General features: G+C 54.1%; 53 protein-coding genes, 1 tRNA gene and 2 pseudogenes (1 of these 56 running past the window's edge). 25 read left to right on the top strand and 31 right to left on the bottom strand.

From position 1 onward, the window contains the following. The 14 genes from bcsB to E0E17_RS07680 all read right to left on the bottom strand — a co-directional run. Positions 1 to 814, bottom strand: the 5' end (the start) of a protein-coding gene (gene bcsB / locus E0E17_RS07745) for a cellulose biosynthesis cyclic di-GMP-binding regulatory protein BcsB (RefSeq protein ID WP_130833095.1). It extends 1601 nt beyond the left edge of the window; 814 of the gene's 2415 nt are visible here — the first part of the coding sequence; its start codon is at positions 812 to 814; the stop codon falls past the left edge of the window. Continuing rightward, a complete protein-coding gene (gene bcsA / locus E0E17_RS07740; RefSeq protein WP_130833093.1) occupies positions 811 to 2916 on the bottom strand; it encodes a UDP-forming cellulose synthase catalytic subunit in 2106 nt (701 codons plus the stop codon). The genes bcsB and bcsA overlap by 4 nt, the downstream gene beginning before the upstream one ends. 51 nt (positions 2917 to 2967) lie before the next feature. Continuing rightward, positions 2968 to 3768, bottom strand: a complete 801-nt coding sequence (gene bcsQ / locus E0E17_RS07735) for a cellulose biosynthesis protein BcsQ (RefSeq protein WP_130833091.1) — start codon at positions 3766 to 3768, stop codon at positions 2968 to 2970. Beyond that, the gene (gene bcsO / locus E0E17_RS07730; protein WP_130833089.1) at positions 3759 to 4292 is read right to left on the bottom strand and encodes a cellulose biosynthesis protein BcsO; all 534 of its coding nucleotides are present in this window, start codon (positions 4290 to 4292) and stop codon (positions 3759 to 3761) included. The genes bcsQ and bcsO overlap by 10 nt, the downstream gene beginning before the upstream one ends. Positions 4293 to 4961: 669 nt before the next feature. After that, positions 4962 to 6137, bottom strand: a complete 1176-nt coding sequence (locus tag E0E17_RS07725; protein WP_130833086.1) for an IS4 family transposase — start codon at positions 6135 to 6137, stop codon at positions 4962 to 4964. A gap of 110 nt (positions 6138 to 6247) precedes the next feature. Continuing rightward, positions 6248 to 7273, bottom strand: coding sequence for a dipeptide ABC transporter ATP-binding subunit DppF (gene dppF, locus E0E17_RS07720; RefSeq protein WP_130833084.1), 1026 nt, complete (start codon positions 7271 to 7273; stop codon positions 6248 to 6250). Next, on the bottom strand, positions 7263 to 8249 hold the full coding sequence (gene dppD, locus E0E17_RS07715) for a dipeptide ABC transporter ATP-binding protein (protein WP_130833081.1): 987 nt from the start codon (positions 8247 to 8249) through the stop codon (positions 7263 to 7265). The genes dppF and dppD overlap by 11 nt, the downstream gene beginning before the upstream one ends. 12 nt (positions 8250 to 8261) lie before the next feature. Further along, the gene (gene dppC, locus E0E17_RS07710; protein ID WP_130833079.1) at positions 8262 to 9164 is read right to left on the bottom strand and encodes a dipeptide ABC transporter permease DppC; all 903 of its coding nucleotides are present in this window, start codon (positions 9162 to 9164) and stop codon (positions 8262 to 8264) included. Between the two features lie 10 nt (positions 9165 to 9174). Continuing rightward, entirely contained in the window at positions 9175 to 10194 is a 1020-nt protein-coding gene (gene dppB / locus E0E17_RS07705; protein WP_130833077.1) for a dipeptide ABC transporter permease DppB, read from the bottom strand. Between the two features lie 169 nt (positions 10195 to 10363). Beyond that, the gene (dppA, locus tag E0E17_RS07700) at positions 10364 to 11974 is read right to left on the bottom strand and encodes a dipeptide ABC transporter periplasmic-binding protein DppA (protein WP_130833075.1); all 1611 of its coding nucleotides are present in this window, start codon (positions 11972 to 11974) and stop codon (positions 10364 to 10366) included. Between the two features lie 948 nt (positions 11975 to 12922). Further along, a tRNA-Pro gene (locus tag E0E17_RS07695) sits at positions 12923 to 12999 on the bottom strand. Positions 13000 to 13124: 125 nt separating this feature from the next. Beyond that, a complete protein-coding gene (gene eptB, locus E0E17_RS07690; RefSeq protein ID WP_130833072.1) occupies positions 13125 to 14816 on the bottom strand; it encodes a kdo(2)-lipid A phosphoethanolamine 7''-transferase in 1692 nt (563 codons plus the stop codon). Positions 14817 to 15140: 324 nt separating this feature from the next. Then, complete coding sequence (locus E0E17_RS07685) at positions 15141 to 15569, bottom strand: organic hydroperoxide resistance protein (RefSeq protein WP_130833070.1); 429 nt, start codon at positions 15567 to 15569, stop codon at positions 15141 to 15143. A 133-nt stretch (positions 15570 to 15702) separates the two neighbouring features. Continuing rightward, positions 15703 to 16167 (bottom strand): MarR family winged helix-turn-helix transcriptional regulator, encoded by a 465-nt coding sequence (locus tag E0E17_RS07680; protein WP_130833068.1) that lies wholly within the window; start codon positions 16165 to 16167, stop codon positions 15703 to 15705. Between the two features lie 60 nt (positions 16168 to 16227). Between E0E17_RS07680 and E0E17_RS07675 the strand changes: the two genes are divergently transcribed. After that, on the top strand, positions 16228 to 16818 hold the full coding sequence (locus E0E17_RS07675; RefSeq protein ID WP_130833065.1) for an HD domain-containing protein: 591 nt from the start codon (positions 16228 to 16230) through the stop codon (positions 16816 to 16818). A gap of 38 nt (positions 16819 to 16856) precedes the next feature. Here the strand turns inward: E0E17_RS07675 and E0E17_RS07670 are convergent, their stop codons facing one another. Beyond that, entirely contained in the window at positions 16857 to 17159 is a 303-nt protein-coding gene (locus tag E0E17_RS07670; protein WP_130833063.1) for an HTH-type transcriptional regulator, read from the bottom strand. Between the two features lie 683 nt (positions 17160 to 17842). On the opposite strand from E0E17_RS07670, the gene E0E17_RS07665 reads away from it, so the two are divergent. The 5 genes from E0E17_RS07665 (at position 17843) to E0E17_RS07645 (ending at position 23233) form a co-directional block, all read left to right on the top strand. Beyond that, positions 17843 to 18559, top strand: coding sequence for a DUF3053 domain-containing protein (locus tag E0E17_RS07665; RefSeq protein ID WP_130833061.1), 717 nt, complete (start codon positions 17843 to 17845; stop codon positions 18557 to 18559). A gap of 443 nt (positions 18560 to 19002) precedes the next feature. After that, positions 19003 to 20934, top strand: coding sequence for a PTS mannitol transporter subunit IICBA (locus E0E17_RS07660; protein ID WP_130833059.1), 1932 nt, complete (start codon positions 19003 to 19005; stop codon positions 20932 to 20934). Between the two features lie 90 nt (positions 20935 to 21024). After that, a complete protein-coding gene (gene mtlD, locus E0E17_RS07655) occupies positions 21025 to 22173 on the top strand; it encodes a mannitol-1-phosphate 5-dehydrogenase (protein ID WP_130833057.1) in 1149 nt (382 codons plus the stop codon). A 61-nt stretch (positions 22174 to 22234) separates the two neighbouring features. Further along, positions 22235 to 22780: a mannitol operon repressor MtlR gene (mtlR, locus tag E0E17_RS07650; protein WP_207302046.1), complete on the top strand. Its 546-nt coding sequence runs from the start codon at positions 22235 to 22237 to the stop codon at positions 22778 to 22780. Between the two features lie 90 nt (positions 22781 to 22870). Beyond that, on the top strand, positions 22871 to 23233 hold the full coding sequence (locus E0E17_RS07645; RefSeq protein ID WP_130833053.1) for a YibL family ribosome-associated protein: 363 nt from the start codon (positions 22871 to 22873) through the stop codon (positions 23231 to 23233). 9 nt (positions 23234 to 23242) lie between these two features. Here the strand turns inward: E0E17_RS07645 and E0E17_RS07640 are convergent, their stop codons facing one another. From E0E17_RS07640 to E0E17_RS07630, 3 genes are all read right to left on the bottom strand, one after another. After that, positions 23243 to 24205 carry a VirK/YbjX family protein gene (locus E0E17_RS07640; RefSeq protein ID WP_130833051.1) on the bottom strand — a complete coding sequence of 321 codons (963 nt, stop codon included), beginning with the start codon at positions 24203 to 24205 and terminating at the stop codon, positions 23243 to 23245. A 250-nt stretch (positions 24206 to 24455) separates the two neighbouring features. Continuing rightward, positions 24456 to 25073: a superoxide dismutase [Mn] gene (sodA, locus tag E0E17_RS07635; RefSeq protein WP_130833049.1), complete on the bottom strand. Its 618-nt coding sequence runs from the start codon at positions 25071 to 25073 to the stop codon at positions 24456 to 24458. Positions 25074 to 25531: 458 nt separating this feature from the next. Further along, positions 25532 to 26872 carry an aspartate aminotransferase family protein gene (locus E0E17_RS07630; RefSeq protein ID WP_130833047.1) on the bottom strand — a complete coding sequence of 447 codons (1341 nt, stop codon included), beginning with the start codon at positions 26870 to 26872 and terminating at the stop codon, positions 25532 to 25534. 168 nt (positions 26873 to 27040) lie between these two features. Here E0E17_RS07630 and E0E17_RS07625 point away from each other — a divergent pair, with 168 nt between their 5' ends. Next, positions 27041 to 27817, top strand: a complete 777-nt coding sequence (locus E0E17_RS07625) for a DeoR/GlpR family DNA-binding transcription regulator (protein WP_130835493.1) — start codon at positions 27041 to 27043, stop codon at positions 27815 to 27817. Here E0E17_RS07625 and fdhD read toward each other — a convergent pair. Beyond that, on the bottom strand, positions 27814 to 28638 hold the full coding sequence (fdhD, locus tag E0E17_RS07620; RefSeq protein WP_130835492.1) for a formate dehydrogenase accessory sulfurtransferase FdhD: 825 nt from the start codon (positions 28636 to 28638) through the stop codon (positions 27814 to 27816). The genes E0E17_RS07625 and fdhD overlap by 4 nt on opposite strands. A gap of 266 nt (positions 28639 to 28904) precedes the next feature. Between fdhD and fdhE the strand changes: the two genes are divergently transcribed. The 7 genes from fdhE to E0E17_RS07585 all read left to right on the top strand — a co-directional run bounded on the left by fdhE (position 28905) and on the right by E0E17_RS07585 (position 33572). Continuing rightward, positions 28905 to 29831, top strand: coding sequence for a formate dehydrogenase accessory protein FdhE (gene fdhE, locus E0E17_RS07615; RefSeq protein ID WP_130833045.1), 927 nt, complete (start codon positions 28905 to 28907; stop codon positions 29829 to 29831). Positions 29832 to 29893: 62 nt separating this feature from the next. Then, positions 29894 to 30505, top strand: coding sequence for a glutathione S-transferase (locus E0E17_RS07610; RefSeq protein ID WP_130835491.1), 612 nt, complete (start codon positions 29894 to 29896; stop codon positions 30503 to 30505). A 283-nt stretch (positions 30506 to 30788) separates the two neighbouring features. Continuing rightward, positions 30789 to 31646, top strand: a complete 858-nt coding sequence (locus tag E0E17_RS07605; RefSeq protein ID WP_130833042.1) for a DUF3289 family protein — start codon at positions 30789 to 30791, stop codon at positions 31644 to 31646. Next, positions 31640 to 32125, top strand: coding sequence for a DUF943 family protein (locus E0E17_RS07600; RefSeq protein ID WP_130833040.1), 486 nt, complete (start codon positions 31640 to 31642; stop codon positions 32123 to 32125). Before E0E17_RS07605 ends, E0E17_RS07600 begins: the two co-directional genes overlap by 7 nt. Before the next feature lie 151 nt (positions 32126 to 32276). After that, on the top strand, positions 32277 to 32489 hold the full coding sequence (locus E0E17_RS07595) for a DUF3289 family protein (protein ID WP_130835490.1): 213 nt from the start codon (positions 32277 to 32279) through the stop codon (positions 32487 to 32489). Further along, on the top strand, positions 32486 to 32971 hold the full coding sequence (locus tag E0E17_RS07590; RefSeq protein ID WP_130833038.1) for a DUF943 family protein: 486 nt from the start codon (positions 32486 to 32488) through the stop codon (positions 32969 to 32971). Before E0E17_RS07595 ends, E0E17_RS07590 begins: the two co-directional genes overlap by 4 nt. Before the next feature lie 115 nt (positions 32972 to 33086). Next, positions 33087 to 33572 carry a DUF943 family protein gene (locus tag E0E17_RS07585; protein WP_130833037.1) on the top strand — a complete coding sequence of 162 codons (486 nt, stop codon included), beginning with the start codon at positions 33087 to 33089 and terminating at the stop codon, positions 33570 to 33572. Between the two features lie 84 nt (positions 33573 to 33656). Here E0E17_RS07585 and glyS read toward each other — a convergent pair whose 3' ends face one another. The 3 genes and pseudogenes from glyS to E0E17_RS07570 all read right to left on the bottom strand — a co-directional run bounded on the left by glyS (position 33657) and on the right by E0E17_RS07570 (position 37717). After that, positions 33657 to 35726 carry a glycine--tRNA ligase subunit beta gene (glyS, locus tag E0E17_RS07580; protein WP_130833036.1) on the bottom strand — a complete coding sequence of 690 codons (2070 nt, stop codon included), beginning with the start codon at positions 35724 to 35726 and terminating at the stop codon, positions 33657 to 33659. A gap of 9 nt (positions 35727 to 35735) precedes the next feature. After that, positions 35736 to 36647 (bottom strand): glycine--tRNA ligase subunit alpha, encoded by a 912-nt coding sequence (glyQ, locus tag E0E17_RS07575; RefSeq protein ID WP_123802203.1) that lies wholly within the window; start codon positions 36645 to 36647, stop codon positions 35736 to 35738. 167 nt (positions 36648 to 36814) lie between these two features. Next, positions 36815 to 37717, bottom strand: a pseudogene (locus E0E17_RS07570) (Rpn family recombination-promoting nuclease/putative transposase). A gap of 225 nt (positions 37718 to 37942) precedes the next feature. On the opposite strand from E0E17_RS07570, the gene E0E17_RS07565 reads away from it, so the two are divergent. Further along, positions 37943 to 38938 (top strand): acyltransferase, encoded by a 996-nt coding sequence (locus E0E17_RS07565; protein WP_130835489.1) that lies wholly within the window; start codon positions 37943 to 37945, stop codon positions 38936 to 38938. Here the strand turns inward: E0E17_RS07565 and E0E17_RS07560 are convergent. From E0E17_RS07560 to xylA, 4 genes are all read right to left on the bottom strand, one after another. Beyond that, positions 38923 to 39855 carry a GlxA family transcriptional regulator gene (locus E0E17_RS07560; protein ID WP_130833035.1) on the bottom strand — a complete coding sequence of 311 codons (933 nt, stop codon included), beginning with the start codon at positions 39853 to 39855 and terminating at the stop codon, positions 38923 to 38925. The two genes, E0E17_RS07565 and E0E17_RS07560, sit on opposite strands and share 16 nt — an antisense overlap. Continuing rightward, the gene (locus E0E17_RS07555) at positions 39852 to 40418 is read right to left on the bottom strand and encodes an isochorismatase family protein (protein WP_130833034.1); all 567 of its coding nucleotides are present in this window, start codon (positions 40416 to 40418) and stop codon (positions 39852 to 39854) included. The genes E0E17_RS07560 and E0E17_RS07555 overlap by 4 nt, the downstream gene beginning before the upstream one ends. 76 nt (positions 40419 to 40494) lie before the next feature. After that, entirely contained in the window at positions 40495 to 41976 is a 1482-nt protein-coding gene (gene xylB, locus E0E17_RS07550) for a xylulokinase (protein ID WP_130833033.1), read from the bottom strand. A gap of 17 nt (positions 41977 to 41993) precedes the next feature. After that, on the bottom strand, positions 41994 to 43316 hold the full coding sequence (xylA, locus tag E0E17_RS07545) for a xylose isomerase (RefSeq protein WP_130833032.1): 1323 nt from the start codon (positions 43314 to 43316) through the stop codon (positions 41994 to 41996). A gap of 22 nt (positions 43317 to 43338) precedes the next feature. Between xylA and E0E17_RS20185 the strand changes: the two genes are divergently transcribed. The 5 genes from E0E17_RS20185 (at position 43339) to xylR (ending at position 48693) form a co-directional block, all read left to right on the top strand. Then, the gene (locus E0E17_RS20185) at positions 43339 to 43737 is read left to right on the top strand and encodes a hypothetical protein (RefSeq protein ID WP_165446213.1); all 399 of its coding nucleotides are present in this window, start codon (positions 43339 to 43341) and stop codon (positions 43735 to 43737) included. Continuing rightward, complete coding sequence (gene xylF / locus E0E17_RS07540) at positions 43661 to 44659, top strand: D-xylose ABC transporter substrate-binding protein (protein ID WP_130833031.1); 999 nt, start codon at positions 43661 to 43663, stop codon at positions 44657 to 44659. The genes E0E17_RS20185 and xylF overlap by 77 nt, the downstream gene beginning before the upstream one ends. Before the next feature lie 59 nt (positions 44660 to 44718). Further along, positions 44719 to 46245, top strand: a complete 1527-nt coding sequence (locus E0E17_RS07535; protein WP_130835488.1) for a xylose ABC transporter ATP-binding protein — start codon at positions 44719 to 44721, stop codon at positions 46243 to 46245. Further along, positions 46238 to 47422 carry a xylose ABC transporter permease XylH gene (gene xylH, locus E0E17_RS07530; RefSeq protein WP_130833030.1) on the top strand — a complete coding sequence of 395 codons (1185 nt, stop codon included), beginning with the start codon at positions 46238 to 46240 and terminating at the stop codon, positions 47420 to 47422. Before E0E17_RS07535 ends, xylH begins: the two co-directional genes overlap by 8 nt. Before the next feature lie 92 nt (positions 47423 to 47514). Then, positions 47515 to 48693 (top strand): D-xylose utilization transcriptional activator XylR, encoded by a 1179-nt coding sequence (gene xylR, locus E0E17_RS07525; protein ID WP_130833029.1) that lies wholly within the window; start codon positions 47515 to 47517, stop codon positions 48691 to 48693. A 29-nt stretch (positions 48694 to 48722) separates the two neighbouring features. On the opposite strand, the gene E0E17_RS07520 is transcribed toward xylR, so the two are convergent. The 5 genes from E0E17_RS07520 to E0E17_RS07500 all read right to left on the bottom strand — a co-directional run bounded on the left by E0E17_RS07520 (position 48723) and on the right by E0E17_RS07500 (position 52871). Beyond that, positions 48723 to 49856 (bottom strand): ROK family transcriptional regulator, encoded by a 1134-nt coding sequence (locus E0E17_RS07520; RefSeq protein ID WP_130833027.1) that lies wholly within the window; start codon positions 49854 to 49856, stop codon positions 48723 to 48725. Between the two features lie 127 nt (positions 49857 to 49983). Continuing rightward, positions 49984 to 50724: a replicative helicase loader DnaC gene (gene dnaC / locus E0E17_RS07515; protein ID WP_130833024.1), complete on the bottom strand. Its 741-nt coding sequence runs from the start codon at positions 50722 to 50724 to the stop codon at positions 49984 to 49986. Further along, on the bottom strand, positions 50724 to 51260 hold the full coding sequence (gene dnaT / locus E0E17_RS07510) for a primosomal protein DnaT (RefSeq protein WP_130833022.1): 537 nt from the start codon (positions 51258 to 51260) through the stop codon (positions 50724 to 50726). The genes dnaC and dnaT overlap by 1 nt, the downstream gene beginning before the upstream one ends. Before the next feature lie 112 nt (positions 51261 to 51372). Beyond that, complete coding sequence (locus E0E17_RS07505) at positions 51373 to 52062, bottom strand: hypothetical protein (protein WP_130833020.1); 690 nt, start codon at positions 52060 to 52062, stop codon at positions 51373 to 51375. Between the two features lie 80 nt (positions 52063 to 52142). Further along, the gene (locus tag E0E17_RS07500; RefSeq protein WP_130833018.1) at positions 52143 to 52871 is read right to left on the bottom strand and encodes an autotransporter domain-containing protein; all 729 of its coding nucleotides are present in this window, start codon (positions 52869 to 52871) and stop codon (positions 52143 to 52145) included. A gap of 144 nt (positions 52872 to 53015) precedes the next feature. Between E0E17_RS07500 and E0E17_RS07495 the strand changes: the two genes are divergently transcribed. The 5 genes and pseudogenes from E0E17_RS07495 to E0E17_RS07475 all read left to right on the top strand — a co-directional run. Then, positions 53016 to 53582: a DNA-3-methyladenine glycosylase I gene (locus E0E17_RS07495; RefSeq protein WP_130833015.1), complete on the top strand. Its 567-nt coding sequence runs from the start codon at positions 53016 to 53018 to the stop codon at positions 53580 to 53582. Between the two features lie 110 nt (positions 53583 to 53692). Then, complete coding sequence (locus E0E17_RS07490; RefSeq protein ID WP_130833013.1) at positions 53693 to 54355, top strand: OmpA family lipoprotein; 663 nt, start codon at positions 53693 to 53695, stop codon at positions 54353 to 54355. Positions 54356 to 54507: 152 nt separating this feature from the next. Then, the gene (locus E0E17_RS07485; protein WP_130833011.1) at positions 54508 to 55509 is read left to right on the top strand and encodes a LacI family DNA-binding transcriptional regulator; all 1002 of its coding nucleotides are present in this window, start codon (positions 54508 to 54510) and stop codon (positions 55507 to 55509) included. A gap of 64 nt (positions 55510 to 55573) precedes the next feature. Continuing rightward, positions 55574 to 56605 (top strand): LacI family DNA-binding transcriptional regulator, encoded by a 1032-nt coding sequence (locus E0E17_RS07480; protein WP_130833009.1) that lies wholly within the window; start codon positions 55574 to 55576, stop codon positions 56603 to 56605. Positions 56606 to 56738: 133 nt separating this feature from the next. Beyond that, positions 56739 to 57488, top strand: a pseudogene (locus tag E0E17_RS07475) (sugar phosphate isomerase/epimerase family protein); the annotation flags it as partial. Positions 57489 to 57671 lie beyond the last annotated feature (183 nt).

Below are 57671 nucleotides of genomic sequence, written 5' to 3'. Positions count from 1 at the left end.
CACCACGATAATCTCCCTGAATACCGAACCAGGAAGCGACCTGCACCGCCGCGCTCATCACCTCAGGCGTCACCGCAGAGCTGAAGCCCATTGTGATGCTGGTATTAGCCATGCGTAACGGATCCAGAAACGGACGCGGGAAGTTACGCAGACTGTTACCGATATTGAGCTGCTGACCTTCAAGGCTCAACCGGGTTTCAGGCAGAATTGTCACCTGATAGCGTGCGGCGTCTTCTTTTTCACACAGCAGCTTATCTGCATCGTTAATCTGAAAGCTCAGGTTGTTACTGGAAACCACCATCGCTGCAGGAATATCCAGCTGATACACGCTGGTATCACTGTCGCTGGCCCCCAGCGGTAAAGTCCCCAGGGGCTGACCGTTAAGCATCAGCTGCAGCGAAGTGTTGCGCGCAGCCAGTTCTGGCGAAACCCGCAGTGCAAGGTGCAGCTGCGCATTGGTAATCACTTCATCGGCTGGCAAAGTAAAGACGATCCCCGACTGCAACTGTCCGCCGGTCAGAGTAATCCCCTGCTGTTGTCCCATTTGCGCCACCGAAATCGCAGTGCTTATCGGTTGGGAAAGGGGTGCCTGGCTCTCAGCATCGGCTTCTGGCACGGGCGCGGCGGGCATATAAGGTTCCGCCACCGCTGCGTCACGTAACTGCTGCTCAGCCTCCTCCGATGCTGAAGGAGGTGTTAACGTAAACAGCGGATCATCTTCTGGCGCCTGGGTGGGCGTTTCTGCCCAGGCGGAAGAGAGCATCAATACCGCAGCCAGCGCGCTGAGCTGCATGTTTTGCTTCAGAATCCTCATGCCGCGTCATCTCTTTTTGCCGCTCCAGAGTTAAGCGCACGGCGTCTCTCTTTACGTCCTTTCCAGCTCAGCCAGAAAAGTTCAAATACGGTGCGGATAATGGTGCCAAGCGACAGCAATATTTTATCCTGTTTATATTGCGGCAGGATCCAGGCGTCAGCACGCGCAAGCACGACGCGCACCAGTTCACGGCGACGCGACAGCGGCATATCCTTAAAGCTCAGGCGAATACTTTTATCATCGCTGGAGATCTGACTGACCGGAATCGTAATGGCCCCGGATTTTAGCACCAGATTAATCTCTTCAATTTCATCATGCTGATGGCGTAAATCGGGCGCATTGAGCTGCGCGCCGCCCATCGACAGATCGGTCGTTGTGGTGCGCGACGCGATGCCGCTGGCGTAATGGATAACGGCCGGTAGCTGAACCTCAATACGAATAGTTTTACGTACCTGGCGCGTTTCACGCGCCACGGCAATGGCTGCCATCAGGATAATCAGGCTGAACGTGGCCCAGCCCACATTCAGAGCGATAACCCAGGGATCGACGCCAAAATAGTCATGCCCGACCGCGCGTACAATCCCGGCGACAATAGCCAGCGTCAGCAACGAGGCGACGATGACATGCGGACGCACAATGTTGAAATCAAAGAAGCCCTGATCAAGCAGCCCGCCTTTATCCGTCACGTTAAACTTGCCGTGCTTAGGCGAGAACAACGTAATCAGGGTTGGGATGACCAGATGGAAACACATCACGGTTTCGTAAATCTCGCCCCAAAAAGAGTAGCGAAAACGGCCATTCATTCGGGAGTTAACGTAAAGCGACATGATCAGGTGCGGTAACACATAGGCAAAAATCAGCGATGCAGAAGAGTGAATAATGTTCAGGTCAAATAACAGATAGGCCAGCGGTGCGGTCAGAAAGATCACACGTGGCAGACCGAACTGGAAGTGCAGCATGGCGCTGAGGTAACACAAGCGCTGCTGCCACTTCAAACCACGCCCGAGTAATGGATTATCGACACGGAAAATCTGCGTCATGCCGCGAGCCCAGCGAGTACGCTGTATGACGTGCAGCCCCAGACGTTCTGTGGCCAGACCTGCTGCCAACGGAATTGACAGAAATGCTGAACCCCAACCGAGGCGCTGCATTTTCAGCGCGGTATGCGCATCTTCGGTGACGGTTTCGGTGGCAAAGCCGCCGATTTCCTCCAGGGCGCTACGACGAATGACAGCACAGGAACCGCAGAAAAATGTCGCATTCCAGTTATCATTGCCCTGCTGAATCGGCCCGTAAAACAGCGCACCCTCATTGGGCATATTGCGTGCAGCGCGCAGGTTACGCTCAAAGGGATCCGGCGAGTAAAAGTAGTGCGGCGTTTGCAGCAGCGCCAGCTTAGGATCGTTCAAAAATGGCCCTACCGTGGCCTGCAGGAAGGTACGCGTGGCCACATGATCACAGTCAAAAATACAGATCAATTCGCCTTTGGTGATTTTTAATGCGTGGTTAAGGTTGCCCGCTTTGGCATGACGGTTATCGTCGCGCGTGATGTAGCCTACGCCGACATCTGCAGCGAACACCGCAAACTCGCTGCGCTTGCCATCGTCCAGCACATAGATTTTCAGTTTGTCACGAGGATAATCGATACACTGCGCCGCCAGGACGGTATCGCGCACTACCTCCAGGCTCTCATTGTAAGTCGGTACATAGATATCGACCGTTGGCCACAGCGAAATATCATCCGGCAAAGGTTCGATTGTGCGCTTTAATGGCCAGGTAGTCTGCAAATAGCCCAGAATTAAGATCAGCCAGACGTAGAGTTCTGCAATATATAATGCAAACCCCAGAATCGCTTCGATTTCAGAATTAAAATGCAGAGTCTCTGTTGTACGCCACCACATATAGCGGGTAGACATTAAAAGAGAAAGGATCACCATTACAACAGTTAATTTACGGCTTTTGCTCAAGCCCATTAAAAACATTATCATAATGCTGATTAGGCCAAAAATATATTGTTTCTGGCTATCCATTGGCGTAACGACGATCAGTGCTGCTACAGGCGAAAGCACCAGTAACAGAAGATAAAAGCCAATTTTACTCATGGTTTATCCTGAGGATTTCTATCGATTTTTTAGCCTGACAACGTCAGGCAATTAAGAGGAAGTACGAGCCGGAGCCTGGAATTCACCATTGCCGATTTTGATATTTAATATATTCGCCACGCGTTTTCCGATAAGCTCAATATCAAATGCGGCGGCTGATGCCGGGCTAAAATCATAAACTGACTGTTGAGAGGCATTGGCTTCCACCACACTTTCGTCACGCTGTACCACGCCCAGCAGACTCTCTCCCAGACGCTGCTGCACAAAGTCGGTCACGTCACGACTAATATGGCGCCGGTTGTCGCTTTGATTAAGAATAAAATAGTGACCGCGCTGGTTATTCAGCGGCGCGCCCGTCATGCGATTCTTTTCAATTTGCGGCAGCAGCGAGACTGAGGCGGTATCAGCCAGCATTACAACTAAGTGCATGTCAGCCAGCTCACGCATCGCTTTCAGCGCAGGTCCTGGTCCGGGCGGAAAATCAGCCACAATGACCAGTCCCGGATAATTCAGCACAGTATCCAGGCCGCGTCTGAGAAAATAGGGATCCTTCGCCAGATTATCTTCAAACCGTTCACGTTCTGCTTCAGTCACGTCGCCATAAGGCAGAACGAAGATATTGCCGCCGGTCGTCAGAATGGACTGACTCCAGTCAGCCTGCTCTTCCGAACGGGCAACAAAACCGCGCCCATCGCTCAGCGGCACTCCAAAATGCAGACGCAGCGCATTTTGAACGTCAAAATCGATCGCCAGAACTTTGCTGCCGGTACGGGCCAGGGTCCAGGCGAGATTAGCCGCCAGCGTGGTTTTACCAACGCCGCCTTTCGGTGAACAAATACAAACTAACGGCATAACGCTATTTTCTCCAGTAACGGTTTTAATAGTGTTTCTTTTGATACGCTCACCGACTCGTTGCTGTGCATACGGAACAGGGCACCAAAGCGCGCCGGTTCAGCAGCCTTCTCTTCTCTGGCTGGCGCCTTTATCTGTGTCGTGGGCAAAACTGCGGGAGCAATAGCCTCAGAAGATGACATGTCCGATGCTTTCCCAGGAAGGGAGAGCGATACCACACTGCTAACAGGTGGTAAATTCGCTGCAATACTATCCAGTAATGAAAGACGAGATTCTGGTGCCGCAGCTGTTGGCATTTGTATCAGGGTGCTCAGATCACTCTGACGAACAGGCTGCGGCTGCGGCATATCAATACGTTCTTTTCCACCGAGCGGCGTATCAGGCTGCTCGCTGTTTTCCAGCTGACGAATAAGCGCCCACTGACTACGCGACGTTTCATGGGTCTGACCCGACATATCTTTAAAGGCGATATCGAGCGTCTGTGTTTTCTCTTTGAAACGCTGTAAATCGTCGTAGTTATTCATCAGCAAGGCCTGCGAACGGGAAAAAAGTGCCGTGAAATATAACATACCTGTCAGCACACAGTGAGAAGATTCTGATTACAAAATGAGCTTATTTAATAAAACTGTTTTATCTTTAAGATTCCAATATAGCAAAGAACTGGACTAAGTCAGATTTTATTGTCAGAAATTTATTAGCTGGTTTAAAGTAAAAGAAGCGCCATAAAACATACACATAAGACAGACAAATGAAAAATGTCTGGCCCTGCTCTGGCAGCATGAGAACGCTATTTTACCCGGTGCTTGTCTCAAAGAAGGAAGGGGTATTCCTTATTCGCGTGCGGCAGGGGAATCAGCTCTGCTAAAGCGCACAGATAAAGGCTTAGGTTTTTATTAGTTCCTTAAATACTCTCAATTAAATTAAATGCCCCTGTAAGCAGAGAAAATTTCCCTTTATTTCAAGATTTAAGCGTTAGAAATGTAAAAATCCGCCTTCATAGAAGGCGGATTTGATTGCACCCCATAGGGGTGTACCAAAAACCTTAAAAAGCAGTCTCTGCCTGTTCCGTAAGATTCAAATCCAGAGACGATAAGGCAGAGCCAAAACGTATTGATGACCACGCCCGCAGGACGTGGTTTTAAGCTGGCAATAAAAAAGGCCCCTTCAGGGCTGAGGGATCCCCAGAAACATTATCAGTACACCATGATGATGTTTCTGTAGGCTCTGGCCATATCGGCATACACCCTGTCGGGGTTCATTCCCGACAGGAGCTCCGGCGACTGCCGGATGACATTTTCACTCAATGTCAGATACGACAGCACCCTGCGTGATTTCTCACTGTTCGCCTGGAACCATCGATTTATTCCCTTACTTTCAAGGTAATATCCCGTCAGCCACAGGATGATGCTGTAGAGAGCTGCAACCAGGCAAAGCACGGATATTCGTTTTTCTCCCCGGCTTTTACTTGCCCGCAGTCCCAACCCATAGCGCTCGCTTTTTTCATCCCTGAAGTTCTGTTCTATCTGCATACGGCGACTATAAAGTTTAACTGTCTCGCGTGGCTTATATTCCATCAGGCTGGTAAAAAGCAGCCACGGTTCACGCGCGTTTTTACGGTACATCCTGTCTGTTTTGGGGTAATGCTGGCTGCTTTTCCTGCCCGTCGCCCGCTTATGCACGGTGTAGAAATGTCCCGGACAGTCACGACTGGCGTTACGTGCCAGACGCCCGAATCCCGGGTAGCGTGCCGTTGTTGATGACACAATATCCCGCGCCATCTGCCACTCTTCATCCCCGATGACCTGAAAATAGAGGCTGCCCCTGACTCGTCCGACAAAATCCCAGCCCAGAGAGCGGATGTGGTGAAACCAGCTGCTGCGAAAGCCTGCATCGGTCACGATAATGACCTGCTTATCTTTGCCGATGGCGACAGCCATCTGATCGAGAAAGGCATTTTGTACGGCAGAGTTGTTCTGGTAGCGGGAGGAAATGACTTTACTCATCAGAGGGATAGCTCTGCCATCACACAATAAGCTTGCCCGCAAAACACTGAGCTCTGATGAAGGATAACCACTCCAGTCCACAGCAATGACACAAACTGAAAGGCTGTGTGTGAGGCGGGATACAAGCTGCTGGTAGACACAGGGAATATCACTGAACATCAGGTCGCTGTTGAGGTGCCGGTCAACACGCTTAATCTTGTGCTTAACACGTGCGGGGCCTGGCAGATATCTGCCGATGCTGGTAAGAGAAAGCGAAGCACCACACGTCAGAGCCACGGTCATATCAAGCAGAGCGTTTTTACGGTACTGATGAATGGAGTTCAGGGACTGGCTAAAAAATTTATGGCAAACTTGTGAAACAGGCATAGAGGTGTGACCTTACTTTTTGGTGGAACACTAAGTAGATCATAACCTTCTATGCCTGTCTTTATTTATGGGGAACCCTCAGCCCGGCAGGGGCCTTAACATTCATTTCTTTACTGACTGATCTTTTCCGCTTCCGGCACGGGCTGGCCTTCATCGCGATCCACAGCGAAGCAGGCAATTTGCTGCTCGCCATAGCGTTTCAGCATCGGCTGCACCGCCATACAGGTATCGAAACGGCGACGACAGCGCGCGTTAAAGGCACATCCCTGCGGCGGATTCAGCGGGCTCGGCAGCTCACCGGTCAGTTTGATGCGCTCACGACGGTCATCCGGATTCAGACGCGGCGTGGCGGAGAGCAACGCCTGCGTATAAGGATGGCGCGGATTGTTGAAGATGGCCTCTTTACTGCCTTTTTCCACGCAGCGTCCGAGGTACATCACCATCACTTCATCCGCGATATGCTCCACCACCGACAGATCATGCGAGATGAAAACATAGGAAAGCCCCATCTCCTGCTGCAGATCCATCATCAGGTTCAGAACCTGCGCCCGCACCGACACATCCAGCGCCGACACCGGCTCATCGGCAATCAGCACGTCCGGATCCAGCATCAGGCCGCGCGCAATGGCGATACGCTGACGCTGGCCGCCCGAAAACATATGCGGATAGCGGTCATAATGCTCAGTTTTCAGGCCCACTTTCGCCATCATCGCCAGGGTCTTTTCGCGCCGTTCCTCTTTGCTCAGGCTGGTGTTAATGAGCAGCGGCTCCTCAAGGATCTGACTGACCTTTTTGCGCGGGTTCAGCGACCCGTAGGGATTCTGAAACACAATCTGAATCTTCTGACGTCGCAGCTTCTGCGCCTGCGGGTCCGGCTTCAACAGATCCTGACCATGCCAGTAGAGCTGCCCTGCGGTAGGGGTTTCAATCATGGTTAACAGGCGACCCAGGGTGGATTTACCACAGCCCGACTCCCCTACCACCGCCAGCGTTTTTCCACGTTCCAGGTTAAAGGAGACGCCATCCAGCGCTTTCACCAGACGTTCCTGGCCGAACAGGCCTTTCTTCACCGGATAATGTTTTTTCAGGTCAATGGCCTGCAGCAGGTATTCCTGCTTTTCGTTTTCAGGATTCATAAGTTGGTCTCCCGGCGTCATCCAGCGGATAGTGACATTTAGACTGACGCCCCGGAATATCGCGTAATTCAGGTTCATCCACACGGCAACGATCGGTGGCATAAGGGCAGCGCGGATTCAGCAGGCAGCCGTCAGGGCGATCGTATTTGCCCGGTACTACGCCCGGCAGCGAGGCCAGACGCGCCTTATCAGCCGCAAACTCCGGCAGCGCACGCAGCAGCGCCTGAGTATAGGGATGGCGCGGCGCCTTAAAGATATCGACCGCTTTGCCGGTTTCCACTACCTGACCGGCATACATCACGATGATGTGCTGAGCGGCTTCGGCCACCAGCGCCAGGTCATGGGTGATCAGGATCAGCGCCATGTTCTCCTGCTTCTGTAAATCCAGCAACAGTTCAATGATCTGGGCCTGAATGGTCACGTCGAGCGCCGTGGTAGGCTCATCCGCAATCAGCAGCTTCGGCTTACAGGCAATCGCCATTGCAATCATCACGCGCTGGCTCATCCCGCCCGACAGCTGGTGTGGGTAAACGTCCAGACGCGAGGCCGGATCGGGGATGCCTACCTGCGTCAACAGATCGATAGCACGCTGGCGACGCGTGCGCTTGTTGCCGCCCTGGTGCACCTTAATCGCTTCCATAATCTGGTAGCCCACGGTATAGCAGGGGTTCAGGCTGGTCATGGGATCCTGGAATATCATCGCCACTTCCGCGCCTACCAGCTGACGGCGCTCTTTTTCGGAGATGCGTTTCAGGTCACGCTGATTAAACTCCAGCTTGTCTGCCATTACCCGGCCTGGGAAATCGATCAGGCCCATAATCGCCAGCGAGCTCACCGACTTACCGGATCCCGACTCGCCGACAATGCCGACCACCTGTCCCTGTTCGACCTGATAACTGATGCGGTCAACCGCACGGAATGGTGCCTTTTCGTCGCCGAAATGCACCGATAATTTATCTACATTCAATAACGCCATCTCGGTGCCTCTTTACTGCTTGAGTTTCGGGTCGAGTGCATCACGCAAGCCATCGCCCATCAGGTTAAATGCCAGCACGGTGAGCAGAATGACCACTCCAGGGAAGGTAACCACCCACCAGGCACTTTGCGCATACTGCAGAACGTCGGAGAGCATGGTGCCCCACTCCGGCGTCGGCGGCTGCGCACCCATACCGAGAAAGCCCAGCGCGGCCATATCCAGGATCGCGTTGGAGAAGCCCAGCGATGCCTGCACAATCAGCGGTGCCAGGCAGTTAGGCAAAATGTTAACGAACATCTGACGCAGCGTACCGGCACCCGCTACGCTGGAGGCGGTCACATAATCGCGATTCACTTCTACCAGTACTGCTGCACGTGTCAGACGGATGTAGTGCGGCAGCGCCACGAAGGTGATTGCCAGCGAGGCGTTAACAATAGAGGGGCCGAAAATTGCCACCAGCACCAGCGCCAGCAGCAGACTGGGTAACGCCAGCATGATATCGACGATGCGCATGATAGTGGCATCGATTACGCCGCCAAGGTAGCCCGCCATCAGACCAAAGATAACGCCCAGGATCAGCGACAGCACCACCACCATGCAGCCCACCAGCAGTGACAGGCGTGCGCCATACATCAGGCGTGACAGCACATCGCGGCCGACGTCATCGGTACCAAGAACAAACTGCCAGCTGCCGCCCTCCTGCCAGACCGGCGGATGCAGCAGCGCATCACGGAACTGTTCGGAAGGCGCATGCGGGGCCAGTACGCCAGCAAACAGCGCCACCAGCAGCATAATCACGATGTAAGCCAGACCAATGACCGCGCCTTTGTTACGTTTAAAGTAGTGCCAGAATTCCTGAAACGGGGTCATCGGCTTGGGTGCAGCGGTTACGCTTGCAGGATCAACAACAGACATGATGCCCCCCTTATTTCTTATGTCGAATGCGTGGGTTAACCACGCCATACAGCAGATCAACCAGCAGGTTGACCAGGATAATCAGGACAGCCACCAGCAGCACGCCACCCTGCACCACCGGATAGTCACGGCGTTGCAGCGCTTCAATCAGCCAGCGTCCGAGCCCCGGCCACGAGAAGATGGTTTCCGTCAGAATGGCACCCGCCAGCAACGTGCCGACCTGCAGACCAATCACGGTAACTACCGGCAGCATGGCGTTACGCAGCGCATGCACCACGATGACACGCATCCGCGTCAGGCCCTTGGCGCGCGCGGTGCGGATATAATCCTCACCCAGCACTTCCAGCATCGCCGAGCGTGTCATACGTACGATAACCGCCAGCGGAATGGTGCCCAGCACGATAGCCGGCAGAATCATATGCATCACGGCATCGTGGAAATCACCGGGTTCGCCCCAGAAAAAGGTGTCGATGAGCATAAAGCCGGTCAGCGGATAGGTTTCATCCAGGAAGACCGTATCCCCTACACGCCCCGATACTGGCGTCAGGTTCAACTGCACCGAAACCAGCATAATCAGCATGATGCCCCACCAGAAGATCGGCATGGAGTAGCCGGTCAGTGAGATGCCTACCGCGGTATGGTCGAAGATAGAACCGCGTTTTACTGCCGCCAGTACCCCAACCGGAATACCCACTGCCACAGCAAAAATCATTGCGCAGATACCCAGCTCCAGCGTCGCTTTAAAGCGCGGTACGAACTCGTCCCACACCGGAGTACGGCTCTTCAGCGAAATCCCGAGATCGCCATGCATCACCCCGTTGATATAGGTGAGATACTGTTTCCACATCGGCTGATCGAGGCCAAGCTGAGCCATCAGCTCGGCGTGACGTTCGGGGGAGATCCCGCGTTCGCCTGCCATGATCAGCACCGGATCGCCCGGGATCATATGGACAAACGCGAAAGTTAATAAGGTGATACCGATAAACGTTGGGATGACAAGGCCCAGACGTCGGAGTATGAACTGCAACATAATCCGGTTTCTCTCGTTACCCGCTGGCAGTCGCCAAAGGGTTAGTTATTACTCACATCTGACGATCGGGTAGACCCGACCGCGACGCAGCCAGGCTGCGCCTCTACCGTTTCCAGTAAAACAGGGGTAAAACCGGGGCGACTTACGTCACCCCCGAAAGTGATGATGCTTATTCCTGAATGTCTACCTGAGCAAAGTAGTGACCACCAAGGGGATCTACTTTATAGCCGGAGACTTTTTTGCTGACCGGTTCATAAACCGTTGAGTGCGCAACCATCAGCGCCGGTGCCTGGTCATGCATGATCACCTGAGCCTGCTTGTAATACTCTTCGCGCTTCGCCTGGTCAGCGGTAGCACGGGCTGGCTGAATCTGATCTTCAAATGACTTGTCACACCAGCGAGAGTAGTTGGAACCATCTTTCGCCGCAGAGCAGCTGAACAGGGTCGCCAGGAAGTTATCCGGATCCCCGTTATCGCCGGTCCAGCCCATCATGACGGTCTGGTGCTCACCCGCTTTGGCGCGTTTCAGGTACTCGCCCCACTCGTAGGTCACGATTTTAGCTTTCACGCCAATTTTCGCCCAGTCAGCCTGCACCATTTCCGCCATACGACGGGCGTTCGGGTTGTAAGGACGCTGAACGGGCATTGCCCACAGGTCGATAGCGAAACCATCAGGCAGGCCCGCTTCTTTCAGCAACGCTTTCGCTTTTTCCGGATCATAGGGGTAATCCTGCACAGCGTCGTTGTAGCCCCACATGGTCGGCGGGATCAGGTTTTTCGCTGGCTGACCTGCGCCCTGATAAACGGCAGAGATGATGGCGTCTTTGTTTACCGCCAGCGTCAGTGCCTGACGCACCTTCAGATTATCCAGCGGTTTTTTCTCAACGTTGTAAGAGAGATAACCGACGTTCAGACCCGCCTGCTCATACAGATTGATGTTTTTGTCCTGCTTCATGCGCGCGATGTCAGCCGGGTTCGGATACGGCATCACATGGCATTCACCTTTCTGCAGTTTGGCGTAACGTACGGACGCATCCGGGGTGATAGAGAACACCAGACGATCGATTTTCGGCTTGGTGCCCCAGTAGTCCGGGTTCGCTTTGTACAGAATGCGTGAATCTTTCTGATACTGCAGCAGCTGGAACGGACCGGTACCGACCGGATTCAGGTCAACTTTTTCCGGCGTACCCGCTTTCAGCATATTGTCTGCGTACTCTTTCGATAATACCGACGCGAAATCCATTCCCAGGTCAGCCAGGAACGGTGCTTCCGGACGCGTCAGCACAAAGCGTACGGTATAGTCGTCCACTTTCTCGATTTTGCTGATCAGCGCAGGCATATCCATGCCTTCGAAATATTCGTAGCTGCCACCAGAAACGTTATGGTACTTGTTGTTTTTATCCAGCTGGCGTTCAAAGGTGAACACGACGTCATCGGCGTTAAATTCGCGCGTCGGTTTGAAATCTTTGGTGGTCTGCCACTTCACGCCCTTACGCAAGTGGAAAGTGTAGGTTTTACCGTCATCACTGATGTCCCACTTCTCAGCCAGCGCCGGATGGAACTCGGTAGTACCGATAGTAAATTCCACCAGACGGTTATAAATCTGACGTGAGCTGGCATCGTAAGTGGTGCCAGAAGTGAACAGTTGCGGGTTAAAGCCTTCGGGAGAACCTTCAGAACAATAAACCAAAGTTTTCGCCTGAACGCTGGCGGCAACGGTCATGGCAACCAGGCTCAGACCGACCTTCAGCAGCCTGGATTTGGCCAGGGAGTTGATCATGCTTTTGCTCCATTGTGATGTGTTGTTGTGTGTACCTGCCCGACCTCTGTTTTTGTTATGCGGTCAAGGCGGGTTATCAGTTGATAACCCAAAGAGCGAAGAGTCTTTTTGTGAAAACCTGACACCGTGGAATCTGTCAGAGTAATCCGCTTCTGCATCTTTATTGAGGCATCAATTTGTCAACAGTTGCAACTAAGGTCAATACAACCGTCAGTTTTTTACACAGAGTGTGAGTAACCGCAAGCAAACATAAAAAAAAGTATTCCACCTCGAATCCAGTGGAAAAGTTCGCTTAAAGCCGCTTATTACCATCAATCCGCCTGGAGTCAGCAAGGCCACCAGTTATTCTCACCGCTAAAAAACGTTCGAAATTTATCGCTAAATGTTGATTAACTAAACGATTGTGCGTGCGTTATGACGTTCAGGCAGCGAAATATGCTGGTCAGTTGTCATAAGAAACAGGCAAAAAGCAAAAAATCTTCATAAGTAGAATGTGTTGCGAAATAAGCGCGCAGATCAGGCGTTGTCGGGCTTTCATGCTTTAAAGTTTGCATAATAACGGCTAAGCCCGCGTGTACGGCTCTGAAGGGCAAATTTGCGGGTTAAGAGGGCTGGTGTTGAAACAGGTCTTAGCGAAAGGTGCAACTATTTGCAACCTGGCGCCCGGGCAGAGGACATCAATCTGAGGAGGTAAAACAGCCCTGGCCGGAAAGGCAAATGCACCCCGGGTAAGGAACATAAAGGTTATGGCGGTTTACTTCTGCTTTTTTCACCATTATCAGTTAACGTGACAGGGCTTTTACAGCGCTGCAGCGTGAGTTTCCTGTTCAGGAACAGAAACAGGCTGCTAGATGGCGCTGCATCGGGACTGTGGACGCAAAAAAGCCGCATACACAGTGTGTAATGCGGCTTTCTGAGGTTTTGGCCTCGACCAAAACTGCGGGAATTTGGTCGGTGAGAGAGGATTCGAACCTCCGACCCCTTCGTCCCGAACGAAGTGCGCTACCAGGCTGCGCCACTCACCGATGGGGGCGAATCTTACTGCGCCTGTTAAAGAGCGTCAACCGCTTTTTGACCCGCCCTGCCCGATTGGCTGAAAAGCGTTCAGTGGCGGGAAAAGAGCCGCGACGCCATACCTTTGCGACAACAATCAGAATGCCCTGGCCTGCTGCACCGCCGGTGCCTGACACCAGTTATTTGCGGCTTTTATGCCGCCGTCTGGCGAGGTGTAACCCAGGCAACCGAGGACAGAATCAAACAGCTCAACCTGGCGATGGGTTTTACCAACACGCTGCTGCGCCTGCAAACGATCAAAGTTGCTGCGGTTGTGGGGATCGGCCAGATATTTATCCGATGCCCAGACTATCAGCGGCACGCGGAACTGCTCAGGCGGCGCCAGCTCACGCGGCGTACCGTGCAGATGCATATTGTCGCTGATGGACTCGCCATGATCCGCCGCATAGAAGACAATCGCTTTCTTATCCCGTAATTGATCCAGCACGCTATCCAGCATGGTATCGACATAAAGTATCGAGTTATCAAAGGCATTTACCAGCTGCGCTTCGCTGCATTTATCGTCCACGCCCACACATTCCGGCTGGTAACGGGCAAAATCACGCGGATAGCGCTGCGAGTAGAGATAGTGCGACCCTTTGGTATGCAATATAACCAGATGCTTACCGTGCGGATAGTTTTCCAGTGAAGTTTTCAGTTCCGGCACCAGCAGCATATCATCCACTGCTTTACCCTCGTTACGATCTTCAGAGCCGATCTGTTCGCGGAACGCGAAATTGTTGACGTTGGCATTATCATAGAACCAGACTTCACTCTGCATGGCGAACAGCTCCGAGGTGAACCCCAGCGACTTCAGCACGGCGAAGATATTTTGTTCCTTCAGCGTACGGCCAGGGTTATCTTCCGTGCCGCCTTCACGCACAAACATGCAGCGCAGCGAGAGTTTGGTCGCGGTATCACAGGATTCACCGCGAAACGCAACGAGGTTTTTCTCTTTTGAGAGTTTCGGGGTGGTATCACGGTGATAACCCAGCAACCCCATATGATCCCAGCGGGTCGTTTCGCCAATCACAAACACAACGTAGGTATCGTTGATGCCTGGCGGTGCCACGTATGTAAATTTCTTCGCCGGATCCACCAGTTCACGACTGTCTACGCTTTCATCAATACGCGTCCAGGCAAACAGACCCACCGCCGCCAGCCAGTTTGATGGCAGATAAGAGTGCGCGACCACCCCACCGTAGCTGGGCAGGTCGATATTGGTGATCTCTTCGTTCGCCTTTTGCAGGCGGTCAAAATAGCGAATCGGCAACCAGACCAACGCTACCGCCAGCAATAATATGGCTACCGGTTTCAGACGCTGCCCTGGGGTTTTCAACTGTTCCATCAGGGTATGGCTCAGGTTATTGCGCCAGATCATCAGCAGCGGCAGCGCGCTCACCAGCACCATCCATATGACAAAATGGAGACCAACCACCTCTTTCGACAGATCGATATCAGTGGTCATCACCGAAGCGATGATGCCATAGCCAATCACCACATTAAAAAAGGCCATGTAGTAAGCTGAAGCAACGGAGATAAGTACCAGCATGCTGGCCACCACCCGATAAAACCACTTCCCGCCCAGCGACAGCAGACGCATCAGGAAAAAGGTAAGCAGGACGATAGCGCTGACTTCAGCAACGGCAGAGATCCAGTTAGTGACGGTGGATTTCGTTAAAAAGCCGTCAAAACGGCGGTAAAAAACAGGCAGATTTAATAAAATGCCGATATATAACGCCAGCAGGATGGAGAGCTTTTGCTGGGTTAACGTTTTAATATAATTCATGAAAAGGGGTTTTCCCGACCTGGAACCGAAATGTTTTAACGCTATTGTGACCCTTTGAATGTGCCAGAGTTCGCTTTCATCCGGACAAAGAGAGATATCGCAGGTAGTGAAAGGGAGAGATGGAACAAGGTAAAAGCGTGTCACGACGAGGCTGTGTAGTAGAACATTTGTACAGCCGGAAAGACAGAAAATAATATTTTTACCGCACAAAAAATCGGCACCTTTTGCCGGGTTGGCCGGTTATCACGGCGCTGATGTAAAAGGGACAGGACGGGAAAAGGTGTATGGCAAAATAATGGGCCCGCCAGGCGAGCCCGCCAGCGCTTAGCGAATAATATTCAGGGTAACGTCAATGTTGTTGCGCGTCGCGTTAGAGTAAGGGCAAACAATGTGCGCAGCATCGACCAGTTTTTTCGCCTCTGCTTCGTCCATCTCGGGCAAATGGATATTCAGCGTCGCCTCAATCCCGAACCCGGTAGGAAGCGGCCCAATGCCAACTTCACCTTCAATCCATGCGTCTTTGGGCATGGCAATTTTATCGCGCGAAGCGACAAACTTCATCGCGCCGAGGAAACAGGCGGAATAACCGGCAGCAAACAGCTGTTCCGGGTTGGTGACTTCGCCGCCCGCGCCGCCCATCTCTTTGGGGACGCCCAGCTTCACATCCAGCACACCATCAGAAGAGGTAGCGCGACCGTCACGACCGCCGGTGGCTTTGGCTTTTGCCCGATACACAACTTTTTCTAAAGACATAAATACCTCGCTTTTTATGCTATTTAATCGCACGCTATGTATATGCATACAGTAGATGCGTGAAGTCACCGCAGTGACAGGGTAAAGAGAGAACGCTGATGCTGGACATCAGCGTCATAACAACAATATTAGATCATTTCGCGCGGTTGAGATTATCCCGCAGGTCATCCAGCTGCTGCTTCAGGTTCTGCAGCTGGGCATCGTCACAGGCAGTGGCGCATTGAATCGCATTGGGAATGCCACCGGCCTTGTTACGCAATGTCCTGCCCGCCTCGGTCAATGTTACGACCACCTGGCGCTCATCCTGACGTGAGCGCTGACGCTGGATCATGCCCGCGCTCTCCAGACGTTTCAGCAGCGGCGTCAGCGTCGCGGAATCGAGAAACAGCTGTTCGCCAATTTCCGAAACGGTAACGTCATCTTTTTCCCACAGCACCAGCATCACCAGATACTGCGGATAGGTTAACTCCAGCTGCGCCAGCAGTTGCCGGTACACCTTGTGCATCGCCAGGTTAGCCGAATAGAGCGCAAAACAGAGCTGTTGATCGAGCAACAGTGGCGCCTCGCTCACTTTTTTGTCATCTTGTTTTATGTTCATGACCATAAATATAAATAGTGTGCCAGATAATTGCAAGCAATCTGTCGACGGGGTGAACACATGAAATTTTCACTGGAAGAACAAGCCCGGCACTATGCTACCCGGGCTCATGCCGAAATGGGACAACGGCGGAAATATACCGATGAGCCCTATATTGTCCATCCGGCAGCAGTCGTAGAACTGGTACGCAGCGTAACGGATGATGAAATTGTGCTGGCAGCCGCCTGGCTGCACGATACCGTAGAAGATACCCCTACCACGCTCCAGGATATTGAAGTTCATTTTGGTGAACCGGTCGCGCGCCTGGTCGCTATGCTTACCGACAGTGCGCAACCCGGTGCCCGTAACCGTGCCGCGCGCAAACTGGCGCACTTTCGCCATACCGCTGATGCTTCGCCCGACGCGCAGACCATCAAACTGGCAGATATCATTGATAATACACACGCCATTGTACGCTTCGATCCCCATTTCGCCCGGGTGTATCTGGTGGAAAAGCGCATCCAGGTCAATCTGTTAAAACAGGGAGACGCACGCCTGTGGCAACAGGCTTCGACCATTATTGAGCGCGGCATCGAGCAGCTGGCGCAACCGCCGTACAACGTGCCGGAAAGCTGGTTTATCAAACAGGCGGCGAAATATCAGAGCGAATAGCAATAAAAAAACCCGCCGGATGGCGGGTTAATAGTGACTTATTTCTGATTCAGAAGTTGTCGCCCGAGATAGGGATTGGTATGCAGCAATTGCATCAGCTTTTGTGCCGTTGCGGAAGGACGGGTACGGCGCGCCTCCCATTTTTTAACGGATGAAACGCTCACGCCCATTACCCTGGCAAATTCGTCTACCTGCATACCGGTCATTTCTCGTAAGCGCTGTGGCTCCGGGATAGACTCTTCTTTAATCTGAATCGCTGAAACGGAAGGCTTAGCATCACGTGTCAAAACAATCTGCTCAAGGCTGCTGAGCAATTCAGTCATTGGATCTTTTATTTCCATAGGGTACTCCTCAAAACTCACTATGAAGCACGTGAAAGGGATAAGGGCATGAATCTGAAGCTCAGATTCTGAAAACCGGTGAATTCAAGCTGCATCCCGCAAGGGTTTGTTATGGTTGTTCTCTGGAAACCACTACGGGACACAGCCTGCTGCGCACTGCTAAAAGAGAGTCAGATCAATGCAACACATTTACCGGGATCCTAAGTATTAGTAGAAACCACCGGGTTTGCCGCCCTGTTTACGATCTTTTTTTTACTATGATTATGCGATTTATTGTTTAGCTGAACTAACCAATTGAGTTGCCGGACTTTGTGACTTATCTGTACAGCTAAAAAAATTTTTTCTGTCCGGGAGAAATGTGTCTTTAAGTATGACCTGGGTTGCGGATCGCTGATTAATTGAGCAAAAAAGATGCCAGATTGTTATACCATTGATCTGACGCCGATTTATCTGAAAGCAGCGTTTTACGTCCGTTGTCTTGCACATTTTTCGTCCTTTTCATGCACTATTAACAGGCATTTGCGCCGCCCATCCGGTCGACCGGGCAGAAACCCGCCTTCAACAGGATAAAAGGCACGCCCTTTCCGCGCCTGTGCATTGTGCGCCCCTACCCCCTTGTTCTATCCTTTAGTACCATTTCCTTTTTTTAAGACAGGCCATTTTCACTGACAGGAGTTGAACCTATGGCGTCAGGAATTTCCCGCAACTGGATGCGTACAGGGTGGCTGCTGACAGCGGCGCTGTTGGTATTTCAGCTGACTGGTTGCGGTGACAAAGAGGGCGAGCAGCGTAAAGCCTTCATCGATTTTCTTCAGAACACCGTTATGCGCAGCGGCGAACATCTGCCCAGTCTGAGTGAAAACCAGAAGCAGAGCTTTGGTAACTATGTCAGCGACTACGCCATCATTTATGGTTTCTCACAGCAGGTGAACCGGGCTGTAGATGAAGGTATGCGTCCGGTGGTGGATGAGCTTTCAGCGATTCGCGTGCCGCAAGATTATCTGACGCATCGTGATACGCTGCGTCAGAGCAGTGGCGCACTCAGCGTGTTAACCCAGCAGATCCAGAGCGCGAAAATGCAGGCAGATACCAGCAAGGCCGCTCTGAAACAGCCGGACGATCTGAAAAAGGTCTATGACGACGTTTATGCTCGTGTGGTGACACAACCCGCTAACTTACTTATTCCGCTGTTACCCAAACTGCAGGCGTTGAGCCAGGATGTGGTACAGACTGGTGACTTCCTGCAATCACAGGGCGACCGGGTAAGTTTTGAGAACAGTGGCGTACAGTTCCCGACGCAGGATCAGGCAGCACAGTACAATACGCTGATGAGCAATCTTTCGACTAACGTGCAGGCATTAACCCAGGCGCAAAACGCGGTACAGGGTGGTCTGCAGTAAGTTCCCTAAGGGGTAGCACTCTCGCTGCCCCTTATCCTTTTCGTTACTCACTTACAGCTTCTTTTCTTCCGCTGATCCTTCCGCGCATAAAGTGTGAACTGGCGCATTTTCGACCAAAAAAAATTGTGATAAAGATCACACTTATGAAACAAAGCCCCCCGCTAAATAAGTGATATTCATCACGTTTTTACCCCTGAAATGGCGAAAAAATGTCCACCGTGCTTTTCTTACAGCTTATTTTTGTGATCAATATCACTAAAAACACCCCTTACGCCTACAAGAATGCGTGACATGCATCACACTTTCCTGGCGGTGCTACGCAGCTTAATAAACGCATGATAGAGTCCGCGTGCATACAGGAATACCGACGGCTCCCCGCCGTGATGTCTAACAAAAACAAACGCGCTCTCTTATTTAAGCGCGTCTCAATAAGGGGTGGGTTTATGTCTTCATCTGCCAAGGTCAGAGTACAAAGCTTTGGTCGTTTTCTCAGTAACATGGTAATGCCAAACATCGGCGCCTTTATCGCCTGGGGTATTATCACCGCATTGTTTATTCCAACCGGCTGGATCCCCAACGAAACGCTGGCGAAGCTGGTTGGCCCGATGATCACTTATCTGCTGCCGCTGCTGATCGGTTTTACTGGTGGCCGCCTGGTGGGTGGTGATCGTGGTGGCGTCGTCGGTGCCATTACCACGATGGGGGTGATTGTCGGCGCGGATATGCCGATGTTCCTCGGCTCCATGATCGCGGGCCCGCTGGGCGGCTGGGCGATTAAGTCTTTTGACCGTGCCGTTGACGGTAAAATCAAAAGCGGTTTCGAAATGCTGGTCAACAACTTCTCTGCCGGTATTATCGGTATGCTGTTGGCGCTGCTGGCATTTCTGGCTATCGGTCCGCTGGTTCAGGGCTTATCGCATCTGCTCGCCGCCGGTGTCAACCTGATGGTGCAGAACAACCTGCTGCCGTTGACCTCTATCTTTGTTGAGCCGGCCAAAATTCTGTTCCTGAACAACGCCATCAACCACGGTATCTTCTCGCCGCTGGGTATCCAGCAGGCCAGTGAAGCGGGCAAATCGATCTTCTTCCTGATCGAAGCCAACCCGGGGCCAGGCATGGGCGTGCTGGTGGCTTACATGGTCTTTGGTCGTGGTAGCGCCAAACAGTCTGCCGGTGGTGCCGCAATTATCCACTTCCTTGGTGGTATTCATGAAATCTACTTCCCGTACGTGCTGATGGCTCCGCGCCTGCTGCTGGCGGTCATTCTGGGCGGCATGACCGGCGTCTTTACCCTGACGCTGCTGAATGGCGGCCTGGTGTCTCCCGCTTCACCGGGTTCTATCCTTGCCGTGCTGGCAATGACGCCCAGAGGCGCTTACTTTGCCAACATCGCCGCTATTATCGCCGCCTTTGCCGTCTCCTTCGTAATCGCTTCGGTGCTGCTGAAAACCAGCAAAGTGAAAGAAGATGACGATATCGAAGCCGCAACGCAGCGTATGCGCGAGATGAAAGCGCAGTCTAAAGGCCAGACAGGTAGTGCGCCGGTGGCCAGCGATGCCATGAGCGTTGATCTGCAACACGTACGTAAAATTATCGTAGCCTGTGATGCCGGTATGGGCTCCAGTGCGATGGGCGCAGGCGTGCTGCGTAAGAAAGTGAAGGATGCAGGTCTGACCAACATTTCGGTCACCAATACCGCGATTAACGCCCTGCCCGGAGATGTTGATCTGGTGATTACCCACCGCGATCTGACGGAACGTGCAATGCGTCAGGCCCCACATGCGCAGCATATCTCGCTGAATAACTTCCTCGACAGTGGGCTCTATACCAATCTCACCGAGCGTCTGGTGACAGCAAACCAGGGTGAAGCCCACAGCGAACCCGTACCTGCACCGGCGAGCAGCGCGAGCAACAGCGACAACGCACAGCTCTTCCGCCTGGGCGCAGACAATATCTTCCTCGGACTGAGTGCCAGCAATAAAGAGCAGGCGATTCGCTTCGCCGGTGAGCAGCTGGTGAAAGGTGGCTATGTGCAGCCGGAGTATGTGGATGCCATGCTGGCGCGTGAAGCCCTGACACCAACCTACCTGGGTGAATCGATTGCTGTCCCGCACGGTACGGTTGAAGCGAAGGATCGCGTGCTGAAAACCGGTGTGGTCTTCTGCCAGTATCCACAAGGGGTACAATTTGGTGAGGAAGCGGATGAAGTTGCCCGTCTGGTGATCGGTATCGCTGCACGCAACAACGAGCACATCCAGGTCATCACCAGTCTGACCAACGCGCTGGATGACGAAAGCGTGATTGAGAAGCTGGCGAATACCAAAAGTGTACAGGAAGTGCTGGATCTGCTCTCTGGCAGCGCCGCAGCAGCCTGATCGCTGGCGTTTTCCCTGGGGCGGGTATGCCCGCCCCCTTTTCTGGGGCGGGAATGCTCGCCCCATCGTTATTTGAGGTGGGACAACACGATGAAAGCGTTACATTTTGGCGCAGGTAATATCGGCCGTGGTTTTATTGGTAAGCTGCTGGCGGATGCAGGTATTGAACTGGTATTTGCGGATGTGAATCAGGTGGTTCTGGATGCGCTGAATGCGCGTCATGAATATCCGGTTCAGGTTGTCGGCGAGCAGGCAAAAGTGGAAGTGGTCAAAGGCGTCAGTGCGGTAAACAGTACCAGTGACGACATCGTTACGCTGATCGCTGAAGTGGATCTGGTGACTACTGCGGTAGGCCCGCAAATCCTGGAGCGGATCGCCGGCGGTATCGCGAAAGGGCTGGCCAGACGCAGCGACAACGGCAATACCCGCCCGCTCAATATTATTGCCTGTGAAAATATGGTGCGCGGCACCAGCCAGCTAAAGCAACATGTGCTGAAAGCGCTGCCTGAAACGTATCACGACTGGCTTGAACAGCATGTTGGCTTTGTTGATTCCGCTGTAGACCGGATTGTGCCGCCTTCTGCAGCAGACAGCAGCGATCCGCTGGAAGTGACGGTCGAAACCTTCAGTGAATGGATTGTCGATAAAACCCAGTTCAAAGGCGAATTGCCTGTTATTGCCGGTATGGAACCGACCGATAACCTGATGGCCTTTGTTGAACGTAAGTTGTTCACCCTGAATACCGGACATGCCATTACCGCCTACCTGGGGCAACTGGCTGGTCATCAGACTATCCGCGATGCCATTCTGGATGAGAAAATCCGTGCGGTGGTAAAAGGCGCGATGGAAGAGAGTGGCGCCGTATTGATCAGGCGCTACGGTTTTGATGCCGATAAACATGCCGCCTATATTGCGAAAATCCTTGGTCGTTTCGAAAACCCCTGGCTGAAAGATGATGTAGAGCGCGTTGGCCGCCAGCCGCTGCGTAAGCTCAGCGCTGGTGATCGTCTGATCAAACCCACGCTGGGCACGCTCGAGTATCAGTTGCCGCATGACAATCTGGTTAAAGGCATTGCCGCAGCCATGCACTACCGCAGCGAGCAGGATCCGCAGGCGCAAGAGCTGGCCGCCCTGCTGGCAGAGAAAGGTCCCCAGGCTACGCTGGCTCAGGTTTCCGGTCTGGATGCCGATAGCGAAGTCGTAGCGTCAGTGGTCAACGCTTATCACGCTATGGTGTAACAGGCGCAGTTCAGCGACCCGCGCGGGCACAGGCGATCTGTGCCCGCAACGCTGTCAGACAATGCAGACAAAAATGGAAGAGAAGCAAGCTTTTGAAAACCGGGTGCTTGAGCGCCTGAACGCCGGCCGCTCGGTGAGAAGCTTTCTGATCGCCGCCGTCGAGCTATTGGCCGAAGCCGTTAACCTGCTGGTGTTGCAGGTGTTTCGCAAGGATGATTACGCGGTTAAATATGCGGTAGAACCGCTATTACTGGGCAATGGGCCGCTGGGCGAGCTGTCAGTGCGTCTTAAACTGATCTACGGGCTGGGTGTTATCAATCGTCATGAATATGAAGATTGCGAATTGCTGCTGGCACTGCGCGAAGAACTCAATCATGACGACCATGAGTATCGTTTCACTGATGACGAAATTCTCGGGCCGTTTGGCGAATTGCATTGCGTGATTGCCTGGCCGCCGCAACCGGCATTTACGCATGAAAATGCGGAGTTTCGTGCTATGCAACAGCAGCGCTATCAACAAATGGTGCGATCAACAATGGTGCTGTCGCTGACGGAGCTGATTTCCCGTATCAGCCTGAAGCAGGCCTTTAAGAAATCCTCGGTCTGATCCTTAACCCTGGCGGGACAGAGGATCCCGCCACCCTTTCCTGCAGGTTTTCGTGTATCCTTTGCCTGTTTTCCTTAACGAGTTGCCGTCATGAAAGAACAAGAAAAAGCCGAGATTAAACGTTTGAGCGATCAGCTCGACGCCCTGAACCGCAAAGAGCCCCAGCTGATGGAAGCAGGCGATGCAGAAAAGCTGGGCGAGCTACTGAAAGAGAAAGAGACGCTGGTGGCCGAAATTGAGCGCCTGCGTAATCAGCGGGAGCAGAAGCTGAGTAAAGAGGCGCAAAAGCTGCAGCAGCTGCCCTTTAGCCGCACTATTACCAAGAAAGAACAGGCTAACCTGGGCGCGCTGAAAAAAAGCGTGCGCGGTCTGGTGGTTGTGCATCCGATGACCGCGCTTGGTCGCGAAATGGGGCTTAGCGAGATGACCGGCTACGCCAGAAAGCCGTTCTGATTACAGCTGTCAGGCGACCGCCTGCTCAGGCGGTGCCAGACCGGCCGCCTGGTTAACCTGTTGTGTCAGCGCATCCAGCAGGTCATAACGGCGGCGGTACTCTGCCCGCTTTTTACTGGCGATGCTTTCCAGCGCCTTACGCGGGATGCTTAAGGGCAGCCGGAACAAACCATCCGTGCAGGCTTCGCCGCCCACTGACAGCCAGAACTCACTGTAGCTGGCAAAAAAATGCCCCTCTTTACTGTGGCGATAGCGACGGCTGCGAAAGACGTGAGTGTTATCCCCGGAAGCAATAATATTTTCTACCCCACAGAGCTCCGCCAGGTTAAACAGCGTTTCCAGCAGCAGGCGCTTGGGAAATAAGCCGTGCGCCGCTTTTGTTGCGTCCCGAATAATATCATTCGAAATATCTTTTCGGGGTCCCTGCAGGCCGCCAATAAAGAAGGTTCGCTGCTGATGGTTAATCAACAGTGAAAACGAGAGCGAGGCGATTAACTGTGCCTGATAACGCAACTCCAGAGTAATTTCGCCTTCCCGATCGAAACGCCCCGGACAACACTGGATTAAAATTTCCTGGCCCTCTTTCCCGCTCAGTTTTGCCAGTAAATTATCTCCCGGGCTTTGCAACAGCTGCTTCAGCGTTGCATTCTCAAGACGGGAAATCTGGCTGTAGTGACTGATGATCGCCTGCGCGCGTTGCGCCACGCTGAAGCCCGCCTGCAGATAAGGACGATGTAGCTTGGCGGGTAGCAGACCCTGCACTGTCAGCAACTGGGGCAAATCAGGCAGCCTCGACAGCTGCTGCAGATAGCGCAGCGTCGTCACGGGCCAGACCAGCGTACGCAACAAAAACTTCAGACGAAAGCGTTTACTTTTCCATAAACTGGAAGGCAGATATTTTCCGCTGGTTAATTGTAAAAAGAGTGATACGGGCGAATGATGACTCATCCGTTGCGCTGTTATCCGGTGCATAAGCTTTATTATTTATTGAATCAGTTTGGCCACAGCGTACGGCGGGAAATATCAACGTCAGGTTAATAGCGTAACGGTAAAGAAAAGCGCGGGGAAATATTTTCAGTTTGTTGAGTGCAGGTTTAATTACTTAACAGAAATTTTTCCAGCTTATTACTTTTTTGGCGCATCCAGAGACGCGACGCTGTTAGCGTGCAGACATAAAAAAAACCGGTGAAAAATTTCACCGGTTTCTCAGTCAGACTAAAACTTATTTAGCCGCAGCGAAACGTGCCGCAGCTTCATCCCAGTTCACTACATTCCAGAACGCTTTGATGTAGTCAGGGCGTTTGTTCTGATACTTCAGGTAGTAAGCGTGTTCCCAGACGTCCAGGCCAAGGATCGGGTAACCAGAGGCACCGGAGATCGCTTCGCCCATCAGCGGGTTGTCCTGGTTTGCGGTAGAAACCACCGCCAGCTTGTCGCCTTTTTTCACCAGCCACGCCCAGCCAGAGCCGAAACGGGTCGCTGCCGCTTTTTCAAACTCTTCCTGGAATTTTTCCACGCTGCCGAAATCTTTTTCGATGGCCGCTTTCAGGTCGCCCTGCAGGGTGGTACCCAGTTTCAGGCCTTTCCAGAACAGGCTGTGGTTAGCATGGCCGCCGGCGTTGTTACGCAGTACGGTTTTTTTCTCTGCCGGAACCTGATCCAGTTTAGTGATCAGTTCTTCTACCGGCAGATCAGCGAATTCAGTCCCTTCCAGCGCCGCATTGGCGTTGTTGACATAGGTCTGGTGATGTTTAGTGTGATGGATTTCCATCGTCTGCTTGTCGAAGTGCGGTTCCAGTGCGTCGTATGCGTAAGGCAGGGATGGCAGTGAATAACTCATGTTCAACCTCTCCATTTAATGTTTGGGCAGCACTTCTGGTTGGAGTGCCGCGTCAGCAGTGAGATCATTATAGTTAAATTCATGATCCATAAAAGCGTAATCAATGCCTTAATAAAGATAAGGTTTTGATGTAACCGGAAAAAGGCGGTCAGCGATCGCCGGTGTCGGGCGACTTCAGCCCGGCCAGTTACCTGCTCTCTGTGCTGACAGGCAAAGCGACGGGGGAGAAATCGCGCCCACCCTGAAAGGCATTATCGGTAAACGGATGAAGGATGTTAAAGCGGCGTTTGACTGCCTGTTCTTGCCCCTTTTGCGCCTGATGCGCTAATCACCGGCTTGAAGTGCGGCTCTGCCGCTGGCCTGACTGCGCATTTCCCCTGCAGACGTTGACAGCCCGGGGGTGGTGCCGCCCCCTTCAATACCAGTTGGCTTACGGCGGCGCAGGCCGCCGTATCGCTTTACTGTCCCAGCTCGCGCAGCGAGCTATCCAGTGCTCCCACCAGCCAGTCAATATCCTGTTCCTGAAACGCCAGCGGCGGACGCAGCTTCAGCACGTTGCCATAAGGACCTGCGACAGAGGTGAGTACATGGTGGTCACGCAGCTTCTCAATCAGATCAAGCGCCAGCGCTTTATCCGGCGTTTTGTTGTCAGTATCGCTGACCAGCTCAAAGCCGATAAACAGCCCCGCGCCGCGCACGTCCCCCACGCAGGCATAGCGATCTTTCAGCTTACACAACTCCGCCAGCAGCTTCGCGCCTGTTACGCGGCTGTGCTCCTGCAGACCCTCTTCCTGGATTACCTGTAGCACCGCCTGTGCCGCAGCCATCGCCACCGGGTTGCCACCAAAGGTATTGAAATAGGGGATCTCGTCACTGAAAGCAGCCAGCACCTCGCTTTTTGCCAGCAGACCGGAAACCGGAATACCGTTCCCCATGGGTTTGCCGGTGGTAACGATATCGGGCACAACCCCATGACGGGCAAAGCCCCAGAACGCGTCGCCGGTGCGGGCGAAGCCCGGCTGGACCTCATCAGCAATGAAAACCCCGCCATTGGCGTGCACCCGCGCTATCGCTTTTTGCAGAAAGCCCGGCGGGTTTGGCAGCACGCCATCGGAAGAGAAGATGGAATCAGCAAGGAAGCCGGCAAATTTAATACCGTGCGCCTGCATATCATCGATCTGCTGCTGGATTTGGTCCGCAAACCACTCGCCCAGATCGGGCGCATCGACACGATACGCATCCGGCGGCGGAACCAGACGCGTAGTGGCAGCCAGTGGCTGCCCGCTGCCCAGCGCAGGCGAAGCGCCCGAAGTCAGATCGCTGGTGCCGTGATAGGCTTCCTGCGTCACGATAATACCGGTGCCGCCGCTGTATGCGCGCGCAACCCGAATCGCCAGATCGTTCGCTTCCGAACCGGTGCACATATACATGGCACGATCGATTGCCGCTGGTGTGGTCGCCAGTAAGGCTTCGGAGTAATCAAGGATACGCTCATGCAGATAGCGGGTATGGGTATTCAGCATTTTCATCTGCTGCGTCACCGCTTCGATCACTGCCGGATGGCAATGACCGATACTGGCCACGTTGTTATACACATCCAGATACTTTTCGCCCGCCGCGTCCCACAGATATTGTCCTTCCCCGCGCACCAGATGCACCGGTTTGCGATAAAAGAGGCGATAGGATTCACCCAGTACCTTGCTGCGTTTATCGGTCAGTTTGCGTACATCCGCATCCAGCGCAGCGGCGTGCTCTGCACGAAAGCTATTGGTATCCATGATGGTTGAACGTGTGGCCATGGTCACTCCGGTGGCAAAAGTGAAAGGGGCATACGGGACAAAACGAATCGCTTCATCATGACGCCTTTCCAGAAAAAAGCAACAAAATACACAAACGCAACGAAATACACATGACGCGGCGCGTCTGCTCCGCTAAGCTGAGCGCTCGTACAAAGAGGGAAGCCGATGATGCTGCAGGAAACTCGCTTACAACGCATTCGCGCACTGCTGATGACCATGAAACAGGTCAGCACAGAGCGCATTATTAACGAGCTGGGGGTTTCACGCGAAACCGCGCGGCGCGATATCATCGAGCTGGAAGCGCAGGGGCTGGCGCGGCGCGTACACGGCGGACTGGTGGCGCTGGGTGAGAACACGCCGGAACCGCCGCTGCGTGTGCGTAGCGCCGCCATGGCAAAAGAGAAGCGCGCCATTGCCCGTGCAGCTGCCCGGCTGGTCCTGCCGGGGCAAACGCTGTTTCTCGATGCGGGCAGTACCACTACCCTGCTGGCGCAGGAGCTACGTACCCTTTCCGGGCTGACGATCATCACTAACAGTCTGCAGGCCGCGCTCGCCCTGAGCGCTGCCGAAGAGCATGAAACCCTGAATAATGAGGTCATTCTGCTGGGCGGCGCCATGAGCGCCGGGGCACAGCAAACGCGTGGTGAATTTACTGTGGGGGAGATTTACCGCTTTCGCGCCGATGTCGCGCTGCTGTCGCCGGTCGGCATTGAAGCCAAAAATGGTGCCAGCAGCTTTCATCCCCACGAAGCCGCTATCGCCCGCGCCATGGTTCAGCAGGCAAGTCGGCTGATTCTGCTGGCGGACCACAGCAAGCTGGGCGTTATCAGTCGCAGCCAGTATGCGCCGCCGCAGGCGATCGATATGCTGATCACCGACAGCAGCGCCAGTACGCCTTCTCTCACGGCGCTGCGCCAGGCCCTGCCGCAGGTGATGCTGGCTTAAATCAGTCGCTGCGGATGGGTGTAGATGGTGGCACGGCCCGGCTTGCTGAAACCCACCAGCGTCAGGTTGCTGCGTTCAGCCACCTCAACAGCCAGACGCGTCGCGGCGGAAACGGCAAACAGGATTTCAACACCGCACATCGCCGATTTCTGCACCATTTCATAGCTGGCGCGGCTGGATACCAGCACCGCGCCCTGCTGCCAGGCCTGCTGGCTACGGTAGCCAAGCAGCTTGTCGAGCGCTACATGCCGTCCCACATCCTCGCAGCCGCCGGTGAGCATTCCTTCCGGCGCAATCCAGGCGGCGGCGTGGGTACAACCGGTTTTCTGTCCCACCGGCTGATAATTTTTCAGCTGACGTAACGCCGTATCAAGGTTTTCCAGCGCAAAAGTCTGGGTAAAGGGCAAAGGCGCGATGGGCTTACCAATTTGCTCCAGCTGCTCTACACCGCATACGCCACAGCCGGTACGGCCTGCCATCGCCCGGCGTTGCTCTTTCAGCCCCATAAACCGGCGGCTGGAGAGTTCAATCTGCACCTCAATGCCGTTACAGGTCGCGACCACATCCATGCCATAAATTTCAGAAGGGCGATCGATAATACCTTCTGAAAGTGAAAATCCGAGGGCAAACGCCTCCAGATCTTTGGGGGTGGCCATCATCACAACATGCGAAATGCCATTATAGACCAGCGCAACCGGCACCTCATCGGCCAGCCAGTCGGCCTGCGCATGGTGCAGATTGTCTCGCTGCCAGACCTGAGCCTGATGCAGACCTGCTGTCTCATTCACTGGCGGACGGGATTCCGCTTCGCTATCTTTCACTTTCACTGACTCCGGACCTGAAACTTGCTCAATATAGAAGGAGATTGCGCACGGCTGGTGCGCAAACAGGCAGCAATTCTGAACCTGTGAAGCGCACACCGCAAAGGCTTTGTGTGCGGATAAAAAGGAATTTTGAGCGGAAGTGTCGCTTACAGGCTGCTATTATCAGCCTGATAGTGATGTCGCGCTGTCATGATGCTGGCGGCGCCCGCTCAGGCGCAGCGACGCTGAACGCGCCTCTGCCCACCACAACAGGACACGCCCCGATGAGTATTCGCATAATCCCGCTGGAACAGCCGGAGAAAAGCGACAGAACAGCGGCGGAAAGTATCCCACCGCTTCTTTTTCCACGGCTGAAGAATCTTTATAGCCGTCGTGCTGCCCGATTACGCCAGCTGGCCCCCAGAAACCCCCTGGGCGACTATCTGCGTTTTGCTGCTGTGATCGCGCAGGCGCAGGAGATCGTGTTGTACGATCATTCACTCCATATGGATTTGTACGCGCGGCTGGCGCAAAGCGCCCGCGACGGTAAGGCTCCGCTGGATATTCATACGCTGCCACGCAGCAACCACTGGCAACGCCTGCTCCATTCGCTGATTGCGGAACTGAAACCGGAGATGAGCGGCCAGGCGCTGGCGGTGCTGGAGAATCTGGAAAAAGCCTCGTCGCAGGAGCTGGAAGCGATGGCCAGTGCGCTGTTCGCAGCGGATTTCGCCCGCGTCAGCAGCGATAAGTCTCCTTTTATCTGGGCAGCCCTGTCGATTTACTGGGCGCAGATGGCTGCGCTGATCCCGGGCAAAGCACAGGTGGTTGAAGGTGAGCAGCATCAGTTCTGTCCGGTATGCGCCAGCATGCCGGTATCCAGCGTGGTACATATGGACAGACAGCAGGATGGGCTGCGTTATCTGCACTGTAACCTGTGCGAAAGTGAATGGTATGCAGGTACAGGTCAGTGCTCAAATTGCGGTCAGACGCACGATCTTCATCTCTGGTCGCTGGAGAGTGGGGAAACCGCCATCAGGGCGGAGAGTTGCGGTGGCTGTGGCACCTACCTGAAAATGCTCTATCAGGAGAAAGAGCCCGCCATCGAGCCGGTGGCAGACGATCTGGCCTCGCTGGTACTGGATGCCCGTATGGAGCAGGAAGGATTTGCCCGTAGTAGCCTGAATCCCTTTATGTTTCCGGGCGAGTAAGCTGACTGGTCCCTTTTCCCGGCAAGCAAGCATTAACGGAAACCAGACAACGGAGAGAGATGATGAAACTGATCGGCAGCTATACCAGCCCTTATGTACGTAAGATTTCCGTCCTGATGCTGGAAAAGGGCATTGTTTTTGAGTTCGTTAATGAGTCCCCCTGGGATGCTGAAAGCCATGTGCCGCACTACAATCCGCTGGGACAGGTGCCTGCGCTGGTGGCTGATGATCAGCATATCTGGTATGACTCTGCAATCATCGCCGCCTGGCTGGATACCCGCCCGGAAGGCCCGGCATTTCTGCCGGACGATCCGCTGCAGGCGCTGAAGATCCGTCAGCTGGAGAAACTGGCGGATGGGATCAGCGATGCCGCACTGACGATCGTGCGCGAGCAGCTGCGTCCGGGCGAGCAACAATCAGAAGAGGTGATGTTGCGGCAGCGCGAAAAAATCCGCCGGGGTCTCGATGCACTGGAAAAGGAGGCGGCCAGCGGCCAGCTGCTGAACAGCGATACTCTTAATCTTGCCGATATCGCCACGGGCTGCACCATTGGCTATCTCAACTTTCGTCGGGTCATGCCGAACTGGTGCGTCAACCGCCCGGCGTTAGTGAAGCTGGCTGAGAAACTCTTCCAGCGCGAGAGCTTCGCCCGCACCGTTCCGCCCACAGCCTGAGCGCATGTTGAGCGGGAAAAGCGATTCCTCTCCGGAGTATCGCTTTTCCCGATCGTTCCCGCCCTGCGGCGCATTTATTCTATTTGTCAGGGATGCTTGTTGGTCAGAACGTGATACGCTGAATATTTAATATATAAATTATTTTATTTAAAATAAATATATAATAGATTTATTATTCGCATAAATATTAAAGCGATTTGCGCACTTGATTTTAAAAATCAAGAGAGTAATCTTGGAATATGCAAGGGAGCTGTTTCATATAATTGTTTAAAGGAATAAAACAATGGTCCAGGTCATGACATCTGCCTCCTGCCCACTCGCAATGCCCGTCGCGTTATATCGTACCCAGCAACCTATGGATGATTATCGCGCTGATGATATGCGTTACGGTGATTTAACGGAATTACAGTTAAGAGAAAGATTTAAACTGGAAGAGGTTTGCTACGGTCTTAACCCCTGGCGGAGCGAAAAGATCACTTATCCAGAAGTTAAAACCTATTTTGAACCATTGCCTTCAAAGGTGGAAAAGGTTAGCCATGATGAGATGGCGAGCCTGTTGTTTAATGAGCTAAGAAAATCGACATATGCTTTTAGCTGTCTGGGTTATCGCCATCTCTTTTTACAATTAGTCAATCACATGCAAAACAGCAATGGTGAAGCTTACAGAAGCGAAGCCCTTAATATGGCTTACAGAAAAAATATTTTGTCTGATAAATCAAGGGACAGCTCACTTCTCAAAATAAAAGAAGAGATTGAAAAAAGTATCGACTGGAAAAGAAAATTATTAATCGAGGAAAAATTAAGGAGCATACATACTGCAATAACAGGAACTGTTTTACCTAAATTTAAAAGATGGTATGACGCCTTTAATGGCTTAGGCCTTGCAGTACATGATGTTTATGCGACGCATATAACATTGCAGTCAATTATATTATCCGAAAACAAATATCAGGCTTATATTCATTATAAGGGGCAGGATCATTTCGGCCTCGATGAAAAAGATATAATGAACCCCTTTTTTCATGATTTCTCTTTTTTCCGTATCTGGTTTCTTTTACAGCATTGGGAAAGATTCAATTACAAACCCTTTCTGACCAATATGGAGGCTACAGTGGTTATTAGCGGTACAAAATTATGGTAAAACGCAAAAATATCTTAGTTTCTTTCATGTTCATCTTTCTTCCAATTTACGTTATCTGGAGAATGCTCCTTCCTGTTAAGATTATCGCTATTCATTATAAACCTGATAGCTATGAAAATATTCTGGTGAAAAACTTTCCTGTGACGCCTTACGGACAAATTGCCTGGTGGAAGAAAAACCGTGCAATGTTGAAAGAAAAATATGGCATTCCCCATAAAAACCAGTACGGTCATTTCTTTGTCAGCGTATGGGATTTTGCTGACGGTTACAAAGAGATGCCCACGCATGATTTAAGATTAAGCACCCAAACTACAGACCTGCTTTGCTATGAAGAAATGAAAGTAAAAGCCAACTGTATAGAAAAGAACTGGCTGATGGATTACACCAGCTCCGTCAGCGGGACTAATTATCTTTCACTCTATGCCGGAATCTGGAAAGAGCTGCCGAACGGGGATTTTATCAAAGTACGTGATCACTGACCCGTCAGATAAAGTCGGGGTTACGTCCGGCGTTAAGCAGGCTGGCAGGAAAATTGTTCCAGCGCGAGAGATTCGCCCGCATTGTTCCGTCCCGAACTGACCGCGTTTTGAGTGTTAACACTGACTTAGCCTAAAATAACATTGTTGGCCCATAATATTTTACGGAAATAAATACCTGACTACTATTCACTATAAGGGCCAGGATCATTTCGGACTTGATGAAAAAGATATCATGACTCCAAAATTTCATGACTTATCATTTTTTCGCATCTGGTTTCTACTACAACGTTGGGAAAAGTTTGGCTACAAACCCTTTCTGACGAATATGGAAATCACAGTGACCATTAACGGTGTAAGACAATGATAAAAAGAAAATTTATTTTGGCTTTCTTTCTATTCTTTTTCCTTCCTGTTTACTGCATCTGGAGAGTATTATTGCCGGTTAAAATCGTCGCCGTTCATTATCATCCTGATCAGTATGATGACATTTTATTAGAAAACTTTCCTGTTACTCCCTACGGGCAGATTGCCTGGTGGAAGAAAAATCGTGCAATGTTGAAAGAAAAATTTGGCATTCCGCATACTGACCAGCGCGGTTATTTCTCTGTATATATCTGGGATTTTGCCGACGGCTATAAAGAACGGCCTACCCATGACTTAAGATTAAGCACGCAAACCTCCGATCTACTCTGTTTTAAAGAAATGAAAGTTAAAGCCAGATGTATCGAAAAGAACTGGCTGATGAATTACACCAGCTCCGCCAGCGGGGCTAACTATCTGTCACTCTATGCGGGGACCTGGAAAGAACTGCCAAACGGGGATTTTATTAAAATAAGTGATGACTAACCTGTCAGATAAAGCCGGGGGTACGTCCGGCGTTAGCCAGACCGGCCGGGAAAATTTTAACTACTCGCCTTTAGGGTCAACATGAAATCCACAATGAAAATATCGGTACAGATCAATGATAAAAAGTAAGCATATTCTCGTTGCTTTCCTTTTTGTTTTTCTTCCACTGTATTTTATCTGGAGAGTCTCTTCTCCTGTTGAAATTATAGCCGTACATTATCAAGCAGGTAGTCATGAGAATATCCTGGTAAAAAACTTTCCTGTGACGCCTTACGGGCAAATTGCCTGGTGGAAGAAAAATCGTGCAATGTTGAAAGAAAAATATGGCATTCCGCATAAAAATCAACGGGGCTATTTTCTTGTTAGTGTATGGGATTTTGCTGACGGTTATAAAGAAATGCCCACGCATGATTTAAGATTAAGCACCCAAACTACAGACCTGCTCTGCTATGAAGAAATGAAAGTAAAAGCCAGATGTATTGAAAAGAACTGGCTGATGGATTACACCAACTTCGCCAGCGAGGCTAACTATCTTTCGCTCTATGCCGGAACCTGGCAAGAACTGCCAAACAGAGATTTTATTAAAATAAGTGATGACTGACCTGTCAGCTAAAGCCAGGAAGCTTCCTCTGCGCGCCATAAAAAAGGCGAACCCGGGGGCTCGCCTGGTGGGCAAAACGCGCGCTTACTGCAGCAGGGAAATATCTGCTACCTGCAGGAACAGCTCACGCAGTTTCGCCAGCAGCGTCAGACGGTTAACACGCACCGCCTGATCATCCGCGTTAACCATCACCTTATCGAAGAAGTTATCGACCGCCTCGCGCAGCTGCGCCAGTTCAATCAACGCATCCTGATAACGCCCTTCCGCGAAATAAGGCTGCAATTTGCTGGTCAGCGCCGTCACGAACGTTGCCAGTTTAATCTCTTCGTTCTCTTTCAACAGCGAGGCCTGCACGCTGTCGTTCAGCGGCTCGTTCGATTTCGCCAGAATATTGGAGACGCGTTTGTTGGCTGCTGCCAGCGCCGCCGCTTCATCCAGCGTACGGAAGTGGGAAACAGCCTTCATGCGCGCATCGAAATCGGCCGGACGGGTCGGACGACGGGCCAGGACGGCCTGCAGCGTATCGATGCTGTGTCCTTCTTCCTGATACCAGCTACGGAAACGACCCAGCATAAAGTCGATCACATCATCGACCACCTTGTCGTTGCTCAGCTTGCTGCCGTAGAGGCGCACCGCTTCTTCCGTCAGGGTCTGCAGATCCAGCGGCAGGTTTTTCTCTACGATAATGCGCAGCACGCCCAGCGCAGCACGACGCAGCGCGAAGGGGTCTTTATCCCCTTTCGGATGCTGACCGATACCAAAAATACCTGCCAACGTATCCATTTTATCGGCAATCGCCAGCGCGCAGGCTACCGGGTTGGAGGGCAGATCGTCACCCGCAAAGCGCGGCTGATACTGTTCATTCAGCGCGACCGCCACATCTTCCGCTTCGCCGTCATGACGCGCATAGTGCATGCCCATCACGCCCTGGGTGTCTGTGAACTCAAACACCATATTGGTCATCAGGTCGCATTTGGAGAGCAGACCGGCGCGCGTGGCATGGTTGACATCAGCGCCAATCTGGCTGGCAACCCAGCCCGCCAGCGCCTGAATTCGGTCAGTTTTGTCACGCAGGGTGCCCAGCTGTTTCTGGAACAGCACGGTCTCCAGACGCGGCAGATGATCTTCCAGACGCTTTTTACGGTCGGTATTAAAGAAGAACTCGGCATCAGCAAGACGCGGACGCACGACCTTCTCGTTACCGGCAATAATCTGCTGCGGATCGGAGGATTCAATATTGGTGACGAAGATAAAGTTCGGCAGCAGCTTGCCGCTGTCATCGTAGACCGGAAAATATTTCTGATCGCCCTTCATGGTGTATACCAGCGCTTCTGCCGGCACCGCCAGAAACTTCTCTTCAAAGGTCGCGGTCAGCACTACCGGCCACTCTACCAGCGAGGTCACCTCTTCCAGCAGGCTGTCGCTCAGATCGGCTTTGCCGCCCAGCTGACGAGCCGCTGCTTCGGCGTCTGCTTTGATTTTCGCTTTACGCTCATAATAATCGGCGATCACTTTACCGCGCTGACGCAGCACTTCCGGATAGTCATCTGCGCGTTCCAGCGTAAATTCCGGCTCGCCCATAAAGCGGTGACCGCGGATGGTACGACCCGATTCGATGCCTAACACCGTGGCGGGAATCAGCTCTTCGCCCAGCAGCAGGGTAACGGTATGAACCGGACGCACAAACTGTACGTCGCTGTCGCCCCAGCGCATCAGTTTCGGAATCGGCAGCTTGCTCAGTGCGTTACTGACCATCGCGGGCAGCAGCGCCTGAGCGCTTTCGCCTTTCGTCAGGGCGCGATATACCAGCCATTCGCCTTTGTCGGTGCTCAGACGTTCTGCCTGATCGACAGTAATGCCGTTGCCCCGCGCCCAGCCTTCTGCCGCTTTGGTCGGCTTGCCTTCGGCATCAAACGCCGCCGCAATAGCGGGGCCGCGCTTTTCAATTTCACGATCGGGCTGTGACGCGCTCAGGCTGGCGACTTTCAGCGCCAGACGCCGGGGGGCAGCAAACCAGCTGACCTCGCCGTGCGCCAGATTTGCGCCATCCAGTTCGGCAGTCAGATTGGCGGCAAACGCCTCCGCCAGGCTACGCAGTGCTTTGGGTGGCAGCTCTTCGGTGCCAATTTCCACCAGAAAAGTTTGTTCAGTCATGGCTGCCTCTTACTTGTTGTTATTGCACATCGGGAAACCCAGCGCCTCGCGGGAGGCATAATAGGCTTCAGCCACGGCTTTGGTCAGGGTGCGGATGCGCAGAATATAGCGCTGACGTTCGGTCACGGAGATCGCTTTGCGCGCGTCCAGCAGGTTAAAGCTGTGCGCGGCTTTGAGAATGCGCTCATAAGCGGGCAGCGGCAGCGGTTTCTCCAGCGCTAACAGCTGCTGCGCTTCTTTCTCATACTGCTCGAAGCAGGTGAAAAGGAAATCGACGTCAGCGTATTCAAAGTTGTAGGTGGATTGCTCCACTTCGTTCTGATGGAACACATCGCCATAGGTCGTTTTACCCAGCGGGCCGTCGCTCCATACCAGATCGTAGACGCTGTCGACACCCTGAATGTACATCGCCAGGCGCTCAAGGCCATAGGTAATTTCGCCGGTTACCGGCTTACATTCGAGGCCGCCCACCTGCTGGAAGTAGGTGAACTGCGTCACTTCCATGCCGTTGAGCCAGACTTCCCAGCCGAGTCCCCAGGCACCCAGCGTCGGGTTTTCCCAGTTATCTTCAACGAAGCGGATATCATGCACCGTGGGATCCATACCCAGCTCTTTCAGCGACCCGAGATACAGCTCCTGAATGTTATCTGGCGATGGCTTGATGATCACCTGGAACTGGTAATAGTGCTGTAAGCGGTTCGGGTTTTCGCCATAGCGACCATCGGTTGGACGGCGCGACGGCTGCACATAAGCGGCCGCAATCGGCTCAGGCCCTAAGGCGCGCAGGCAGGTCATAGGGTGAGAAGTGCCAGCGCCCACTTCCATGTCCAGCGGTTGAACAATGGTGCAGCCCTGACGTGCCCAGTAATCCTGCAAGGTCAGGATCAGGCCCTGAAAGGTCTTGGTATCAAACTTTTGCATGATGAATTCGCACGCGATACGGATGGTTTTTAAAAGAGTGCGACAGTATACCCTTTGACCGCGCGATGTGCAGCCGGAAATCGGGACGACCTGTCCGGCGTTGAAAAAGTGTTCAGTGGATTGGCATTCTGCCCGCCGTCAGCACTGACTACCGCGGGCAGATGACATCAGTGCCTGATTCTGGCCAGGTCCGCCTGAGTCAGGCCGGTCGTTTCAAGGATGATGGCCGGCTCAATACCTTTTTTCAGCATCGCCAGGGCGATTTCCAGACGGGTTATCTGCTCGCCTTCCATTCGTCCTTCTGCTTGTCCTTCCAGCTTTAATCTCTCTGCAATAGTCATAAAGAGCTCCTTATGTTCCGGTAAGCGGCAAACCAGCTCCTGTAAGAAAGCACGTGGTCGGGACGTATCACCGGTTTGCATCAGCCAGTTCAGCAACGTTACTTTCTGCTCAACGGTATTATATCCCGCCTGCTACAGCTCAACCAGTCGGTCGACCAGCTCGGACAGATCGCGAACATAAATATGCTTCAACATCAGTTCCAGCAATGCGGTCGCACGATGCTGCATAATTTCGTCATCCGCCATAGCGCCAACGTCTATCAACGGAAAAGCGTGGGTATAGATCTGACGAGCGCTTTCGGGGTCACTGAATAAATCGAGCCAGTTCATTGACGCAGTCCACGGCGACGCGCGCCCATGACAGAATAGCAGCGGTATAACCAGCGGCAAATGGACATGTCCTGCGTCCAGATGACGCTGCATTGCAGCAATTGCATACCGCATTAACCGGAAGGCCATGTGTTTATCCGCGCTGCTCTGATGCTCAATTAATGTATAAACATAGCCGTCGCCCCGCACGGTTTTCAGTGAATAAAGCACGTCGGCAAAGTAGGGTCGCAGGTCCTCCTCCAGAAAAGAACCAGACTCCAGTTGTAGCGTGTCCAGATTGCACAAGTTGAGCAGTGATGGTGGCAGATGAAAGGTCAGGAAATCCCGTGCCGTAGCCGGATGGCTAAGAAAAGTTTTGAACAGTCCGTCATGGGGCATGGATGAAGTACTGTTATTCATTATCGTCCCTGATATGAAAATAGCGCCAGCAAACCTTAACATATTAAAACAGAAAGAAAATTACCGGAACCGCTAACAGATTCAGCTCAGTGTCTGCCCGGCAGAGCTTGCGGTATGAGGATCTGAACGGCGGGTACTGCATCCGTTTCTGATTTTCCGATGGAAATGTTGTTAGCCCTCTGCTGGCTGCTACCCTTTCCCCTGAATGGATCGAAAGAGGAAGCCATGTCGCAAAAAATCTGTTGGATCGATAACTTACGCGCGGTTGCCTGCATGATGGTGATTATTATTCATACCACGACCTGGTATATCACCGGGCCAGAGGCGGCCAGTGACTACCGCTGGGATCTGGCTAACCTGCTTAACTCGGCGTCACGCGTCTGCGTACCGCTTTTCTTTATGATTTCTGGCTACCTCTTCTTTGGTGAACGCAGCGCGCAGGGACGCCATTTTCTGCGCATTGTGCTCTGCCTGCTGTTTTACAGTGCTGTCTCCCTTGCCTATATCACCTGGCTGACGCCGGTGAGCGAGGGGCGATCGCTGCTGGCACTGCTGCAAAAACCGGTGTTCTACCATCTGTGGTTCTTTTTCGCCATTATTGGTATCTACTTGCTTTCGCCGCTGATTCAGGTGAAGGCGGTAAAGGCAGGCTATGTGACGATACTGGTGCTGGTGCTGGTGGTGCTGGCGAACCCCAACACTGTCAGCCAGTCACTGGGGCCATTCCAGTGGCTGCCCGTCAACCTCTATCTCAGCGGCGACAGCTTTTACTACCTGCTGTATGGGTTACTGGGACGGGCTATCGGCATCATGGAGACGGAAAAACCCGGCGTCAGCCTGCTGGCGGGCGTGACTTTTGTTGCCTGTGTGGCCGGCATTGCGCTGGGCACCCGGCAGGCGTTGCAGATAAACGGCGCTTTCGCCGATACCTGGTATCTTTACTGTGGTCCCCTGGTGTTTCTCGCCGCCATCAGCCTGCTGATCCTGTTCAAAAACTGCCTTAACCGGCGTCCATTGCCGCTGCTGGCGACCATTTCCCGCTATTCGTTGCCGGTTTATGGTTTCCACGCGCTGTTTATCCACTTTTTACGCACCCGTCATCTGGACGATATGACACAGCCGCTGGCCGATCTGCCCTGGGTATTTGGCGTGAGCTTAGGCGGCAGTATGCTGTTGGCGATGCTGCTGAAGCGCGTGGACAAACATCATCTGGTGAGCTGATCGTCCCAGCGCTCGCGGGCGCGCCTGAGCTGGCGGGCGGAAGAAAATCCGGCCGCCAGTGCGGCTTTTTCTGCTCCTTCGCCCTGCTGCAAGCGCTGCCGTGCAACACCAAGACGCAACTGCTCATGGTAATCACGCACGCTGATACCCAGATGCTGACGAAACAGCCGGGCCAGATGACGCGGACTGACGTGCACCTGCCCGGCCAGATCAGCCAGAGACCAGGTCTTCTCCGGTTGCGCAATCAGTGTGTCCTGCGCACGGTGAATGGCCGGATGCAGATGGTTACGATAGCGCAGCCAGGGAGAAAGCTGTGGATCGTCTCCGGAGCGGCGAAACCACACCACCATTTCGCGCGCCACTTCAAGCGCAACCCGGGCGCCACACAGGCGGTTGATCAGATGTAATGACAGATCGATACCGGCCGTAATGCCTGCGCTGGTCCAGACGCCGCGATCTTCGACGAAAACACGATTATCTTTCACTAGCGCAGCAGGATCGGCGGCTTTGAGCCGCGCCAGCACCTCATGATGCGTCGTACACTGCACGCCGCTGAGCAGACCGGCTCTGGCTGCCAGCAGCGAGCCGGAACAGACGCAGACCAGCGTAAGCTGCTGCGCCTGAATCAAGGGTTGCAGACGGCGCAGCCAGTGGCGGGCGGTTTCCGCCTGCGGCGTGTCGTAACAGACGCTTGAGTCGTGAACGCCCGGCACCACCAGCAGACTGCCTGCAGGCAAGGTTTCCGGCAGCGGCTCAATGGCGCTGATGGTCATATCGGTGGAAGTCATCACGCTTTCCTGCGGGCCGATATAGCGCAGCTGGAAGTGATCGGCGGCCAGCTTCAATGTTTCTGCGGGTCCGGTCAGATCCAGGGTCATCACCCCCGGCAGCGTTAAAAACCAGACGGTTTGCATCATGTTCTCTCCTGTGCGTGTGAAGCCGCCAGCGCCTGCAAACACGCCTCCACGCTGGCGATAGCGGCAAAGCGGTGAGCAAGAACAGTCTCGGTATGATGATGCAGATCGGCGCTGCTCAGCGTAATGCCATTTCGGGTCATGGGAAAGGTCATGGTCGCTTCGCTGACAAAAGTGACTTTAAAGCCCAAATCAGACGCGACGCGCGCCGTGGTTTCACAGCACTGTTCGGTACGGATGCCGCTGATAATCAGCTCCTCTGTCTGTTGCTCCTGCAACCAGGCGAGCAGACCAGATTCGGTCAGGGCATTATGCACGCGTTTATACACGGTATGGGTCGCATGATGCTGCAAAAACGGCATACGGGTCACCAGACCCGATGCCAGTGAAAAAGGGCCTTCCGGCGCCACGTGAAAGACATCGACGATGGGAATGCTGAGCTGCTGACAGCCGGCGATCAGCTGGCTGAGTTTCTGCTGAAAGCGCGGATAATCATCATCCTGCCAGTAGTCGCGATGAAAAAAAGAGTGCTGTACATCAATAACCAGTAACACGGACGCTGCCATTTTGAGCCTCTTCGCTGTAAGGGTGTCGGGCTATCATGGCGCGCCCGACACACAGAAAGAAGGCCAGTTTGGGACATCACGCTGTCGTGGCGGGACAAGCCGTGTCCACCATAATTCCCGCCAGTTGCTGATAAAGTTGCGCAAAGATTTCACGTTGTCCCTGGTAAAAGGCGTGGCGCGCCATATCCGGCTGATGACGCTGCTCCAGCGGTAAGGGAGGCAGGAAATTTTCGGCAGCGACGTCAGGGTAAATCGCCAGCTGTGCCAGACGCGCCGCGCCGAGCGCAGGTCCCACTTCGCCCCCGGTGCAGTAATCGAGCGTCTGACCACTGATATCCGCCAGCATCTGACGCCAGTAAGCGCTGCGTGCGCCGCCGCCCGTCAGCATAATGCTTTGTGGCGTCACGCCGCAGGCGTGCACGGCATCAATGCCCTGCGCCAGCGCATAGCCCACCCCTTCCAGTACCGCGCGCGCCAGTTCCGGCCGTCCATGCTGATGGGTAAAGCCGAAAAAGACCCCTTTCGCATCGGGATTGTTATGGGGTGTACGCTCGCCGGAGAGATAGGGTAAAAACCAGAGCGGCGGCGCTTCATCCTGCGCCTGCGCCGCTTCCGCCAGCAGGTGCGGCACATCGTCGCAACCGGTGAGGTGTGCCGCCCAGTCCAGACAAGAGGCGGCGCTCAGCATCACTGACATCAGGTGCCAGCGTCCGGGCAAAGCGTGACAGAAGCTGTGGACGGCGCTTTCCGGGTTGCGCAGAAAGCCGTCGCTCACCAGAAAGTACACGCCGGAGGTCCCCAGCGACAGCATCGCCTGTCCCGGCCTGACCATACCGACCCCGACGGCGCCCGCCGCGTTATCCCCGCCACCAGCAACCACCGGTACGGCATGCATGCCCCAGCGCGCTGCCACAGCGGCGCTCAGCACGCCGGTGATGGCGTTGCCTTCGTACAGCGCAGGCATCTGATCACGGGTCAGTCCGCAGACGGACAGCAGTTTATCGCTCCAGTCACGCTGCGCCACATCCAGCCACATGGTCCCGGCTGCATCAGACATATCGCTGGCAAAATCGCCGGTAAGCCGCCAGCGCAGATAATCCTTGGGCAACAGCACCTTCGCGATACGGTTAAAGATATCGGGCTCATGCTGTTTTACCCACAACAGTTTAGGGGCGGTAAAGCCCGGCATCATCAGGTTTCCGGTGATCGTGCGGGCATCCGGCACCAGCTGTTCCAGCTGACGACACTCCGCCGCGCTGCGACCATCGTTCCACAGAATCGCCGGGCGCAGCACGCGGTGAGCTTCATCCAGCAGCGTGGCGCCGTGCATCTGCCCACTCAGGCCTATCGCTTCGACCTCGCTCAGGTCATGCTGCGCCGCCAGCGCACGTAATGCACTGTCCGTCGCCTGCCACCAACTTTCCGGATCCTGCTCGCTCCATAACGGCCGGGGCCGCGACACGCTGAGTTTTTCCGTCTGACTGGCGACCACCTGGCCCTGCCGATCCAGTAATACTACCTTTACCCCGGAGGTCCCGAGATCGATGCCGATAACCATCCGCCACTCCTGTTGTATTAACGATCAAAAAGATAGCTGTTCACCAGGTTCTCCAGCAGCTCCTGCCGGCCACTCTGATGCTGCGGGTTGAGATCGTGCTGCGCGGCATGTTCTGCCAGAGCTGCCAGGGTAAATTCGCCCTGCAGAATCTGCTGACCAAACTCGCTGTTCCAGCCGCTGTAACGCTGCGCCACGCGCTTGTCCAGCTCGCCATCCTCAATCATGCGTGCCGCCACTTTCAGCGCCAGCGCCATGGTATCCATCGCACCGATATGACCGTAGAAGAGATCATATTTATCAGTGCTCTGACGGCGTACTTTGGCATCGAAGTTCAGACCCCCAGTGGTGAAGCCGCCCGCTTTGATGATTTCATACATCACCAGCGCATTCTCTTCGACGCTGTTAGGGAACTGATCGGTATCCCAGCCCAACTGCATGTCGCCGCGGTTAGCATCCACTGAGCCAAAAATCCCCAGAGCGATAGCCGTGGCGATCTCATGATGGAACGAATGGCCCGCCAGGGTGGCGTGGTTGGCTTCAACGTTCACTTTGATCTCTTTTTCCAGCCCGAACTGCTTCAGGAAGCCGTAGACCGTGGCGACATCGTAATCATACTGATGTTTGGTCGGCTCCTGCGGTTTCGGCTCGATTAACAGCGTGCCCTGGAAGCCGATGCGGTGTTTATGCTCCACCACCATCTGCATAAAGCGGCCAAGCTGCTCACGCTCCTGGCGCAGATCGGTGTTCAGCAGGGTTTCATAGCCTTCACGTCCGCCCCACAACACATAGTTTTCGCCGCCCAGCTTGCGTGTCGCTTCCATCGCCGTGGTGACCTGCGTTGCCGCCCAGGCAAAGACTTCCGGATCAGGGTTGGTGGCTGCGCCTGCGCCGTAGCGCGGGTTGGTAAAGCAGTTAGCGGTGCCCCACAGCAGTTTCACGCCGCTCTCCTGCTGCTTTTGCTGCAGGACATCGGTCATCACGGCAAAGTTTTCCCGGTACTCGCGCAGTGATGCGCCTTCCGGCGAGACATCCACATCGTGGAAGCAGTACCAGGGTACATTCAGCTTATGGAAAAACTCAAACGCCACGTCAGCCTTGAGTTTGGCTCGCTCCAGCGCTTCGCCGGGCTGTTGCCAGGGGCGGTTAAACGCGCCCACACCAAACATATCGGAGCCGTTCCAGCAGAAGCTATGCCAGTAGCAGGCGGCGAAACGCAGGTGCTGCGCCATGGTTTTCCCCAGCAGAACTTCGTCCGGGTTGTAATGACGAAAGGCCAGCGGATTGCGGCTTTGCGGCCCTTCATAACGAACGCGCTCCAGCTCGGTGAAATAAGCGTGCATGTCTGACTCCTTAAGATAAGCAATGTTTTTGCAAAGGGTGCAGGCATTCTGGAAGCGGGATAAGCAGGGCTCAATTACGATATTTCACAGCAGGGTTAACAGAATTATTTATTGTGGAGAGGATCGCAAAATAAGCGCTAAATTTTGTCTGATTTTTTCTAACTCATTGAAAACCGACTACCCGCTGCTAAAAAAAATCGATCGCCATCATAATTTTGACAATAAACAAAAAATCGTAACTGCAAGAGGAAAATCGGTAATTGATGTTATTCCGGGCAGATGTCAACAATTCATCGGCCTGAGAACATGTGTAAAACAATTACCTCAACCTACAGGGCAACAATATGAAAAAGAGCTTCACACTTCTGGCCGCCTGTGCGGCGGTCACGATGGCGCTGTTCAGCCAGGGCGCTCTGGCTAAAGAAGTCAAAATCGGTATGGCCATCGACGATCTGCGCCTCGAGCGCTGGCAGAAAGATCGTGACATTTTCGTGAAAAAAGCCGATTCCCTGGGCGCGTCAGTATTTGTCCAGTCGGCGAACGGCAATGAAGAAACGCAGATGTCGCAGATTGAAAATATGATTAACCGCGGCGTCGATGTGCTGGTCATTATTCCCTATAACGGCGAAGTCTTAAGTAATGTGATTAAAGAGGCGAAGCGCGAAGGTATAAAAGTCCTGGCGTATGATCGCATGATAAATAATGCCGACATCGATTTTTATGTCTCTTTTGATAATGAAAAAGTCGGTGAACTGCAGGCGGAAAGCCTGGTGAAGCAGGTACCGCAGGGTAATTACTTCTTAATGGGCGGATCGCCGGTTGATAATAACGCCCGTCTGTTCCGCGCTGGCCAGATGAAAGTGCTTAAACCCTATATCGATGAAGGCAAAATCAAGATTGTAGGCGATCAGTGGGTTGACGCCTGGCTGCCGGAAAATGCGCTGAAGATCATGGAAAACGCCCTGACGGCGAATAAAAACAACATCAATGCGGTGGTAGCCTCTAATGATGCCACAGCAGGCGGCGCGATTCAGGCGCTCTCCGCGCAGGGGCTGGCGGGCAAAGTGGCCATCTCCGGCCAGGATGCCGACCTCGCGGCCATCAAGCGTCTGAAAAACGGCACGCAGACCATGACGGTATATAAACCCATCAGCAAGCTGGCAGACGAAGCGGCCAAAATTGCCGTCGATCTGGGCAATGATAAACAGCCCGCCTCTAACGCCAAACTGAATAACGGGCTGAAAGAGGTTTCCGCCTGGCTGCTGGATCCTATTGCGGTGGATAAATCCAACATCGACAGCACCGTTGTGGCAGACGGCTTCCATAAGAAAAGCGACCTCTGATGATGTCACCGCCCTGCCAGCAGGCAAGGCGGTTAACCAGACGTGTTATGGAGATTATGATGGCGGCACTGCTGGAAATGCACCAAATCACCAAGCAATTCGGCGCGGTCAAAGCGCTGGATGGCGTCAGCCTGCAGCTTGAGGCAGGTGAAGTGATGTCACTGTGCGGCGAAAACGGCTCGGGTAAGTCGACACTGATGAAAATCCTGTGCGGTCTCTATCCCACAGGCGACTATCAGGGTGAGATTCGCTTCGCCGGAGAGCCACTGCGGCCGCTGACGTTGCGTGACACTGAACGTAAAGGCATTGTGATTATCCATCAGGAGCTGGCGCTGGTGCGCCAGCTGACGGTGATGGAAAATATCTTTCTCGGCAGCGAAATTACCCGTTACGGCGCGGTGGACGATGAGGCGATGGCGCTGCGCTGCCAGACGCTGCTGGCGCAGGTAAAGCTGAATGTCTCGCCCGACACACGCGTCAGCGAACTGGGCATGGGCCAGCAGCAGCTGGTGGAAATCGCCCGGGCGCTGAACAAGCAGGTACGGCTGCTGATCCTTGATGAACCGACTTCGTCGCTGACCGGGCAGGAAACCGAGACGCTGCTGAGCATTATCCAGAACCTGCGCGATCACGGCATCGCCTGCATCTACATTTCCCATAAGCTGAACGAAGTGAAAGCCATTTCCGACAGCGTCTGCGTGATCCGTGATGGCAAACATATTGCCACGCGCTCCGCCGCCCGGCTGACCGAGGAGGAGATCATTACCCTGATGGTCGGCCGTGAGCTGACGGCGCTCTACCCCCGTGAGCCGCACCCGATTGGTCCGGAAGTGCTGCGTGTAGAGCATCTGACTGCCTGGCATCCGGTAAAACGTGACCTGCAACGGGTGAAAGATGTGTCGTTCTCGCTGCGCCAGGGAGAGATCCTCGGCATCGCCGGGCTGGTGGGCGCCGGACGTACAGAGATGGTAGAGTGTCTGGCGGGCGTCTGGCAGGGACGCTGGCAGGGCGATATTTTTATCCGCGGCGAAAAGGTCCGGCTGCGCGACTGTCGGGAAGCGATTGCGCAGGGCATTACTCTGGTGCCGGAAGATCGTAAAAAAGATGGCATCGTGCCGCTGATGGGGGTGGGGAAAAATATCACCCTTGCCGCACTGGGCGATTTCAGCGGCCGCGCCTCGGTGATGGATGAACCTGCAGAGCAGAAGGCGATCCTTGACGCCATCGCCCGTTTACGGGTGAAAACCGCGTCGCCCGAACTGGCTATTGGCCGTCTGAGCGGCGGCAACCAGCAGAAAGCTATTCTGGCGAAGTGCCTGCTGCTCAATCCACAAATTCTTATTCTTGATGAGCCGACGCGCGGCATCGATATCGGCGCCCGCTTCGAAATCTACAAGTTAATCAATCAACTGGTGCAGCAGGGTATCGCCGTGATCGTTATCTCTTCCGAGCTGCCGGAGGTGCTGGGTCTGAGCGATCGTGTGCTGGTCATGCACGAAGGACACCTTAAAGCTAACCTGCCAAATAACCAACTGACTCAGGAACAGGTTATGGAAGCCGCCTTGCGGAGTGAACATTATGCTTGAATCTCAATCCACCAATCCAACGCCGTTACGCGCCAGCGGTGGGGGCGCGCCGGGCAAGCTGCGCCTGATGAACCTGCAGGTCCTGGTGATGCTGGCCGCTATCGCAATAATTTTGCTGTTTTTTACCTGGATGACCGATGGCGCTTACCTCAGCGCCCGTAACATCTCCAACCTGCTGCGTCAGACCGCCATTACCGGCATTCTCGCGGTCGGCATGGTGTTTGTCATCATCTCGGCTGAAATCGATCTCTCTGTCGGCTCGATGATGGGGTTGCTGGGGGGTGCCGCGGCGATCTTTGACGTCTGGCTCGGCTGGCCGCTGCCGATCACCATTGTGGTGACGCTGCTGCTCGGTTTGCTGCTCGGCACCTGGAACGGCTGGTGGGTCGCCTACCGCAAAGTCCCCTCTTTTATTGTAACGCTCGCTGGCATGCTCGCCTTCCGCGGCATTCTGATCGGCATTACTGACGGGACGACGGTCGCGCCGACCAGCGCGGCGATGTCGCAAATCGGTCAAAGCTATCTGCCGGATGGTATTGGCTTCAGCTTCGGCGTGGTAGGCCTCTGCCTGTTTATCGCCTGGCAGTGGCGTATCCGGCTACGCCGCCAGCGTCTGGGGCTGCCACAAGCGGCTCCGGCTGGCGCTGTAGGGCGTCAGGCGTTAACCGCCGTTCTGGTGCTGGGCGCCATCTGGCTGCTGAACGATTATCGTGGCGTGCCCACCCCGGTGCTACTGCTCGCCTTACTGATGCTGGCAGGCATGTTTATGGCGACACGCACCGCTTTTGGTCGTCGCATCTACGCTATTGGCGGCAACCTCGATGCGGCGCGCCTCTCCGGGATACATGTTGCGCGCACCAAGCTGGCGGTATTTGCCATTAACGGTCTGATGGTGGCGATTGCGGGCCTGATCCTCAGCTCCCGCCTTGGCGCAGGTTCGCCGTCAGCGGGTAATATCGCGGAACTGGACGCCATTGCCGCCTGCGTGATCGGCGGCACCAGCCTGGCTGGCGGCGTAGGCAGCGTTGCGGGAGCCGTAATGGGTGCCTTTATTATGGCCTCGCTGGATAACGGGATGAGCATGATGGACGTCCCCACCTTCTGGCAGTACATCGTGAAGGGTGCCATTTTGCTGCTCGCCGTCTGGATGGATTCAGCGACGCGTCGGCGCGCGTAACGTCGACGCGATCACAAGCTGTAGCAACGGATTTCTGCCCGCTGAGTCGCTATGCTATTCAGTGGGCATCTCGCCTTTCAGGACTGGTAATCATGTTGCAAAAACGTTTTCGCATCACGTTATTATTTAATGCCAATAAAGTGTATGACCGCCAGGTTGTCGAAGGTGTGGGCGAATATTTACAGGCATCACAAACGGACTGGGATATTTTTATTGAAGAGGATTTTCGCTGCCGCATTGATAATATCCGCGAGTGGCTGGGTGATGGCGTCATTGCGGATTATGACGATCTGGCCATTGAGGATTTATTAGCTAAGGTCAATGTGCCCATTGTCGGCGTCGGCGGCTCCTACCATCAGGAAGCGGACTACCCTACGGTGCATTATATCGCCACCGATAACTTCGCATTGGTAGAGAGCGCCTTCCTGCATCTGAAAGAGAAAGGGCTGCAGCGTTTCGCCTTCTACGGCTTACCGGCTTCCAGCGGCAAGCGCTGGGCGCTGGAGCGCGAGCACGCCTTTCGCCAGCTGGTGGCTCAGGAGCGTTATCAGGGGGTGATTTTTCAGGGGCTGGAAACCGCGCCGGAAAACTGGCAGCACGCCCAGAACCGGCTTGCTGACTGGCTGCAAACCCTGCCGCAAAATACCGGGATTATTGCCGTCACCGATGCGCGTGCGCGTCACCTGCTGCAGGTGTGCGAACACCTGAAAATACCGGTGCCGGAAAAGCTGTGTGTGATTGGCATCGATAATGAAGAGCTGACGCGCTATCTGTCGCGCACTGCCCTCTCCTCGGTGGCGCAGGGCACACGTCAGATGGGCTATCAGGCGGCGAAGCTGCTGCATCGCCTGCTGAATAATGAGTCCATGCCGCTGCAGCGTATCCTGGTGCCACCGGTAAAAGTGATCGCGCGTCGCTCGACCGACTATCGCTCTCTGCGTGACCCGGCGGTGATCCAGGCGATGCATTTTATTCGCTTTCACGCCTGCCAGGGGATCAAAGTGGAACAGGTGCTGGACGCCGTAGGTATGTCACGATCTAATCTGGAAAAACGCTTTAAAGATGAGACCGGCGATACCATTCACGCCATGATCCACAGTGAAAAGCTGGAGCGCGCACGCGGTCTGCTGATTTCCACCTCCCTGTCGATCAATGAGATCTCGCAGATGTGCGGCTACCCTTCGCTGCAATATTTCTATTCCGTGTTTCGTAAAAGCTATGGCAGCACGCCGAAAAGCTATCGCGACAGGTTTGGGGAAGTGATGGTGTAAGAGCCGGGCCGGGTGCCGGCCCGGCTTTTTTATGCGATGCGCCGTTCATACTGTTCAATCACCGCCAGCGCCAGCCCGTTTGCCGGATCGAGCCGCTCCTGCAAAAAATAGAGGTCGGTATGGCGGAAAGGAAAGCTCAGCGTACTGGCTTCCGTCGCATCGCGCGTCGCCACGCAAAAGCGCGGATGCACATTCCACGGACAATCCATAATGATACTGGCCGGATTCAGCAGCATGATAATCTGGCTCAGCGCCTTACCCAGCGCATGTCCCGCCTGCGTCATCACTTCATCGATGATCTGCGGCGCGCGGTCGCGCTGCGCCCAGCTCAGGCCCGCCTGACGCTGCGTCAGCTGCTGTGCAATCGCTGGCTGGCTGATTAACGCCTCCAGACAACCGCCACGTCCACAGTGACATACGGGTCCTTCCGGCTGGACAATAAGGTGCCCCACCTCACCGGCGGTCCAGCTGTTGCCGGTAAAAACCTCGCCGTGCTGAACCAGCGCGCCGCCGATGCCGCGGGCGACGCGCAGGTAAAAATGGCTTTTTTCCGCAGCCAATTTCAGCTGCTGTACAGAGAGCAGTCCCGCCGCCTTCACGTTATTCATGAGGAACAGCGGTACATTGAGATCCTGGCTGAGCGGCGTGCGCAGATCCACATCCTGCCAGCCAAGGTGGGAAGAGAAGTGCAGCCAGCCGCGTTCCGGATCGACAATCCCTGGAAAGCCCAGCGCGATGCCGATCAGTTCAGGATATTTTTGCGTAATGTCGCTGCAGCAGGCGCTGAGACTCTCCAGCAGAGGGGCGGGATCGGCCGTTTCGGTACTCTGACTGTTCTCCTCAATCACGCGGGAAAAGTAGTCGCAGACGCGCCAGTGGATGCGCTGTTTCTCCACCATGATGCCGACGCTTTTCAGCCGGTCGGCCCGCAGGCGAATCTCAATTTTTGGCCGCCCGGCAGCCGTCACGTTTACCGGCCCCAGCTCCTCAATCAGCCCGGCCTCCAGCATCTCATCGATAATCAGCGAGATGGTGTTCTTACTGAGTGACAGCGCCTGCGCAATATCCTGGCGTGAGGTGATATGGGTCCTGCGCAACAGCGACAGCACCTGCTTCTGATTGTTCAGGCGTAATAATTTTGGCCCTTTATTTGTGGCGTTCATGGCATGCTCATCCAAAGGGAAGATTTACAGCCTTACAGGCTGCAGCAAGGCACATCCGCCTGTGCATACTGCTTAACGCCGCCATCACCCTGATGCGGAAAATAACACCTGTGCCCTTGCGAGCTGATTAGTATTCATCGCCGCGTACGCGGCTGCGGTAGCTTTCCCAGTCGAAACGTATCCACATACTGTTACCCAGCCGCATGCGATCCATAACGCGTTCTCCCAGCAGCGCATTCATCCCGGCGGGATCAAGGTTTGAGAGCATACCGGTCGGGCGCTTGGAGGATGAACGGCGGTCGACAATCTGGTTGATAATCACTTTTTCATAGCGTGATTCGCTCTGCATGCCGATTTCGTCAATCACCAGCAGGTCAACGCTGCTGAGATCGTGCAACAGTCGCTCTTCGGTAATATCGCTGGCGCCGCTAAACGTCCCTTTCATATTGGACATAAGATCGGCCACCGTCACGATTAACACGCTTTTGCCACGCAGAATCAGATGGTTGCCAATCGCTGCGGCCAGGTGATTCTTACCGGTGCCGGGACGTCCGGAAAAAACGAAGCTGGCGATGCTGCCTTCAAACTCTTCCGCATATTTGCGTGCCGCCGCCAGCGCTTTACGCTGTCCTTCATTCTCGACGCGGTAATTGTCAAATGAGCAGTTCATATGCAGTTCACGAATGCCGGAACGGCCCATGATACGCTGCATTTTCATGGCGCGGTTCTCGCGTACGATGGACTCAGAACGCAAACGTCCCTGCTCCTGATTCCAGGCCAGCAGCTCCTCGCCACGGGTAAATTTCGGCTTTACGCTTTCCGGCATCATTCTTTTCAGGCGGCTGAAAAGATCGTCAGGCGTTTTCATCACTCACCTCGGAAACCATCGGGAATATCGTAGTCGGTACTGGCCACCTGCGTCAGATCGCGTTTTGGCTGACCGCCGTTGCTGGCGCGGTTCATCTGGACGCTGCGTGCCAGCTTCTGCTGCCACTGCACATGATGAAACAGACGTCCTTCCGCCTGCCAGTAAGCGATAAAGGCCGCCAGCTCTGCCGCAGTTACAGGCTCGCTGAGAGAGACGCCCCAAATCGCCGCCTGGCGCTGAAAATCGGCGTCGGGCTGCCAGTCTGCATACATCGCAAATTTACCGACCGGCGTGCGGATCGCCTGCGGCTGATCATCATACAAACTTTCATCCAGCGCGACATCGCTGGGTTGCTGCAGTGCCGCTTCCATCGCCAGCAGCTGCGCCAGGCGCTCCTGGGTGATGGCATACATCACAGGCGCGTTATTATCGAATACGGCCAACGTGCCTTTCTCCGCATGGTGCAACGCACTGAGCGGATCCTGACGAAAGGCATCCAGGCCAATGATCGTGGAAGTTAAAATTTTAACGGACATGAAAAAACCTGACGTTGACCTGCATTTTGCGCCGGGCCAGGTGAACTGCCCGGCGCAGAAGTTCCTATTGTACCTTTTTTAACGTGCAGGATCGCAAAAAAGGTGTGAGCGTTTAGCGCATTTGCGGATAAGAAGCCCCCGGCTCAGCTCGATGCGCGCTCGCTTTCCGGTCAGCTTTCGCCGTTATCGCCACAGGCTGCGAGCGCGTCTGCCAGAGATAGCGTACTGAAGAGAAGGTACAGAACGCGTAGCCCAGCAGCTCACACACCTCTTCCGCCATGTTTTTGACCATCCGGTTATAACCATCCAGCATCAGGTTTTCCCAGAGCGCGCTCATACCGAACAGTCGGGAAAACACCAGCACAATGAGCAAACCGGTTGCCATCATCTGCCAGTTGGTATTGCGCAGAAACTGCACCAGCCCGGCGAGGGTTTGCTGCGGATGCCGCAGCGCCATCACGACACAGATCAGAAAAGTCGCTAAGGCTGGCCATATCCAGGCACCGTGAGCGATTTTATCGAACAGAAAATCGAGTTCACGGATCAGCATACAGCTGTAAAAGCCCCCTGTCAGGATGAGTGCGCCACGCTGCCCGGGACGCTGAACCGCCTGCCAGAAAAACAGCACGGCAATAATAGCCAACAGAATCTCCTGGCTGGTCTCTGTCAAAGAAGTTTCCCGCAGGTTGGCATGGATCCAGTTTACATCGATATAAACCACCCCCATCATCAGAGCAAGGAAAGCCGCCACAATGAAAAAAGCCGCTATTTCGCGGCCAATAATTACAAGATTTTCGCGCATTTTCTTACCACTTATTTGTTTAGCACGCTCATTATAGGGATTTAAAGCAATAATCTTTCTCTTTTTATGCCCGTTATGGCTTAGAAACTGGCGCTGACGCCGAGGCTATAGATAAATTGCTCGTTGCTGGACAGGGTGCCGGTTTGTGAAAACGAGGCAAAGGCCGCCATCCTGTTGTTGATTGGCATATGTGCTCCGATGCTGACATCCAGTCCGTTATCTTCATGCTGCCCGACAGACTCTGCGGAGCGCACATTCTCTTCCGTCAGGCTGTTTTCAGCGAACTGATAACTGTAGCTTAGCTGTATCCATGGAGACATCCAGCCGAATCTGGAGTCAACACGCCAGCCGACGCTGGCAACCGCATCCGGCGAGACGCGATCGCTGAAATCGCATTGCAGACAATTGAGCACGCTCTGACCTACCGCATATTGCGCTACCGGTCCGGTGGACCACTGGCGGTTGAGCGGCATCTTCCAGCCTGCCGAGAAGCGTGTACCGAGCGCCTGACTCCCGACGTTACCTGGCTCAGCGCGTAGCGATAATCCCGCGTCACGTTGCGCATTCAGCGCGGCATTCAGCAGCCCCTGCTGTGCGTCTTCGTCAAAACCCAGCCGCTCATGCGCCATTTTCTCAGCAAGAATATCGTCATAATGCGGCCCCTGCGTCTTGCTATTCCGGTTATCCCACAGACGCGCAACGTTGTCCCAGCCGTAAGCAGGCCTGGGGAGGCACAAGCAAAAAAGAAACGTACTGATTAAGGCCCCGGCAAAGAATTGCTGGCCTGCACACTCACTTTTCTGCAACATGAAAAACTCCAGACGATGCTGAAGAGAAGAATGGGCACCCTGATTAACGGCCTCCTGATGCACCTGCTGTATAACTATTAACCGATTCCTCCTGCCGTCAAGGGAGGAGGAAAAAATTTCTCCTCTGCAATAAGGAAAAGAAAAATGCAACGCTGTGGCTGGGTTACACAAGATCCTCTCTATCTTGCCTACCACGATCGGGAGTGGGGCATCCCCCAGACCGACAGCAAGGCATTATTTGAAATGCTCTGCCTGGAAGGGCAACAGGCGGGGCTCTCCTGGCTGACGGTACTGAAAAAACGGGAGAGTTATCGCCGCGCTTTTGCAGATTTTGATCCGCAGGCGATTGCTCTGATGGATGAGCAAGACATCGAACGCTTAATGCAGGATAGCGGCATTATTCGCAACAAAGCCAAAATTGCTGCGATTATCGCCAATGCAAATGCTTATCTGGCGATGGCGGCAAAAGGTGAGGATTTTGCGCGCTTTGTCTGGAAATTTGTCGATAACGTGCCGATTATCCATTATTACGCTGATTATAAAATCGCCCCTGCCACTTCAGCACGCTCCGATGCGCTCGCTAAAGCGTTAAAGCAACGTGGGTTTAAATTCGTCGGCAGCACTATCTGTTATTCCTTTATGCAGGCCTGTGGGCTGATTAACGATCATCAGACCAGCTGTTTTTGCCATCCCGACAATCTTTCTCGCTGAACAGGCATAAATTCGGATTGACCCTCACGACTTCTCCTGCATCCGGACGGCATAATCGTGCCACTTCAGGGTGCAGAGTGCGCTTTTTTTGATGTTTTGAGGGAATTGAGATGAAAAATTCGTTACTGGCGATGACGGTATTACTGAGCGGCGCGCTGGCGCTTTCCGGCTGTACGACCAATCCCTACACCGGTGAATCCCAGGCGGGTAAATCGGGCGTAGGTGCGGGTCTCGGTGCGCTGGTTGGCGCTGGCGTTGGCGTGTTGTCATCGTCGAAGAAAGATCGCGGCAAAGGCGCGTTGATTGGTGCCGCTTCCGGTGCTGCGCTGGGCGGCGGCGTGGGCTATTACATGGATGTGCAGGAAGCCAAACTGCGCGAAAAAATGCGCGGTACCGGCGTCAGCGTGACGCGTCAGGGTGACGCTATTGTGCTGAATATGCCCAATAACGTGACGTTCGACTCCAGCAGCAGCACGCTGAAACCGGCTGGCGCGACGACGCTGTCCGGCGTGGCGATGGTATTAAAAGAGTATGAGAAAACCGCCGTTAACGTTGTGGGCTACACCGACAGCACCGGTACGCGCGACCTCAATATGCGTCTGTCGCAACAGCGTGCTGACAGCGTGGCCAGCTCACTGATTACTCAGGGCGTCGCGGCAAACCGCTTACGTACGCAGGGTATGGGCCCGGATAATCCGGTAGCCAGCAACAGCACCGAACAGGGCAAAGCGCAGAACCGTCGCGTAGAGATTACGCTGAGTCCGCTTTCCTGATCTTCGTGCCAGCTCCCTCAGGGAAGAGGGAAAAATTTTCTTTGCTGTCCGCCGTCTAATCCTGTTTTCCACTGTCAGAGACTAAATAATGCATAAAGTACCGCTACGCTTTATGCTGGTGTGACCAATATTTACCCATCAGGTAGCGCAGTATGTCCCTTAAAGTTATTGCCAGAACGCTGGGTATCTCCGTGACAACCGTCAGCCGTGCGCTCAATGGCTACGATGATGTGGCCAGCGCAACGCGTAAACGCATCGAAGAGGAAGCGAGCCGTCGCGGCTACCGGCCTCATGCAGCAGCGCGCCGCCTGAAAACGGGCCGGGCCAATGCGGTGGGTCTGGTTTTCCCGGTCAATACGACGCCCCTGAATAACAGCCTGTTCAGCAAAACCCTGGTAGCGCTCGATCAACAACTGGCGCGCCAGGAGATCGATCTACTGCTGTTAGCGGATAAACCCCATGATAATCAGCGCGCGCTGCTGCGCATGTTACATAGCCGGGCGCTGGATGCGGTGATCTTTACCCGTCCGCGACCGCAGGATCCGCGTCTGATGCTGGTACAGCAAAAAGGTTTTCCCTTTCTTACCCTTGGCCGTAGCGAGCTGCCGCAACCCTATGCCTGGTTCGATTTCGATAATCATGCCGGGCCGCGCCTGGCGGTCCACTATTGTCTGGATCGCAGTATCAGCCCGATCGCCTGGCTGGGCAGTAACGACACCTACACTTTTGTGCGCGATCGCCGTCAGGGCTATCTGGATGCGCTGACGCAGCGCAATATCCTGCCTGATGCCCGCTTTGTAGCGGCAGTGAGGCCTTCGCGCCGCGCCGGTTATCAGCAAACGTTAAGCTGGCTCGCCAGCCCGCAACCGCCACGGGCGATTATCACTGACTGCAGCGAACTGGGCGAAGGGGCAGCTACGGCGCTGCAACAAACGTCTCGTTTGCAGGGTGAACAGGCGGTTACGCTGATTATTTATGACGGGCTGCCGGTCGATTCGATCGTGAATGAACCACTGCCTGCCATTATCCAGTCAACCCAGCGTGATCCGGGTGAAAGAGTGGCGCAGATGATGCTGGATCTGCTTGCTGGCAGATCCGTCGGGCAACTGCAGGAACTCTGGCAACCCGAATTGCGCCTGCCGGACAGGCCATAGCGGGTTTTTCCCCCGGTATCGCCTGTGTTAGTCTCTGCCTGTTTCTACTGACCCGGGTAACTTCATGAAAAGCAGGACGAACCGCGCCACCATCAGTGATGTCGCTCGCGCGGCAAAGACAGGTAAAACCAGCATTTCCCGTTACCTGAACGGTGAACAGCATCTTCTTTCGCCAGATTTAAAATCCCGTATCGAACAGGCAATTGCGGATCTGAACTATCAGCCCAGCCAGATGGCGCGCGGTTTAAAGCGTGGCCGCACACGGCTGATTGGCCTGATTATTGCGGATATCACCAATCCCTACTCCGTAGACGTGATGTGTGGTATTGAAGCCGCCTGCCGTGAGCACGGTTTCACTCTGTTGATGTGCAATACCAACAATGAAATCGACCTGGAACAGCACTATCTGCAGTTGCTGAGCAGCTATCAGGTAGAAGGCGTGGTAGTGAACGCTGTCGGCATGCATGAAGAGGCGCTAAGCCGCCTGCAGCAGTCGCTGCTGCCGATGGTATTAATCGACCGTAAGATCCCCGATTTTGCCTGCGACGTGGTGGGGTTGAACAATCAGGAAGCCACCTCTGTCGCCACTCACCATCTGATTGAGAACGACTATGAGGCGCTGCTGTTTCTCAGCGAGCCGCTGGGCAGCGTGAATACCCGTCATGAACGACTGGCTGCGTTTCGCCATACCCTCAGCGCCTTTCCGCATCTGATACAGGAAAGCCATGAAGTCCAGCTGAATCAGCCTGCCCAGCTGGAGGCCGTGCTGCATGATTTTCATCAGCGGCACGCAGATAAGCGCTGCGCGGTAATGGCGGCTAACGGGGCGCTAACGTTACAAGTGGCGCGCGCCATGCAGCGTGTCGGCCTGCGCTGGGGCGAGAATATCGGCCTGCTCGGTTTTGATGAACTGGAGTGGGCAGCGCTGGCGGGACCAGGCATTACAACGCTGAAACAACCTACCTGGCAAATAGGCTACGCGGCGCTGGAGCGTCTGATCGCACGCATTGCGGGCGGCGAGCTGCCGATCACCGAAAAGCTTTTTTCCGGTGAGCTGATTAAACGTGGCTCCAGCCGCCGTCTTGATGCACTTTAAGAGTCTTCTCTGATCATTTTTACTCACTTCGTGAGTCTGATCATAATTTCAGCTTTTGCTCCTTTGCATTGGAACCGGTTCCATTTAACGTTTTTACAACGTCGAGGGCACTGTTTACCGCCTGGAGAGAGAAATGAAACCTGAAATTATTGTCGTTACCGCAGCTTATGGTCAGCAGCAGGTGGCTGCACTCGGCGGCCAGCAGGCATTGCTGTCGGTGATCCAGCAGGCCGGAGCGGATGGCGTTGAAATACGCCGTGAGTTGTTCGATAAGGCAGACCTTGCCCGCCTGCCAGCACTGCGCCAGGCGATCGCGGCACATCAGCTGCGCGCCTTCTACTCCGTACCGGACGCGCTGTTTACCACGGACGGCGCGCTTAACCCGCAGCTGGAACACTATCTGCAGGAAGCGGAGCAGCTTGATGCCCGCCTGCTGAAATTCTCGCTGGGTCACTATACCGGTGCGGTTAGCCATGACGAGAGTCAGCGACTGCGTCAGGCCCTCGCCCACCCCAGCGTTAAGCTGGTGGTAGAAAACGATCAGACCGCGTATGGCAAACTTGCCCCGCTGGCGCGTTTCTTTAGCGACTTTGGCGCCATGCATATGCCCCACGGCATGACCTTTGATATGGCCAACTGGCTCTGGACTGGTGAAGAAGCAGAACACGCAGCGCACCAGTTAAGTCAGCATGTCGGCTATATTCACGTTAAGGCAGCCGTGCCACACCGTGACGCTTTTCGGGCAATAGCCCTCAATGACGCCGATGACAGCTGGCGCAACCTGCTCAAACGCCTGCCGGACACTGTGCCGCGCGGTATCGAATTCCCGCTGGAAGGTGACGATTTAGTGGCGGTTACCCCCCCCCCTGTTTTCCTGCTGCGCCATTGTTGTGGGAAGAACATGACGACTCCTGAAAAAAGCACCCCCGGTGTGGGGGGTATCGGCGGAGCGGGGGGGGGGGTTGTTGCCCGCGAAACCGGCGGTCTGGCCTCCGCCCCAGCCCTTTTGGAGCGGGGTGCCGGGGGCGGGGTGGACGGAGGCCTTGGTGTGGCGGGCCCTGGCTTG

This window comes from [Erwinia] mediterraneensis (assembly GCF_900604315.1).
GTDB classification, from domain to species: domain Bacteria; phylum Pseudomonadota; class Gammaproteobacteria; order Enterobacterales; family Enterobacteriaceae; genus Pantoea; species Pantoea mediterraneensis_A.
This window is presented reverse-complemented; position numbering and strand designations above follow the sequence as displayed.

Coding starts and splice junctions, on each gene's coding strand:
- bcsA (WP_130833093.1), bottom strand. CDS start 2,916: ATGAGTAAAATTGGCTTTTATCTTCTGTTACTGGTGCTTTCGCCTGTA.
- bcsQ (WP_130833091.1), bottom strand. CDS start 3,768: ATGCCGTTAGTTTGTATTTGTTCACCGAAAGGCGGCGTTGGTAAAACC.
- bcsO (WP_130833089.1), bottom strand. CDS start 4,292: ATGAATAACTACGACGATTTACAGCGTTTCAAAGAGAAAACACAGACG.
- E0E17_RS07725 (WP_130833086.1), bottom strand. CDS start 6,137: ATGCCTGTTTCACAAGTTTGCCATAAATTTTTTAGCCAGTCCCTGAAC.
- dppF (WP_130833084.1), bottom strand. CDS start 7,273: ATGAATCCTGAAAACGAAAAGCAGGAATACCTGCTGCAGGCCATTGAC.
- dppD (WP_130833081.1), bottom strand. CDS start 8,249: ATGGCGTTATTGAATGTAGATAAATTATCGGTGCATTTCGGCGACGAA.
- dppC (WP_130833079.1), bottom strand. CDS start 9,164: ATGTCTGTTGTTGATCCTGCAAGCGTAACCGCTGCACCCAAGCCGATG.
- dppB (WP_130833077.1), bottom strand. CDS start 10,194: ATGTTGCAGTTCATACTCCGACGTCTGGGCCTTGTCATCCCAACGTTT.
- dppA (WP_130833075.1), bottom strand. CDS start 11,974: ATGATCAACTCCCTGGCCAAATCCAGGCTGCTGAAGGTCGGTCTGAGC.
- eptB (WP_130833072.1), bottom strand. CDS start 14,816: ATGAATTATATTAAAACGTTAACCCAGCAAAAGCTCTCCATCCTGCTG.
- E0E17_RS07685 (WP_130833070.1), bottom strand. CDS start 15,569: ATGTCTTTAGAAAAAGTTGTGTATCGGGCAAAAGCCAAAGCCACCGGC.
- E0E17_RS07680 (WP_130833068.1), bottom strand. CDS start 16,167: ATGAACATAAAACAAGATGACAAAAAAGTGAGCGAGGCGCCACTGTTG.
- E0E17_RS07675 (WP_130833065.1), top strand. CDS start 16,228: ATGAAATTTTCACTGGAAGAACAAGCCCGGCACTATGCTACCCGGGCT.
- E0E17_RS07670 (WP_130833063.1), bottom strand. CDS start 17,159: ATGGAAATAAAAGATCCAATGACTGAATTGCTCAGCAGCCTTGAGCAG.
- E0E17_RS07665 (WP_130833061.1), top strand. CDS start 17,843: ATGGCGTCAGGAATTTCCCGCAACTGGATGCGTACAGGGTGGCTGCTG.
- E0E17_RS07660 (WP_130833059.1), top strand. CDS start 19,003: ATGTCTTCATCTGCCAAGGTCAGAGTACAAAGCTTTGGTCGTTTTCTC.
- mtlD (WP_130833057.1), top strand. CDS start 21,025: ATGAAAGCGTTACATTTTGGCGCAGGTAATATCGGCCGTGGTTTTATT.
- mtlR (WP_207302046.1), top strand. CDS start 22,235: ATGCAGACAAAAATGGAAGAGAAGCAAGCTTTTGAAAACCGGGTGCTT.
- E0E17_RS07645 (WP_130833053.1), top strand. CDS start 22,871: ATGAAAGAACAAGAAAAAGCCGAGATTAAACGTTTGAGCGATCAGCTC.
- E0E17_RS07640 (WP_130833051.1), bottom strand. CDS start 24,205: ATGCACCGGATAACAGCGCAACGGATGAGTCATCATTCGCCCGTATCA.
- sodA (WP_130833049.1), bottom strand. CDS start 25,073: ATGAGTTATTCACTGCCATCCCTGCCTTACGCATACGACGCACTGGAA.
- E0E17_RS07630 (WP_130833047.1), bottom strand. CDS start 26,872: ATGGCCACACGTTCAACCATCATGGATACCAATAGCTTTCGTGCAGAG.
- E0E17_RS07625 (WP_130835493.1), top strand. CDS start 27,041: ATGCTGCAGGAAACTCGCTTACAACGCATTCGCGCACTGCTGATGACC.
- fdhE (WP_130833045.1), top strand. CDS start 28,905: ATGAGTATTCGCATAATCCCGCTGGAACAGCCGGAGAAAAGCGACAGA.
- E0E17_RS07610 (WP_130835491.1), top strand. CDS start 29,894: ATGAAACTGATCGGCAGCTATACCAGCCCTTATGTACGTAAGATTTCC.
- E0E17_RS07605 (WP_130833042.1), top strand. CDS start 30,789: ATGGTCCAGGTCATGACATCTGCCTCCTGCCCACTCGCAATGCCCGTC.
- E0E17_RS07600 (WP_130833040.1), top strand. CDS start 31,640: ATGGTAAAACGCAAAAATATCTTAGTTTCTTTCATGTTCATCTTTCTT.
- E0E17_RS07590 (WP_130833038.1), top strand. CDS start 32,486: ATGATAAAAAGAAAATTTATTTTGGCTTTCTTTCTATTCTTTTTCCTT.
- E0E17_RS07585 (WP_130833037.1), top strand. CDS start 33,087: ATGATAAAAAGTAAGCATATTCTCGTTGCTTTCCTTTTTGTTTTTCTT.
- glyS (WP_130833036.1), bottom strand. CDS start 35,726: ATGACTGAACAAACTTTTCTGGTGGAAATTGGCACCGAAGAGCTGCCA.
- glyQ (WP_123802203.1), bottom strand. CDS start 36,647: ATGCAAAAGTTTGATACCAAGACCTTTCAGGGCCTGATCCTGACCTTG.
- E0E17_RS07565 (WP_130835489.1), top strand. CDS start 37,943: ATGTCGCAAAAAATCTGTTGGATCGATAACTTACGCGCGGTTGCCTGC.
- E0E17_RS07560 (WP_130833035.1), bottom strand. CDS start 39,855: ATGATGCAAACCGTCTGGTTTTTAACGCTGCCGGGGGTGATGACCCTG.
- E0E17_RS07555 (WP_130833034.1), bottom strand. CDS start 40,418: ATGGCAGCGTCCGTGTTACTGGTTATTGATGTACAGCACTCTTTTTTT.
- xylB (WP_130833033.1), bottom strand. CDS start 41,976: ATGGTTATCGGCATCGATCTCGGGACCTCCGGGGTAAAGGTAGTATTA.
- xylA (WP_130833032.1), bottom strand. CDS start 43,316: ATGCACGCTTATTTCACCGAGCTGGAGCGCGTTCGTTATGAAGGGCCG.
- E0E17_RS20185 (WP_165446213.1), top strand. CDS start 43,339: ATGTTTTTGCAAAGGGTGCAGGCATTCTGGAAGCGGGATAAGCAGGGC.
- xylF (WP_130833031.1), top strand. CDS start 43,661: ATGAAAAAGAGCTTCACACTTCTGGCCGCCTGTGCGGCGGTCACGATG.
- E0E17_RS07535 (WP_130835488.1), top strand. CDS start 44,719: ATGGCGGCACTGCTGGAAATGCACCAAATCACCAAGCAATTCGGCGCG.
- xylH (WP_130833030.1), top strand. CDS start 46,238: ATGCTTGAATCTCAATCCACCAATCCAACGCCGTTACGCGCCAGCGGT.
- xylR (WP_130833029.1), top strand. CDS start 47,515: ATGTTGCAAAAACGTTTTCGCATCACGTTATTATTTAATGCCAATAAA.
- E0E17_RS07520 (WP_130833027.1), bottom strand. CDS start 49,856: ATGAACGCCACAAATAAAGGGCCAAAATTATTACGCCTGAACAATCAG.
- dnaC (WP_130833024.1), bottom strand. CDS start 50,724: ATGAAAACGCCTGACGATCTTTTCAGCCGCCTGAAAAGAATGATGCCG.
- dnaT (WP_130833022.1), bottom strand. CDS start 51,260: ATGTCCGTTAAAATTTTAACTTCCACGATCATTGGCCTGGATGCCTTT.
- E0E17_RS07505 (WP_130833020.1), bottom strand. CDS start 52,062: ATGCGCGAAAATCTTGTAATTATTGGCCGCGAAATAGCGGCTTTTTTC.
- E0E17_RS07500 (WP_130833018.1), bottom strand. CDS start 52,871: ATGTTGCAGAAAAGTGAGTGTGCAGGCCAGCAATTCTTTGCCGGGGCC.
- E0E17_RS07495 (WP_130833015.1), top strand. CDS start 53,016: ATGCAACGCTGTGGCTGGGTTACACAAGATCCTCTCTATCTTGCCTAC.
- E0E17_RS07490 (WP_130833013.1), top strand. CDS start 53,693: ATGAAAAATTCGTTACTGGCGATGACGGTATTACTGAGCGGCGCGCTG.
- E0E17_RS07485 (WP_130833011.1), top strand. CDS start 54,508: ATGTCCCTTAAAGTTATTGCCAGAACGCTGGGTATCTCCGTGACAACC.
- E0E17_RS07480 (WP_130833009.1), top strand. CDS start 55,574: ATGAAAAGCAGGACGAACCGCGCCACCATCAGTGATGTCGCTCGCGCG.